The sequence below is a fragment of the Acidovorax sp. Leaf78 genome (genome assembly GCF_001422735.1).
In the GTDB taxonomy this organism is placed as follows: domain Bacteria; phylum Pseudomonadota; class Gammaproteobacteria; order Burkholderiales; family Burkholderiaceae_C; genus Acidovorax.
On record NZ_LMLZ01000002.1, the window covers coordinates 1 to 57,465 of the forward strand.

At 67.8% G+C, this 57,465-nt stretch carries 49 protein-coding genes (1 of these 49 only partly in view); 36 read left to right on the plus strand and 13 right to left on the minus strand.

Annotated elements, in window-relative coordinates; genetic code table 11:
* Positions 1-309 precede the first annotated feature (309 nt).
* Positions 310-1,395 (minus strand): MBL fold metallo-hydrolase, encoded by a 1,086-nt coding sequence (locus ASF16_RS03170; RefSeq protein WP_056162647.1) that lies wholly within the window; start codon positions 1,393-1,395, stop codon positions 310-312.
* 123 nt (positions 1,396-1,518) lie between these two features.
* Here ASF16_RS03170 and ASF16_RS03175 point away from each other — a divergent pair, with 123 nt between their 5' ends.
* The 9 genes from ASF16_RS03175 to ASF16_RS03215 all read left to right on the plus strand — a co-directional run bounded on the left by ASF16_RS03175 (position 1,519) and on the right by ASF16_RS03215 (position 10,546).
* Positions 1,519-1,914 (plus strand): MerR family DNA-binding transcriptional regulator, encoded by a 396-nt coding sequence (locus ASF16_RS03175; RefSeq protein ID WP_056162649.1) that lies wholly within the window; start codon positions 1,519-1,521, stop codon positions 1,912-1,914.
* 41 nt (positions 1,915-1,955) lie between these two features.
* Positions 1,956-2,417 (plus strand): PaaI family thioesterase, encoded by a 462-nt coding sequence (locus ASF16_RS03180; protein ID WP_056162652.1) that lies wholly within the window; start codon positions 1,956-1,958, stop codon positions 2,415-2,417.
* Between the two features lie 38 nt (positions 2,418-2,455).
* Complete coding sequence (locus tag ASF16_RS03185; protein ID WP_056162654.1) at positions 2,456-3,646, plus strand: isovaleryl-CoA dehydrogenase; 1,191 nt, start codon at positions 2,456-2,458, stop codon at positions 3,644-3,646.
* Positions 3,647-3,697: 51 nt separating this feature from the next.
* Positions 3,698-4,357, plus strand: a complete 660-nt coding sequence (gene can / locus ASF16_RS03190; RefSeq protein WP_056162659.1) for a carbonate dehydratase — start codon at positions 3,698-3,700, stop codon at positions 4,355-4,357.
* A 50-nt stretch (positions 4,358-4,407) separates the two neighbouring features.
* Entirely contained in the window at positions 4,408-6,246 is a 1,839-nt protein-coding gene (aceK, locus tag ASF16_RS03195) for a bifunctional isocitrate dehydrogenase kinase/phosphatase (RefSeq protein WP_056162660.1), read from the plus strand.
* Between the two features lie 78 nt (positions 6,247-6,324).
* Entirely contained in the window at positions 6,325-7,518 is a 1,194-nt protein-coding gene (locus ASF16_RS03200) for an acetyl-CoA C-acyltransferase (protein ID WP_056162664.1), read from the plus strand.
* Complete coding sequence (locus ASF16_RS03205) at positions 7,518-8,609, plus strand: DUF695 domain-containing protein (protein WP_056162668.1); 1,092 nt, start codon at positions 7,518-7,520, stop codon at positions 8,607-8,609. Before ASF16_RS03200 ends, ASF16_RS03205 begins: the two co-directional genes overlap by 1 nt.
* A 96-nt stretch (positions 8,610-8,705) precedes the next feature.
* On the plus strand, positions 8,706-9,374 hold the full coding sequence (locus ASF16_RS03210) for an SDR family oxidoreductase (RefSeq protein WP_056162671.1): 669 nt from the start codon (positions 8,706-8,708) through the stop codon (positions 9,372-9,374).
* A 41-nt stretch (positions 9,375-9,415) separates the two neighbouring features.
* Positions 9,416-10,546: an acyl-CoA dehydrogenase family protein gene (locus tag ASF16_RS03215; protein WP_056162673.1), complete on the plus strand. Its 1,131-nt coding sequence runs from the start codon at positions 9,416-9,418 to the stop codon at positions 10,544-10,546.
* A gap of 22 nt (positions 10,547-10,568) precedes the next feature.
* Here ASF16_RS03215 and ASF16_RS03220 read toward each other — a convergent pair whose 3' ends face one another.
* Both ASF16_RS03220 and ASF16_RS03225 read right to left on the minus strand, forming a co-directional pair.
* Entirely contained in the window at positions 10,569-11,756 is a 1,188-nt protein-coding gene (locus ASF16_RS03220) for a hypothetical protein (protein WP_056162675.1), read from the minus strand.
* Between the two features lie 264 nt (positions 11,757-12,020).
* Positions 12,021-12,500: a DUF421 domain-containing protein gene (locus ASF16_RS03225; protein ID WP_056162678.1), complete on the minus strand. Its 480-nt coding sequence runs from the start codon at positions 12,498-12,500 to the stop codon at positions 12,021-12,023.
* Positions 12,501-12,670: 170 nt separating this feature from the next.
* Here ASF16_RS03225 and ASF16_RS03230 point away from each other — a divergent pair, with 170 nt between their 5' ends.
* From ASF16_RS03230 to ASF16_RS03245, 4 genes are all read left to right on the plus strand, one after another.
* Positions 12,671-13,378, plus strand: a complete 708-nt coding sequence (locus ASF16_RS03230; protein ID WP_056162681.1) for a DUF4197 domain-containing protein — start codon at positions 12,671-12,673, stop codon at positions 13,376-13,378.
* Positions 13,379-13,403: 25 nt separating this feature from the next.
* Positions 13,404-13,835 carry a YchJ family protein gene (locus ASF16_RS03235; RefSeq protein ID WP_056162683.1) on the plus strand — a complete coding sequence of 144 codons (432 nt, stop codon included), beginning with the start codon at positions 13,404-13,406 and terminating at the stop codon, positions 13,833-13,835.
* Positions 13,836-13,958: 123 nt separating this feature from the next.
* Positions 13,959-14,612 (plus strand): HAD family phosphatase, encoded by a 654-nt coding sequence (locus tag ASF16_RS03240; RefSeq protein ID WP_056162687.1) that lies wholly within the window; start codon positions 13,959-13,961, stop codon positions 14,610-14,612.
* 24 nt (positions 14,613-14,636) lie between these two features.
* A complete protein-coding gene (locus tag ASF16_RS03245; protein WP_235507241.1) occupies positions 14,637-16,088 on the plus strand; it encodes a patatin-like phospholipase family protein in 1,452 nt (483 codons plus the stop codon).
* 72 nt (positions 16,089-16,160) lie between these two features.
* Here the strand turns inward: ASF16_RS03245 and ASF16_RS03250 are convergent, their stop codons facing one another.
* Positions 16,161-16,841, minus strand: coding sequence for a glutathione S-transferase family protein (locus ASF16_RS03250; RefSeq protein WP_056162690.1), 681 nt, complete (start codon positions 16,839-16,841; stop codon positions 16,161-16,163).
* A gap of 144 nt (positions 16,842-16,985) precedes the next feature.
* On the minus strand, positions 16,986-18,068 hold the full coding sequence (locus ASF16_RS03255; RefSeq protein ID WP_056162694.1) for an AraC family transcriptional regulator: 1,083 nt from the start codon (positions 18,066-18,068) through the stop codon (positions 16,986-16,988).
* Between the two features lie 164 nt (positions 18,069-18,232).
* Here ASF16_RS03255 and ASF16_RS03260 point away from each other — a divergent pair, with 164 nt between their 5' ends.
* From ASF16_RS03260 to ASF16_RS03295, 8 genes are all read left to right on the plus strand, one after another.
* Entirely contained in the window at positions 18,233-19,969 is a 1,737-nt protein-coding gene (locus tag ASF16_RS03260) for an AMP-binding protein (RefSeq protein ID WP_056162697.1), read from the plus strand.
* Positions 19,970-20,137: 168 nt separating this feature from the next.
* Positions 20,138-21,742 (plus strand): carboxyl transferase domain-containing protein, encoded by a 1,605-nt coding sequence (locus ASF16_RS03265; RefSeq protein ID WP_056162700.1) that lies wholly within the window; start codon positions 20,138-20,140, stop codon positions 21,740-21,742.
* A gap of 17 nt (positions 21,743-21,759) precedes the next feature.
* Positions 21,760-22,269 carry a DinB family protein gene (locus ASF16_RS03270; RefSeq protein WP_056162703.1) on the plus strand — a complete coding sequence of 170 codons (510 nt, stop codon included), beginning with the start codon at positions 21,760-21,762 and terminating at the stop codon, positions 22,267-22,269.
* The gene (locus ASF16_RS03275) at positions 22,266-23,051 is read left to right on the plus strand and encodes an enoyl-CoA hydratase/isomerase family protein (RefSeq protein WP_056162706.1); all 786 of its coding nucleotides are present in this window, start codon (positions 22,266-22,268) and stop codon (positions 23,049-23,051) included. Before ASF16_RS03270 ends, ASF16_RS03275 begins: the two co-directional genes overlap by 4 nt.
* Positions 23,052-23,070: 19 nt before the next feature.
* Positions 23,071-23,790, plus strand: a complete 720-nt coding sequence (locus tag ASF16_RS03280; protein ID WP_056162709.1) for a DUF4126 domain-containing protein — start codon at positions 23,071-23,073, stop codon at positions 23,788-23,790.
* A 115-nt stretch (positions 23,791-23,905) separates the two neighbouring features.
* The gene (locus ASF16_RS03285) at positions 23,906-25,942 is read left to right on the plus strand and encodes an acetyl/propionyl/methylcrotonyl-CoA carboxylase subunit alpha (protein ID WP_056162995.1); all 2,037 of its coding nucleotides are present in this window, start codon (positions 23,906-23,908) and stop codon (positions 25,940-25,942) included.
* A 424-nt stretch (positions 25,943-26,366) separates the two neighbouring features.
* Positions 26,367-27,287, plus strand: coding sequence for a glyoxylate/hydroxypyruvate reductase A (locus ASF16_RS03290; RefSeq protein ID WP_056162712.1), 921 nt, complete (start codon positions 26,367-26,369; stop codon positions 27,285-27,287).
* 42 nt (positions 27,288-27,329) lie between these two features.
* Positions 27,330-27,788 (plus strand): DUF3592 domain-containing protein, encoded by a 459-nt coding sequence (locus tag ASF16_RS03295; protein WP_056162714.1) that lies wholly within the window; start codon positions 27,330-27,332, stop codon positions 27,786-27,788.
* Between the two features lie 109 nt (positions 27,789-27,897).
* Here the strand turns inward: ASF16_RS03295 and ASF16_RS03300 are convergent, their stop codons facing one another.
* The 3 genes from ASF16_RS03300 to ASF16_RS03310 form a co-directional block, all read right to left on the minus strand.
* Complete coding sequence (locus ASF16_RS03300; RefSeq protein WP_056162716.1) at positions 27,898-28,950, minus strand: tripartite tricarboxylate transporter substrate binding protein; 1,053 nt, start codon at positions 28,948-28,950, stop codon at positions 27,898-27,900.
* Between the two features lie 87 nt (positions 28,951-29,037).
* A complete protein-coding gene (locus tag ASF16_RS03305) occupies positions 29,038-29,901 on the minus strand; it encodes a 3-keto-5-aminohexanoate cleavage protein (RefSeq protein ID WP_056162719.1) in 864 nt (287 codons plus the stop codon).
* Positions 29,898-30,878: a 3-hydroxyacyl-CoA dehydrogenase family protein gene (locus tag ASF16_RS03310; protein ID WP_056162722.1), complete on the minus strand. Its 981-nt coding sequence runs from the start codon at positions 30,876-30,878 to the stop codon at positions 29,898-29,900. The genes ASF16_RS03305 and ASF16_RS03310 overlap by 4 nt, the downstream gene beginning before the upstream one ends.
* 88 nt (positions 30,879-30,966) lie before the next feature.
* Here ASF16_RS03310 and ASF16_RS03315 point away from each other — a divergent pair, with 88 nt between their 5' ends.
* The 7 genes from ASF16_RS03315 to ASF16_RS03345 all read left to right on the plus strand — a co-directional run bounded on the left by ASF16_RS03315 (position 30,967) and on the right by ASF16_RS03345 (position 36,713).
* Positions 30,967-31,878 (plus strand): LysR family transcriptional regulator, encoded by a 912-nt coding sequence (locus ASF16_RS03315; RefSeq protein WP_010466723.1) that lies wholly within the window; start codon positions 30,967-30,969, stop codon positions 31,876-31,878.
* Between the two features lie 204 nt (positions 31,879-32,082).
* Complete coding sequence (locus tag ASF16_RS03320; protein ID WP_056162725.1) at positions 32,083-32,991, plus strand: hydroxymethylglutaryl-CoA lyase; 909 nt, start codon at positions 32,083-32,085, stop codon at positions 32,989-32,991.
* A gap of 26 nt (positions 32,992-33,017) precedes the next feature.
* Positions 33,018-33,545 (plus strand): YbaK/EbsC family protein, encoded by a 528-nt coding sequence (locus tag ASF16_RS03325; protein WP_056162998.1) that lies wholly within the window; start codon positions 33,018-33,020, stop codon positions 33,543-33,545.
* On the plus strand, positions 33,542-33,835 hold the full coding sequence (locus ASF16_RS03330) for a DUF1289 domain-containing protein (RefSeq protein WP_056162728.1): 294 nt from the start codon (positions 33,542-33,544) through the stop codon (positions 33,833-33,835). Before ASF16_RS03325 ends, ASF16_RS03330 begins: the two co-directional genes overlap by 4 nt.
* Positions 33,832-34,485: a 2-hydroxychromene-2-carboxylate isomerase gene (locus tag ASF16_RS03335; RefSeq protein WP_056162731.1), complete on the plus strand. Its 654-nt coding sequence runs from the start codon at positions 33,832-33,834 to the stop codon at positions 34,483-34,485. Before ASF16_RS03330 ends, ASF16_RS03335 begins: the two co-directional genes overlap by 4 nt.
* A 172-nt stretch (positions 34,486-34,657) precedes the next feature.
* Positions 34,658-36,319 (plus strand): MFS transporter, encoded by a 1,662-nt coding sequence (locus tag ASF16_RS03340; RefSeq protein WP_056162734.1) that lies wholly within the window; start codon positions 34,658-34,660, stop codon positions 36,317-36,319.
* Positions 36,320-36,512: 193 nt separating this feature from the next.
* The gene (locus ASF16_RS03345) at positions 36,513-36,713 is read left to right on the plus strand and encodes a hypothetical protein (RefSeq protein ID WP_056162738.1); all 201 of its coding nucleotides are present in this window, start codon (positions 36,513-36,515) and stop codon (positions 36,711-36,713) included.
* Positions 36,714-36,896: 183 nt separating this feature from the next.
* Here the strand turns inward: ASF16_RS03345 and ASF16_RS03350 are convergent, their stop codons facing one another.
* A complete protein-coding gene (locus ASF16_RS03350) occupies positions 36,897-38,021 on the minus strand; it encodes an ABC transporter substrate-binding protein (protein WP_056162741.1) in 1,125 nt (374 codons plus the stop codon).
* A 145-nt stretch (positions 38,022-38,166) separates the two neighbouring features.
* A complete protein-coding gene (locus ASF16_RS03355; RefSeq protein WP_056162744.1) occupies positions 38,167-39,285 on the minus strand; it encodes an ABC transporter substrate-binding protein in 1,119 nt (372 codons plus the stop codon).
* A gap of 216 nt (positions 39,286-39,501) precedes the next feature.
* On the opposite strand from ASF16_RS03355, the gene uvrA reads away from it, so the two are divergent.
* The 8 genes from uvrA (at position 39,502) to ASF16_RS03395 (ending at position 54,281) form a co-directional block, all read left to right on the plus strand.
* Positions 39,502-45,429, plus strand: coding sequence for an excinuclease ABC subunit UvrA (gene uvrA / locus ASF16_RS03360; RefSeq protein WP_056162747.1), 5,928 nt, complete (start codon positions 39,502-39,504; stop codon positions 45,427-45,429).
* Positions 45,430-45,659: 230 nt separating this feature from the next.
* On the plus strand, positions 45,660-46,160 hold the full coding sequence (locus ASF16_RS03365) for a hypothetical protein (RefSeq protein ID WP_056163001.1): 501 nt from the start codon (positions 45,660-45,662) through the stop codon (positions 46,158-46,160).
* A gap of 305 nt (positions 46,161-46,465) precedes the next feature.
* Positions 46,466-47,638 carry a sigma-54-dependent Fis family transcriptional regulator gene (locus ASF16_RS03370; protein ID WP_056162752.1) on the plus strand — a complete coding sequence of 391 codons (1,173 nt, stop codon included), beginning with the start codon at positions 46,466-46,468 and terminating at the stop codon, positions 47,636-47,638.
* A gap of 93 nt (positions 47,639-47,731) precedes the next feature.
* Positions 47,732-49,528, plus strand: coding sequence for a twin-arginine translocation pathway signal protein (locus ASF16_RS03375; protein WP_056162754.1), 1,797 nt, complete (start codon positions 47,732-47,734; stop codon positions 49,526-49,528).
* Positions 49,529-49,561: 33 nt separating this feature from the next.
* Positions 49,562-50,914, plus strand: a complete 1,353-nt coding sequence (locus ASF16_RS03380; RefSeq protein ID WP_056162757.1) for an LLM class flavin-dependent oxidoreductase — start codon at positions 49,562-49,564, stop codon at positions 50,912-50,914.
* Positions 50,915-50,989: 75 nt separating this feature from the next.
* Positions 50,990-51,937, plus strand: a complete 948-nt coding sequence (locus ASF16_RS03385) for a TauD/TfdA family dioxygenase (RefSeq protein WP_082516714.1) — start codon at positions 50,990-50,992, stop codon at positions 51,935-51,937.
* Between the two features lie 326 nt (positions 51,938-52,263).
* Complete coding sequence (locus tag ASF16_RS03390; protein ID WP_056162760.1) at positions 52,264-53,919, plus strand: FAD-dependent oxidoreductase; 1,656 nt, start codon at positions 52,264-52,266, stop codon at positions 53,917-53,919.
* On the plus strand, positions 53,916-54,281 hold the full coding sequence (locus tag ASF16_RS03395) for a ferredoxin family protein (protein ID WP_056162764.1): 366 nt from the start codon (positions 53,916-53,918) through the stop codon (positions 54,279-54,281). The genes ASF16_RS03390 and ASF16_RS03395 overlap by 4 nt, the downstream gene beginning before the upstream one ends.
* Positions 54,282-54,881: 600 nt before the next feature.
* Here ASF16_RS03395 and ASF16_RS03400 read toward each other — a convergent pair.
* The 3 genes in view from ASF16_RS03400 to ASF16_RS03410 are tightly spaced (each overlapping or abutting the next) and all read right to left on the minus strand, a layout consistent with a single transcriptional unit that may run on beyond the window.
* Positions 54,882-55,742: an ABC transporter permease gene (locus tag ASF16_RS03400; protein WP_056162767.1), complete on the minus strand. Its 861-nt coding sequence runs from the start codon at positions 55,740-55,742 to the stop codon at positions 54,882-54,884.
* Entirely contained in the window at positions 55,735-56,634 is a 900-nt protein-coding gene (locus ASF16_RS03405; RefSeq protein ID WP_056162770.1) for an ABC transporter ATP-binding protein, read from the minus strand. The genes ASF16_RS03400 and ASF16_RS03405 overlap by 8 nt, the downstream gene beginning before the upstream one ends.
* On the minus strand, positions 56,631-57,465 hold the 3' portion of the coding sequence (locus ASF16_RS03410) for an ABC transporter substrate-binding protein (protein WP_056162776.1). It continues 188 nt past the right edge of the window; the window shows 835 of its 1,023 coding nt (coding positions 189-1,023); its start codon lies off the right edge, out of view; the stop codon is at positions 56,631-56,633. The genes ASF16_RS03405 and ASF16_RS03410 overlap by 4 nt, the downstream gene beginning before the upstream one ends.

Genomic DNA, 57,465 nt, shown 5'->3' on the forward strand with positions numbered 1-57,465 from the left:
CGATGATAGTGCGGGTTCCCGTGTGAAAGTAGGTCATCGTCAGGCTCTTACAGCCCAGAAAACCCCAGTCAGCAATGACTGGGGTTTTTTGCTTTGGGCAATTCAAAGATGGAAATTGCGAAAGCTAAAGGCCTTGTAATAGGCAAGCGCTGACGAAGTCACACCGCATGTGAATGACGAGCACATGTACCGCTGTGTTACACCCTTCCAAAATTGGAGTGGCGTTTTGGGCCAGGCCGGCTGTTGGCGTGCAATCGTGGTCAACAGAACGCCACAAAGTGCCCCACCTTCCCAGCGCAGCAGAGGATGTCAACCCGCAGTACGGTGTCTGAATCGATGAACTCCGTCTGAGTCCAGCCAGCGATCCATCTGTCCCCCAAGCCACAGATAGTGCAAATGGGCCAACGCTTCGCCCATCGCGAACGTCATCTGGTGAGCATCCAGCGTTCGCTTGAACAGAATAGGCAGGATGTCCGCTGCTGACAGACCCGTTGCACTGGCCGCGTCTGCGTCCATGATGTCATTGAGGCGATCTCGGTGGTGATCTTCCAGTTGCTGTATCCGCTGATGCAAGCCGATAAAAGGTTTGCCGTGCGATGGCAGTACCAGGGTATCCAGTGGTAGATCGAGGTACCTGGTGAGCGACGTCAAAAACAGCCGCAAGGAGTCGGCCTCAGGCTCCGTCGCATGAACGCTCACGTTGGTGGAAATGCGAGGCAGCACCATGTCGCCGCTCAGCAGAATGCCCAACTCCGGGCAGTACAGCGCGATGTGCTCCGGGGCGTGGCCGTACCCACTGATGCACTGCCAGGCCCAGCCCCCAATGTCGACAGTGCCCCCGTCCAGCAGTCTGCGATACGCGGACGGCAGCGCCGGGACCAGGGTCCAAAAATAAGACACGCGCGTGCGGACATGCTGCAGGAACTCCTCGTCCCGCATGCCGTGCAGCGCATAGAAGTCTGCGTTCGCTTCGCCGCCGAAGCCGTCGCGGTCATACACAGCGACTCTGGCGGTGTGATAGTCCGTGGCGCTGATCCACAGGCGCACCTGCCACCGCTCGCAGATCCAGTGCGCCAGACCGATGTGGTCCGGGTGCATGTGCGTGACGATCACGCGCAACACGGGAAGTCCTTCCAGACAGTTTGCAAAGACCTGCTCCCACTGCGCGCGCGTCGTGGCGCTGTCGATGCAGCAGTCCACCACCGTCCAGCCGTCGACCAGATGACCGTGCACATCAGGCTGCCGGTCGCGCAGCAGCCAGAGGTTGATGTGGTCCAGCGCGAACGGCAGCCCCATCCGTATCCATCGAATCCCCGGTGCGACCTCCAGCACGGAGCCCTCGCCGGGCAGCGTGTCGCCCAACGGGTAGTGGATTTGGTGTTCAAGAGGATTCATGGCGGCTACCGGATGAGTTAGCATTGACGTTAACGTAAACGTCATGCATCCAGGCATTGTAGGGATTGGCGGCCGACGGGCTGTCTCCTGGGCGAAACCACCTGCGCTGCATTCCACAAGCACATGGCCAACACCTACAGCATCAGCGACCTCGCCAAAGAGTTCGACCTCACCACGCGGGCCATCCGGTTCTATGAAGACATGGGCCTGCTGCAACCGGAGCGCACTGGCGCCGCAGGCCGCAACCGGGTGTACAGCGCGCGGGATCGTACCCGGCTGCGGCTGACCTTGCGCGCCAAGCGCCTGGGCCTCTCGCTCACCGAGGCCAAGGAGATCATCGACCTTTACGACAGCCCCCGCGATACAGGTGTGCAACTGCGCAAGTTCCTCGACGTGCTGGTGGTGCACCGCAAGCAGCTGGAAGAGCAAATGGCCGACCTGAAAGCCAATCTCGAAGAGGTGCAAGACCACGAGAGCGACGCCCGGGCCCTGCTGATGAAGCTCGAAAAACAAAAATGATCCATAATTGACGTTTACGTAAACGTAAATCTGGAGACCGTGTGACCACGACCCCTTTCGAGCCCCGCAACGCCGAGTACGCCGCCCGAGTGCGCGAAAGCTTTGCACTCCAGGGTGCCATGCAAACGCTGGGCGCCAGCCTGGGCCATATCGCTCCAGGCGCGGTGGACATCGAACTGGCCTGGGCCGCGGCCCTGACCCAACAGCACGGATTTCTGCACGCCGGCATGGTGGCCACGGCGCTGGATTCCGCCTGCGGCTATGCCGGCTTCACCTTGATGGCCGCCGACGCTGCCGTGCTCACCATCGAATTCAAGATCAACCTGCTGGCGCCTGCCAAAGGCGAGCGCTTTCGCATGGAAGGCCGCGTGCTCAAGCCCGGCCGGACCATCACGGTGTGCGAGGGCAGGGCCTTCGCCATCGACGGCGGACAGGAAAAACTGGTCGCCACTATGGGCTGCACGCTCATGGCGGTCACTGGCCGCGACCACATCCAGGGCTGATCACAAGCCTTTTGCCCTTCACCTTTGAGGAGACATCCATGAGCATTCCCGCCAACCTTCCCGGCCTGAACTTCCAGCTGGGCGAAGACATCGACGCGCTGCGCGACGCCGTGCGCGACTTTGCCCAAGCCGAGATCGCCCCGCGCGCGGCAGAGATCGACCGCAGCGACCAGTTCCCCATGGACCTGTGGCGCAAGATGGGTGACCTGGGCGTGCTGGGCATCACCGTGTCCGAGCAGTACGGCGGCGCGTCCATGGGGTACCTCGCGCACATGGTGGCGATGGAGGAAATCTCCCGCGCCAGCGCCTCGGTCGGCCTGTCCTACGGTGCGCACAGCAACCTGTGCGTGAATCAGATCAACCGCAACGGCAACGAAGCGCAAAAGTCCAAATACCTCCCCAAGCTCATCAGCGGCGAGCATGTGGGCGCCCTGGCCATGAGCGAGCCGGGCGCAGGTTCCGACGTGATCAGCATGAAGCTCAAGGCCGAGGACAAGGGCGGCTACTACCTGCTCAACGGCAACAAGATGTGGATCACCAACGGCCCCGACGCCGACACGCTGGTGGTCTACGCCAAGACCGAGCCCGAGCTGGGCGCCCGCGGCGTCACCGCCTTCCTGATCGAAAAAGGCATGCCGGGCTTCAGCATTGCGCAAAAGCTCGACAAGCTGGGCATGCGCGGCAGCCACACCGGCGAGTTGGTGTTCAACAACGTCGAAGTGCCAGCGGCCAACGTGCTCGGCGGCCTCAACCAGGGCGCCAAAGTCCTGATGAGCGGCCTGGATTACGAACGCGCGGTGCTCACCGGCGGGCCGCTGGGCATCATGCAGTCCGTCATGGACAACGTGATCCCGTACATCCACGACCGCAAGCAGTTCGGTCAGAGCATCGGTGAGTTCCAGCTCATCCAGGGCAAGGTGGCAGACATGTACACCGTGCTGCAGGCCGGGCGCTCGTTCGCCTACACCGTGGCCAAGAACCTCGACATGCTGGGCACCGACCACGTCCGCCAGGTGCGCAAGGACTGCGCCAGCGTCATCCTGTGGTGCGCCGAAAAAGCCACCTGGATGGCCGGCGAGGGCGTGCAGATCTACGGCGGCAACGGATATATCAACGAGTACCCCCTGGGCCGCCTGTGGCGGGATGCGAAACTCTACGAGATCGGCGCCGGCACCAGTGAGATCCGCCGCATGCTGATCGGTCGCGAGCTGTTCGCCGAGACCTGCTGAGCCCGCCGCCCCGGCCACTCCGGGTGGCACGTTGACGACTTCAAGGACCCCATGACGACCTCCATCGACGACCTCTTCGTACACAACCGCGCCTGGGCCGCCCAGATGGAGCGCGAACGCCCCGGCTTCTTCACCGGGCTGCTGGCTCAGCAAAAGCCCAAGTACATGTGGGTGGGTTGCTCGGACAGCCGCGTGCCGGCCAACCAGATCACGGGCCTCGAGCCCGGCGAAGTGTTCGTGCACCGCAACGTGGCCAACGTGGTGGTGCCCACCGACCTCAACTGTTTGTCCACCATCCAATACGCGGTGGACCAGTTGCGCATCGAGCACCTCATGGTCGTGGGCCACTACGGCTGCGGCGGTGTGCTGGCGGCGTTGGAAGGTATCCGCGTAGGCCTGGCGGACAACTGGATTCGCCACGTGCAGGACGTGCGCGACCGCCACCGTGACCTCATCGCGTCGGTGGCGCCGCAGTGGCGCCACGATGTGCTGTGCGAGCTCAACGCCATCGAGCAGGTCGTCAACATCGCGCAGACCACCGTCATGCTCGACGCCTGGGGCAGCGGCCAGAAGGTCACGCTGCACGGCTGGTGCTACGGCCTCAAAGACGGCCTCATCAACAACCTGCACATGACGGTGGACAGCACCGAAGGCCTGGACGCGATCTACAAGGCCGCCATCGCCGGCGTTGCCGCCACGCGCCGCGAATAAACCGGCCCAGCCAGGCACAAAAACCGTCCACCAGCCAGCCCAGGCGCGCCATGTTTCCCCAGCGGCTCGATGCCCCCGAGGCCTACGGCATCGCCAAGGCGATGATGGACGGCTTCAACCGCCACTACCGGCTGTTCCGCACCGAGTCCGCGCGCGCCAAGCACCGCTTCGAGACAGCCGACTGGCCGGGCCAGCAGCGGGCGCAGCGCGAACGTATCGAGTTCTACGACCTGCGCGTGAAGGAGTGCGTGCGCCGGCTTGAAAAGGAGTTCAGCGCCGGCTCGCAGCCCATGGATGTGTGGCACCAGATCAAGCTCCACTACATCGGGCTCCTGGTCAACCATCACCAGCCCGAGCTGGCCGAGACCTTCTTCAACTCGGTCACCACCAAGATCCTGCACCGCACGCACTTCCACAACGACTTCATCTTCGTGCGCCCGGCCGTCAGCACCGAGTACATCGAAAACGACGAGCCCGCGGCGCTGCCCACCTACCGGGCGTACTACCCCTCGCGCAGCAACCTGCACAGCACGCTGCAGGCCGTCATCGACAACTTCCGGCTGCAGCGCGAATTCGAAGACCTCGCGCGCGACACCGCCCAGGTGCTGGCCGCCATCGAGCCGCGCATCGCACACATGACGCTGCGCGCCAACTTCCAGATCCAGGTGCTGGCCAGCCTGTTCTACCGCAACAAGGGCGCGTACGTGGTGGGCAAGATCATCAACGGCTTCAGCGAAGTGCCCTTCGCGCTGCCCATCCTGCACACCGACAGCGGCAAGCTCGCCATCGACGCCGCCCTGTTCGGCGAGGACGACCTGCTCGCGCTCTTCAGCTTTGCGCGCGCCTACTTCATGGTCGACATGGAGATCCCGAGCGCCTACGTGCAGTTCCTGCGCAGCCTCATGCCGCGCAAGCCGCGGGCCGAGATCTACAACGCCCTGGGCCTGGCCAAGCAGGGCAAGACGCTGTTCTACCGCGACTTCCTCTCGCACCTCAAGCACTCCAGCGACAAGTTCCGCATCGCGCCGGGCATCAAGGGCATGGTGATGCTGGTGTTCGACCTGCCGAGCTTTCCGTTCGTGTTCAAGCTCATCAAGGACTTCTTTCCGCACCAGAAGGAAACCACGCGCGAGCAGATCAAGGGCAAGTACCTGCTGGTCAAGCAGCACGACCGCGTGGGCCGCATGGCCGACACGCTCGAATACAGCGAGGTCGCGTTCCCGCGCGACCGCTTCGACGATGCCCTCATCGCCGAGATCGAAAAGTTCGCCCCCAGCCAGCTCGAGATCAGCGACCGCGACGGCGACGGCCAGACCGAAGTGATCATCAAGCACCTGTACATCGAGCGCCGCATGGTGCCGCTCAACATCTACCTGCAGGAAGCCTTCGACGCAGGCCTGTCCGACCCGCGCGCCCACCAGCGGATGGAGCGCAGCGTGATCGAATACGGCAACGCCATTAAGGACCTGGTCGCCGCCAACATCTTCCCGGGCGACATGCTCTGGAAGAACTTCGGCGTCACCCGCAACGGCAAGGTCGTGTTCTACGACTACGACGAGATCGAATACCTTACCGACTGCCACTTCCGCCGCGTGCCCGCGCCGCGCAACGAAGAAGAAGAGATGAGCGGCGAGGTCTGGTACAGCGTCGGCCCGCGCGACGTGTTCCCCGAAACCTTCGGCCCCTTCCTGCTGGGCAACGACGCCGTGCGCGAGGTCTTCATGAAGCACCACGCGGACCTGCTCGATGCCGCGTTCTGGCAGTCGCACAAGGAGCGCATCCAGGCCGGCCACATGCTCGACGTCTTTCCGTACGACAGCGACCGGCGCTTCGACCACAACGTGCCCGCCGTGCCCATCGCGCCCACCATACCCGCAGTGCAAGCCTGACGCCTCCGGCGCTGCAGACTGCCATTCAACGCGTTTCATCATCCACCCCATACAGACAGCAACCCAGGAGATCACACCATGACTTCATCCACGCAAGACCCCATCGTCATCGTCGGCGCAGCGCGCACCCCCATGGGGTCGCTGCAGGGCGATTTCTCGAGCCTGTCCGCCCATGACCTGGGCGGCGCCGCGATCAAGGCGGCCATGGACCGCGCAGGCGTGTCGCCCGACGCCGTGGGCGAAGTGCTGTTTGGCAACTGTCTGATGGCCGGCCAGGGCCAGGCGCCTGCGCGCCAGGCGGCCTTCAAGGGCGGCCTGCCCAAGGGCGCGGGCGCGGTCACGCTGTCGAAGATGTGCGGCTCCGGCATGAAGGCCGCGATGATGGCGCACGACATGCTGCTGGCCGGCACGCACGATGTCATGGTGGCCGGCGGCATGGAGAGCATGACCAACGCACCCTACCTGCTGCAAAAGGGCCGCGGCGGCTACCGCCTGGGCCACGACCGCATCTTCGACCACATGATGCTCGACGGCCTGGAAGACGCCTACGAGGCCGGTCGTTCCATGGGCACGTTTGGCGAAGACTGCGCCGCCAAGTACCAGTTCACCCGCGAGCAGCAGGACGCCTTCGCCACCGCCAGCGTGCAGCGCGCCAAGGCCGCCACCGAGTCCGGCGCGTTCGCGGCCGAGATCGTGCCGGTGACCGTCAAGACCCGTGCGGGCGAGACCGTGGTATCGACCGACGAAGGCCCGGGCAAGGTCAAGCTCGAGAAGATCGCGACCCTCAAGCCCGCCTTCAAGAAGGACGGCACCATCACCGCCGCGTCCAGCTCCAGCATCAACGACGGCGCGGCCGCGCTGGTGATGATGCGCGAGTCCACGGCCCAAAAACTCGGCGCCACGCCCCTGGCCCGCATCGTGAGCCACGCCACCCACGCGCAAGAGCCCGAATGGTTTGCGACCGCCCCGCTGGGCGCCACGCAGAAGGCTTTGGCCAAGGCCGGCTGGCAGGTCGGCGACGTACAGCTGTGGGAGATCAACGAAGCCTTTGCCGTGGTGCCCATGGCGCTGATGAAAGAGCTGGACCTGCCCCACGACAAGGTCAACGTCAACGGCGGTGCCTGTGCTCTGGGCCACCCCATCGGCGCAAGCGGCGCCCGCATCATGGTCACGCTGATGTACGCCCTCAAGGCCCGCGGCCTGACCAAGGGCCTGGCCACGCTGTGCATCGGCGGCGGCGAGGCCACGGCCGTGGCGCTGGAACTCGTCTGATGGCGGCGCCCGCATCGCCCGAGATCACCGCGTTCTGGGCAGAGTTCAGCGCCGCGCAGCCCACGCTGCAGGCGCTGCCGCTGCGCGACCGCGTGGAAGAGGCCAACACCATTCTCGAGCGCCACCTGGAAGGCCTGGCGCTCGAGATGTCCGGCGGCGACGATGACCCCGTGGTGGACCTGATCGCCACTGCGCACGGCAGCGTGGAGAACTTTCCGCTGCTCATGCATCTGGTGGCCGCAGCGCCGACGCTCGCGCACTACCGGCTGCGCGCTTTCCGCGAACGCACCACCCAGCCCGACTTCCCCATCGGCATGGACGGCTTCGAACTGGAGACGTCCGACGTGCTGGTGGCCTGCGGCCGCGATGACGGCCAAGCCGCGCTGGAGATCCGATTCGGCCGCGAGATCCCGAGCGACTACCAGGACCACGCGCGCAACATGGCGTTCATCATGCTCGACCATGTGCTGGGCGAGTACGACTTTGCGGTGAAGGTGGGCGCGGTGGACTTCGTCGAGATGCCGCAGGACCCCGACGCGCAGTGGACCCCGCTCAGCCAACTGCCTCCGGTGTTCGACCGCCATTGGATCAATTTTCTGGGCCGCACGGGAGAGTTTCCCCAGGGCGAGCACGACTGGGCAGGGATGACGCTCGCCTTCGGCCCAGGCGCCGACGGCAGCGGCGACGAGGATGAAGAGATCGACGGCGAAAGCGAGAGTGAAAGCGACGGCGACTCCGACGACACCGCCATCGTCATGGTCAACCGCAGCGCGCAGCCCGTCGCGATGCGGGCCGACCTCGCCTACGCGCTCGAGCTGGACCTGGCTGTCGAAAACCGCGACGAACTGGCCGCCGTGCAGGCCTTGCAGGACCAGGCCGCCACCTTGCTCGAACTGCCGCAGCTGGGCATCCTGGCCTACACCATGACACGCGCCGGCCGCCGCAAGGCCGTGTACTACGTGGGCGACACGCAGATGGCACGCCAGGCACTCGCGCCGCTGCTGCTGCGCGACGAAGCCGCCTCGCTGGAGCTGACCACGCGCTTCGACCCCACGTGGTCGGGCTACTTCGAATTCGCCGTGCACCTGTAAAACGTGGCTTTGTACAACGCGCCATCTGCATTGCTATTAATTCAATAGCTGCTTGCGCTTGTCCATCAAGCGGTAGAGCCCTGAAAGGTCTTGAAAATGAAGTCCATCCTCATCATCGGCGCATCGCGCGGCATCGGGCTGGAGCTGGTGCGCCAGTACACCGACGCGGGCCGCCGCGTGATCGCCACCGTGCGCGACGACGCAGGGCGCGAGCGGGTGCAGGCCCTGGGGGGCGAGGTGCTGACCATCGACGTGGCCGACCCCGCCAGCGTGAGCGGCCTGGCCTGGCAGCTCGACGGCGAAAAGATCGAGACCGCCTGGTACGTTGCCGGCGTCATCCGCCGCCCCAACGCCACCACGCCGCCCACGCAGGAAGACTTCGACGCCGTCATGCACGCCAACGTGCTGGGCGCCATGCAGACCCTGCCGCAGGTCGCGCCCCTGGTGGCCGACGCACAGGGCGTGTTCGCGTTCCTGTCTTCGTCCATGTCGCAGATCGGCAGCGTGCCCGACAGCGGCTCCTGGCTGTACCGCACCAGCAAGGCTGCGTTGAACATGGCCGTGGCGTCGGCGCAGCACGACTACCCCGGCGCCACCCTCATCACCATCGACCCCGGCTGGGTGCAGACCGACATGGGCGGCGAAGGCGCTGCGCTCAAGGTGCAGGACAGCGTGCGCGGGCTGCGGGCCACCGTGGCGGGCGTCACGGCCGCCGACAAGGGCCGCCTGCTGCACCACGACGGCCGCCGCGCCGCCCACTGGTAATTCTTTCGACCGAACACAACGACCTCCGGAGACAACCCCCGATGCTGCTGACCCAAGACCAGGAAATGATCCGCGACGCGGTGCGCGACTTTGCCCAGGAACAGATCTGGCCCCACGCCGCCCGCTGGGACAAAGAGCACCACTTCCCCCACGACGTGCACCAGGGCCTGGCCGCCCTGGGCGCCTACGGCATCTGCGTGCCCGAAGAGTTCGGCGGCGCCAACCTCGACTACCTCACGCTCGCCCTGGTGCTGGAAGAGATCGCGGCCGGCGACGGCGGCACCAGCACCGCCATCAGCGTGACCAACTGCCCCGTCAACGCCATCCTGATGCGCTACGGCAACGCCCAGCAAAAGCGCGACTGGCTCACGCCGCTGGCCCGCGGCGAGATGCTGGGCGCCTTCTGCCTGACCGAGCCGCATGTGGGGTCCGACGCGTCCGCACTGCGGACCACGGCGGTGAAGCAGGGCGATGAATATGTGATCAACGGCGTCAAGCAGTTCATCACCAGCGGCAAGAACGGCCATGTGGCCATCGTCATTGCCGTCACCGACAAGGGCGCGGGCAAGAAGGGCATGAGCGCCTTCCTTGTGCCCACCAACGCCCCGGGCTACGTGGTGGCGCGGCTCGAAGACAAGCTGGGGCAACATTCCAGCGACACCGCGCAGATCAACTTCGACAACTGCCGCATCCCTGCAGAGAACCTCATCGGCGCCGAGGGCGAGGGCTACAAGATCGCCCTGGGTGCGCTCGAAGGCGGCCGCATCGGCATCGCCGCCCAAAGCGTGGGCATGGCGCGCAGTGCCTTCGACGTGGCGCTCGCGTATTCGAAGGAGCGCGAGAGCTTCGGCACCGCCATCTTCAACCACCAGGCGGTGGGTTTCAGGCTGGCCGACTGCGCCACGCAGATCGAGGCCGCCCGCCAGCTCATCTGGCACGCCGCTGCATTGCGCGACGCCGGCAAGCCCTGCCTGAAAGAAGCCGCCATGGCCAAGCTCTTCGCCAGCGAGATGGCCGAGCGCGTGTGCAGCGCCGCCATCCAGACCCTGGGCGGCTATGGTGTGGTCAACGACTTTCCGGTGGAGCGCATCTACCGCGACGTGCGCGTGTGCCAGATCTACGAAGGCACGAGCGACGTGCAGAAGATCATCATCCAGCGCGCGCTGGCGTAGGCCGTCCTCTTCGGCGGCTTTGTCAGGCGGCCTTGCGCAGCTCCCGCTCCAGCATGGCCAGGCGCTCGGGCTCTGCGTGGTGGCGGGCCACAGGCTGCACGCCGGCAAACGCCTCTCGCGCCTGCCGTGCGTGCCCTGTCCAAGCCAGCGCCAGGGCGTAGTCGCAGGTGCACACGGCCAGCGAAGGCCACGCACCGGGCGCCTTGCGCACCAGGCCCAGGAACTGTTCGCACGCGCTGCCCAGGTGCCGCGCCGCATCGCCGGCAAGCGCCGGGTCGCGCAGCGCCACCATGCCCCGCACCCAGTCGATGAAGGCCTGCCCATGGGGTGGCAGCAGCTCGGGCTTCAGCGCATCCAGCAGCCGCGTGGCCTCCTCGGTGTGACCGGCGCGGGCCTCACCCAGCGCCAGGTCCATCTGCAGCGTGGGCTCTCCAGGGCGTTGCGCCAGCAGTTCGCGCAGGCGTGCGATGAAACCCGGGTGGTCGCCAGTGGCCAGCGGCAGGGTGTAGGTGCGCGCCAAAAAATCGGCGTCGTCCGCAGGCCGCAGTGGGTGGATGCGCAGCCGCAAAATGGCAGCCTCCGCGCCTTCGGTGCGTGCCTCGAACCACGCCACGCGCACGGCCGCATCCCAGCCCGGCTGGACGAGGAACTTGTGCCGCTGCGCGGCGCTGGCCAGCTGCTCTGCCAGCGAGCGCAGGCGCGCCTGGTCTCCGGTGGCGTGCGCATGCAGCACGTTCTGGTACATCCGCTGGAACCGGTGCATGTAGGCAAACAACGCAAAGGGCACGAGCAGGGCCGCGACCAGCCCGCCCACCACCCAGGAACTCCAGTCGAACCACACAGCCACTGCGATCAAGGCCGCGCAGGCGAGCAGCCAGCCCCGGTTGTTGCGCAGCAGCTGGCGCAAGGTCGTCCACACGCCGGGACTTTCCAGGTTCTCGATCTGGTCGCGCGCGAGTTGGCGCAGGGCTTTCACGTCCAGCGGGCCCATCACATCGTCCAGCATCTCGGTCATGGCCCGCGCATGGAGACTGGACGTGTGCAGCTGGACCTGGCTCAGGGGCGGCTGCTGCGCCGCGATCGCCTGGAGTGCTTCTTCGGCCGTGGCGGCATGGACGAACCCTTCGGTGGGCTGCCCGCGGACGTCCTGGGCCTGGTACAGCCAACGGGGCTGGTGGCTTGGTGGTTGGGTGGGTGGGGCTGTGTTCAACGCGCGACTCCCTAGGCGCCGACATGGCGGTTCGTGCGGGGCCTCACTGTGCAGGATTTGCGGCTGCGCATCGCTGTGCGCCGGACAGTCGGGCTTTAGCCCTTGACGGCCGGCACAGGGCTTTGTGGCATGGGAGCGTCCAGCCAGTGTCCCGGCCCGGCACGCGGTTCTTCCATACTGCAGGCCCCGCCCCGCCACGGCGACAGCCCCGACTGCCGGAAGCCAGAGCCATGACTCTGGCCGATAGCCCCCTCGGGCAGCGGTTCAGTCCTGGGAGTCCCGCCGCCGCAGCACCACCGTGATCTGCCCATTGGTCTCGATGGTGGCGCGCTCCACCTCGTGCACATGCAGGCAGCCCCCAGCGCGCAGGGCTGCTTCCAGGTCCTCGGCCGAGAGCAGCTCCTTGTGCATCAGCGTCTCATTCACTTGGCCGTTGCGCACCAGCACCTGGGGCGTGCCGTCGATCAGGCGCTCCAACCATCGGACGCGAAAGGTCATCTGCGCCAGCACCACATGGCAGGCAATGAGCGTGGTGGCGGACACCAGCCCGCCCACCAGCGAGTTGTCGCCCGCGTTCATCGAGTTCTGCACCGCGTTCGACAGGATGAGCAGCAGCACCAGGTCGAAGGGCGCGAACTGGCCCGTCTGCCGCTTGCCGGTCAGTCGCAGGAAGATCAGCAAAAACACATACACCACCACCCCGCGCAGCACGAACTCCCACCAAGGCACGCTTGTTGTCCACATGGCCTCACTCCTTATTGCAGTTGCCGCCAGATCGTAAACAGGTTCGCCACAGCGCGCGTAGGTGAAAATCGGCTTTGGCGACACGTGTCCGCCAGAGCGAGCGCGCCACACCACCGTGGGTGCCGCCGCCCGGCGCACCGCCACCCCCTTCATCCTGAAAGAACCTTCACATGCTGCGTCGCCAGTTTCACCATGCCACCGCGGCCACCCTGGGCGGGCTCCTGCTGCTGGCCGCCCACCAGCGCGCGCTGGCCCTGTCGCTGAGCGACCTCACCAGCGCCGATGCGTCCAGCGGCCTCAAGGCTGCGCTCGGGCAGGGCGCCCAGGCTGCCGTGGCACTGCTGGGCCGGCCCGACGGCTTCCTGGGCAACCCCCAGGTGCGTATCAGCTTGCCGGGCTACTTGGCCGATGCCGCCAAGGTCATGAAGTCCCTGGGCCAGGGCAAGCGCATCGACGAGCTCGTCACTTCCATCAACCGCGCCGCCGAGGCCGCCGTGCCCATGGGCAAGGACCTGCTGGTGGGCGCGGTGCAGAACATGACGGTGACCGATGCCAAGAACATCCTCACCGGCGGCAGCACCTCGGTCACGATGTTCTTTGCCGACAAGACGCGCGCTCCGCTGGGCGAGCGCTTCTTGCCCGTGGTGAACCAGGCCACCGAAAAGGTTGGCCTCACGCAGAAGTACAACGCGTTCGCGGGCAAGGCCGCGGGCTTCGGCCTGCTCAAGCCCGAGGAGTCCAACCTCGCGCAGTACGTGACCGGCAAGACGCTCGACGGCCTGTACTTCATGATCGGCGAAGAAGAGCGCCGCATCCGCCAGGACCCGGCCAGTGCCGGCAGCGCCATCGCCAAGAAGGTGTTCGGCGCACTGAAGTGACGCCCCGCCACGGCGCAGCCATCCCATGCCTTTGAAGAACACCGACCCCTGCCTCTGCGGGCGCACCCAGGCCACGCCTGGCCAGGGCGCCAGGGCGGCGGCCTTGCCGTATGCCCACTGCTGCGGACGCTACCTCGACCACTGGGACGCCGCCACCGCGCCCGACGCCGAGAGCCTCATGCGGTCGCGCTACACCGCTTTCGTCCTGGAGCGTGGCGACTACCTGCAGGCCACATGGCATGCCAGCACCCGCCCGGCCACGATGGATTTCGAGCCCGGCACGAAGTGGCTGGGCCTGGACGTGCGCAGCCACCGCACCACCGGCGGCGACCGCGCTGAGGTGGAGTTCGTCGCCCGCTACCGCATCCGTGGCCGCGCCGTGCGCCTGCACGAGACCAGCCGCTTTGTGCGCGAGCAGGGCCGGTGGTTCTATGTGGATGGGGATGTTTCTCCATGAGTGCATTGCCGCTGTAGCCACTACGCTTGCACGCCCAGTGCGGCGATGCCTGCGGGGACGTTCATTCGCCTCATTTTTAAGTCAAAACAACCTCTACCGCTTGATAGGCAAGCGCAAGCAGCTATGAAATTTGAAGCGATCCTTTTCGACTGCGACGGCGTCCTGGTCGACAGCGAGCCCATCACCAACGGCGTGCTGCGCGACATGCTGGCCGAGGCTGGCTGGGCGCTGACGTCCGAGGAGTGCATGCGCATCTTCATCGGCAAGACGGTGCGCAGCGAAGCCGCCCGCATCGAGGCGCACACCGGGCGGCCGCTCACCAATGCGTGGATGGCCGACTTCTATGCCCGGCGCAACACCGAGCTGAACCTGCGCCTTACCGCCATCGAGCACATCCACGGCACCATCGAGCGGGTGCATGCGCACCACGGCGGGCGCATTGCCTGTGCGTCGGGGGCCGACCGGCACAAGGTGGAGCTGCAGCTGGCCAAGGTGGGGCTCACGCCGTACTTCGAAGGCCGCATCTTCAGCGGCCACGAAATGCCGCGCACCAAGCCCGCGCCGGACGTGTACCTGGCGGCAGCGGCTGCCCTGCAGACCGATCCCCTGCGCTGTGCGGTGGTGGAAGACACGGTCACCGGAGTGACGGCGGGCGTGGCTGCGGGCGCCACAGTGTTTGCCTACGCGCCGCTGGACGATGGCGAGGCCCTGCTGGCCGCGGGCGCCACGCAGGTGTTTCGCAGCATGGCCGATTTGCCAGCGCTGCTGGGTTGCTGAATTTCCCACCCCACAGGACGCACCATGACCCAGCCCATGCCCCCGCACAGCAGCCACCACTTGCCGCGGTGGCTGCGGCGCTGCGCTGCATTCGCCGCATTGGGCGTGCTCATGGGCTGCTCGTCGGTGCGCCCCTGGATCAACCAGCCGCTGCCGCCCGAGGACCAGAACATCCCGGTGCGCAAGTCCGAGCGCGATCCGACCATCCTCGTGGCCGTCACGCTCTCGGGCGGCGGTGCGCGTGCAGCTGCCTTCGGCTTTGGTGTGCTGACGGAGATGCAGCAGACCCGCTTCCAGTGGAACGGCCGGGACACCACCCTGCTCGATGCCACCGACGTGGTGAGCGGCGTCTCGGGCGGCAGCATCGTGGCGGCGTACTTCGCGGCGCATGGCATCGACGGGCTGCCGCGCTTCGAGCACGACTTCCTGCGCCAGAACTTCCAGAACAGCCTCATCACCCAGGCCCTGCGCCCCGGCAACCTGGTGGACCTGACCTCGCCCTGGCTGGGCCGCACGCACCTGCTGGCGCGGCGGCTCGACGACCTGTATGGCGGGCTGACCTTCGGCGATGTGGAGCGGCGCCCGCGCCACCCGCAGCTGTTCATCACCGCCACCGACATGTCGCTGGGCACGGGCTTCGAGTTCACCTGGGAGCAGTTCTCGCTGATCTGCTCAGACCTGCGCAAGGTGCCGCTGTCGTTTGCGGTGGCGTCCTCGTCGGCCGTGCCATTGCTGCTCAGCCCCATGACGCTCAAGAACTACGCAGACCAGTGTCCGGCGCACCGCGCGGCGTCCACGGTGGGGGCGCGCGCCGCCGCGGGCGACTACCGCGCCCGGCTGTACCGCGCCCACGAGCTGAGCTACACCGACGCGCAGCGCAAGCCGTACATCCATTTGGTCGATGGCGGCCTGGCCGACAATCTGGGCGTGCAGCGCCTGCTGGACCGGGCCCTGGCCGGCGGCGGCCTGCGCCAGACCTTCAGCGAGGTGGGCATACCGCCCGCCACCATCCGCAAGCTGGTGTTGATCACCGTGAACGCCGAGCGCGATCCGTCGGTCAACATCGACATGAGCGACCAGGTGCCCAACATGGCGCAGGTGGTGGACTCGCTGCTCTTTGGCACCGGGGCACGCGCCACGCGGGAGACGCAGGAGTTCTTGCGCGACATCACCCGCCAGTGGCGCCAGTCGCTGGCCGAAGGCTCCAAGGGCGATAGCGATGCGTTCGCGCCCGATGCGGAGATCCATGTCATCCCCGTGAACCTGCGCGACGCACCGGACGATGTGGCGCGCCGCCGCCTGTTGCAGGTGCCCACGGCGTTCTCGATTGCGCACGAAGAGGTCACGGATTTGATCGAGGCGGGCGGCAGTGTGCTGCGGCATTCGCCGGAGTTTCGGGCGCTGGTGCAGTCGCTGCTGCGCAGTGCACCGCAGCCATCTTCCCCATCGGCCCAGCCGCTGCCGTCGTCGCAGTAACGGGCGTTGGCCTGTATCCGTGGGCGTAGCGCCGCCCACCTCATAGCGCGGGCGGGCCTTGTCAGCGGTGCATCAAGGCCGCGTGTCGGGTGCCGGGGTCGTAGGCACGTCCTGGTCCTCGGCCGCCTCGATCTGCGCGGCGTGGGCCCGCTGGTAGCCCGGGCGTTCCTGCAGCCGCTGCCAATAGGACTGGGTGGCCTCGCCGAACTGCGGCTCCAGGCCCAGATGATCGGCCAGCAGCAGTGCATAGCCCACGGACACGTCGGCTGCGGTAAAGCGGCCTGCGCACAAGTAGTCCTGGCGGGCGACGGCGGCCTCTACCGCCCGCAGGCGGGCCAGGAACCAGCGGCTGTAGTCCTCCACCACCTGGGGTTGCTTGCGGTCCGCGGGCTCGAAGCGGCCATAGCGCAGCACCAGTGTCTGCGGAAAGGTGAGCGTGGCCTCGCCCAGGTGCAGCCAGTTCAGGTAGGCGCCAAACGCCGGGTCTGCGGGGCGCACCTCCAGCCCCGCATCGGGGTGCGCAGCGGCCAGGTACTGGCAGATGGCGGCCGACTCGGTCATGCGCACCTGGCGCTGGCCCTCGCCCTGCACCAGCAGGGGCACGGTGCCCAGCGGGTTCTCTTCCAGAAACCAGCGCGCCTTGGCGCGCGGCGGGAACGGCATCATGTGCAGCGTGTACGGCAGGCGCAACTCTTCGAGCATCCACAAGGGGCGAAAAGACCGGGCGCTGACGCAGTGGTAGAGATGGATCATGGGCAGGGCGGGCCCGCCGGGGCGGCAGGCAGTGGTCGGGCGAACAAGTGGACTGCAGTTTAGTGGCGCACCGCCGCCAGGGCTGTCGGACAGGTGCCACGCAGGGTGCACATCATGCCGAGCACCGCGTCCGCCCAACTGGTGTCAGGCATCGCGGGACTGCCGGCGAAACTCCGCGGGCGAGTGCCCCGTCCAGCTGCGGAACGCGCGGATGAAGCTCTTTTCGTTGACGAAGCCCGCCGCCTCGGCCACTTGCTTGATGGGGCGGTCGGTGCGGTGCAGCAGGTCCACCGCGCGGCTTTGGCGCACCTCGTCCTTCAGGCCCTGCAGCGTGGCGCCTTCTTCCTTGAGCTGGCGGTGCAGGGTGCGCGGCGACACGTGCAGCAGCGCGGCCAGCGACTCGGCACTGTGCTGTGCCAGCGCGGGCGCGGCGTGCCCTGCCACTGTGGCGCCCAGCAGTTGCCGCACGCGCTGCACCAGCAGGCGGTCGCGCCGGTACTGCAGCACCGTGAGCGGCAGCGCGTGCTGCAGCATCTGCCGCAACGCGGACTCGTCGCGCCGCAGCGGCAGGCTCAAGTAGCGCGCATCGAAGTGGATCGCCGTCTGCGCCGCGCCAAAGGCCACCGGGCCGCGGAACAGCACCGCATAGGCATCGGCATGCGGCGGCGCGGCAAAGGCAAACTCCGCCGCGGTCAGCGGTATGCGCGAGTCCACCAGCCAGCAGGCCAGTCCGTGCGCATTGCGCAGCACCGACACCAGGCAGAACTCGCGCAGCGCACCCAGGTCGCGCGCCTCGGTGATGCGCAGCGTGGCGGTGTCGCCCTCGGTGGTCAGGTGCAGTGCGATGTCGTCCGCCAGCAGGCCGTGGTGCCGGCACCAGCGCGCCAACGCCACGCCCAGGTGCGGCGAGCTGATCGATGCGCGTGCCAGCATGCCGTAGCTGCCCCAGGGCAGGCGGCGGCTGAACCAGCCCAGGGCCTCGTCGTCCAGCTCCTGCATGGCGGCGTCCGAGATGCGCTCCATCTGCCAGGCCGTGATGCGCGCCTGGTCGTCGTGCAGCAGCTGCGGCGCAATCTGTGCCTGCGCCAGGGCCTGGTCGGGGCGCAGGCCGCGCTGCTCGTACGCCAGTACGATGGCCCGTACGAACGCGATCGGCGTGACCGCTGGGGCGGCGGTGGGGGGCAAGGCCTGCCAGGCGGGCTCAGGGGTCGGTGCAAGGGATTTCACGCGGGCCAGTGTGCCCCAGGCGTGGCACGATTTGCAACCATTGTGGCAACCCGGGGCGGGTTGGCGCTTCTATGCTTACGGATCGCAGCCCGGTCCACGGGCGCCACCGCCTGCCGCCGCTTGTCGCCACATGGACCGCGCAGGCCCCGCAAGGAGACACAAGGATGACGAGCCCCGCCACCGCTGCAGCGCCAGCACCCCTCACCGGCAGCCACGCCCGTGGCGCCGCCGGCGTCCCGCTGATCGAGCAGACCATCGGCAGCTTCTTTGCCGACATGGCGGCCCGCCAGCCCGGCCGCGAGGCGCTGGTCAGCGTGCACCAGGGCCGCCGGTACACCTATGCCCAGCTGCAGGCTGAGGCCCAGCGCCTGGCCAGCGCGCTGCTGGGCCAGGGCCTGGTGCCCGGCGACCGGGTGGGCATCTGGTCGCACAACAACGCCGAATGGGTGCTGATGCAGCTGGCCACCGCGCAGGTGGGCCTGGTGCTGGTCAACATCAACCCGGCCTACCGCACGTCCGAAGTCGAGTACGCCCTCAACAAGGTGGGCTGCCGGCTGCTGGTGAGCATGGCGCGCTTCAAGACCAGCGACTATGTGGGCATGCTGCGCGAGCTGGCGCCCGAGTGGCAGCACCAGCAGCCCGGCCAGCTGGGCGCGGTGAAGCTGCCGCACCTGAACACCGTGGTGTGGATCGACGACGGGGAGGGGCAGGGCGCCGACGAGCCCGGGCTGCTGCGGTTTTCGGACCTGCTGGCGCGCGGCGATGCGCAGGATGCGCGCCTGGCGCAGATCGCCGCCACGCTCAAGGCCACTGACCCCATCAACATCCAGTTCACCAGCGGCACCACGGGCTTCCCCAAGGGCGCCACGCTCACGCACCGCAACATCCTGAACAACGGCTTCTTCATCGGCGAATGCATGAAGCTCACGCCCGACGACCGCCTGTGCATCCCCGTGCCGCTGTACCACTGCTTCGGCATGGTGCTGGGCAACCTGGCGTGCTTCACGCATGGGGCCACCATCGTCTACCCCAACGACGGGTTCGACCCGCTCACCGTGCTGCAGACGGTGCAGGACGAGCGCTGCACCGGCCTGCACGGCGTGCCCACGATGTTCATCGCCGAGCTGGACCACCCGCGTTTCGCCGAGTTCGATCTGTCCACCCTGCGCACCGGCATCATGGCCGGCTCGCCATGCCCCACCGAGGTCATGAAACGCGTGGTGGAGCAGATGAATCTGCGCGAAATCACCATCGCCTACGGCATGACCGAGACCAGCCCGGTCAGCTGCCAGAGCAGCACCGATACGCCGCTGGCCAAACGCGTCTCCACCGTGGGCCAGGTGCAGCCGCACCTGGAGGTCAAGATCGTGGACCCCGACAGCGGCGCGGTGGTGCCCATCGGCCAGCGTGGCGAGTTCTGCACCCGGGGCTATTCGGTGATGCACGGCTACTGGGGGGATGAGGCCAAGACCCGCGAGGCCATCGACGCCGAAGGCTGGATGCACACCGGCGACCTGGCCACCATGGACGACGAGGGCTACGTGAACATCGTCGGCCGCATCAAGGACATGGTGATCCGCGGCGGCGAGAACATCTACCCGCGCGAGATCGAGGAATTCCTGTACCGCCACCCACAGGTGCAGGACGTGCAGGTGGTGGGCGTGCCCGATGCCAAGTACGGCGAGGAGCTGTGCGCCTGGATCATCGCCAAGCCGGGCACCACACCGACTGAAGACGACATTCGCGCCTTCTGCAAGGGCCAGGTCGCGCACTACAAGGTGCCGCGCTACATCCGCTTCGTCACCAGCTTTCCGATGACGGTGACGGGCAAGATCCAGAAGTTCAAGATCCGCGATGAGATGAAGGATCAGCTCGGTTTGGTCGAAGCCAAGACCGCGTGAACCTATGACCCCCCTGAGCCGCTTCGCGCCTTCCCCCGAGGGGGACGCCGCCCCTGGCCCGGCAAAGCCGGTTCCACGGCGGCACGCGCATGGCCTGCTCCGCGGCCTTCAGTGCCACCGGCCAGCCGGTGGCACCACACCACCCATACGACATTCGACGGAGCCTGCATGATTCTTGACACCCAACTCAACGCCCGCTCGGCGGACTTCCTGGCCAACGCCGCGGCCATGCGCACGCTGGTCGACGACCTGCGCGCCCAGCTCGACAAGGTCGCCCAGGGCGGCGGCGAAGCCGCCCGCGCCAAGCACACCGCCCGCGGCAAGCTGCTGCCACGCGAGCGCGTGCAGATGCTGCTGGACCCGGGCACACCGTTCCTGGAGCTGGCGCCGCTGGCCGCGCTTAACATGTACAACAACGATGCGCCCAGCTCGGGGCTGATTGCCGGCATCGGCCGCGTGAGCGGAGTGGACTGCATGATCGTGTGCAACGACGCCACGGTGAAGGGCGGCACCTACTACCCGCTCACCGTCAAGAAGCACCTGCGCGCGCAGGAAGTGGCGCAGCAGAACCACCTCACCTGCATCTACCTGGTGGACTCGGGCGGTGCCAACCTGCCCAATCAGGACGAGGTCTTTCCAGATCGCGACCACTTCGGCCGCATCTTCTTCAACCAGGCCAACATGAGCGCCATGGGCATCTCGCAGATCGCCGTGGTCATGGGCAGCTGCACGGCGGGCGGCGCCTACGTGCCGGCGATGAGCGACGAGTCCATCATCGTCAAGAACCAGGGCACCATCTTCCTGGGCGGCCCGCCGCTGGTCAAAGCCGCCACGGGCGAGGTCGTCACGGCCGAGGACCTGGGCGGTGGCGACGTGCACACGCGCTTGTCGGGCGTGGCCGACCACCTGGCGCAAAACGACCTGCATGCGCTGCAGCTGGCCCGCAATGCGGTGCGCAATCTGAATAAAAACAAGGCTCCGGCGCCCGCAGATCAAGCGCCAGAAGCTCCTAAATTTGTAGCGGAAGAACTCTACGGCGTGATCCCGGTGGACACGCGCAAGCCCTTCGACGTGCGCGAGATCATCGCCCGCATCGTCGATGGCAGCGAGTTCGACGAGTTCAAGGCCCGCTACGGCACCACGCTGGTCACGGGCTTTGCGCGCATCGAGGGGATGATGGTCGGCATCATCGCCAACAACGGCATCCTATTCAGCGAGTCGGCGCTCAAGGGCGCGCACTTCATCGAACTGTGCTGCCAGCGCAAGATCCCGCTCGTGTTCCTGCAGAACATCACCGGCTTCATGGTCGGCCGCAAGTACGAGAACGAAGGCATCGCGCGCAACGGCGCCAAGATGGTCACGGCCGTGGCCACGGCGGCAGTCCCCAAGTTCACCATCATCATCGGCGGCAGCTTTGGCGCTGGCAACTACGGCATGTGCGGCCGCGCGTACAGCCCCCGCTTTTTGTGGATGTGGCCCAACGCGCGCATCAGCGTCATGGGCGGCGACCAGGCGGCGGGCGTGCTGGCCACCGTCAAGCGCGACGGCATTGAGGGCAAGGGCGGCCAGTGGAGCGCCGAGGAGGAAGAAGCCTTCAAGGCCCCCATCCGCCGCCAGTACGAAGACCAGGGCCACCCCTACTACGCCACCGCGCGCCTGTGGGACGACGGCGTGATCGACCCGGCCGACACCCGCCGCGTGCTGGCGCTGGGCCTGGCCGCCACGCGCAATGCGCCCATCGAAGACACCAAGTTCGGCCTGTTCCGCATGTGACCGTGCCGGGAGCCGCCATGGACGCCGTCGCCCACTTCACACAGCTCGCACGCTACAACGTGTGGGCCACGGCGCGCCTGCTCGACGCCGTGCGGGCGCTGCCTGAAGAGGCCTATCGGCGCGATGTGGGCCTATTCTTCAAAAGCATCCACGGCACGCTCAACCACCTGCTGGTGGGCGAACACCATCTGTGGTTTGTGCGGTTTGCCGAAGGCACCTCGCCCAAGGTGGCGCTGGACGCCGAGCAGGAGAGCGACCGCGCGCAACTCGATGCCCGCTTGCGCGCGGGCGCTGCCCGCTGGGCACCGTTGATCGCCTCGTTGCCGGCAGACCGGTGGAACGGCACGCTCGACTACACCACCATGCGGGGCACGCAGGCATCGTTGCCGTTTGCCGCCACGCTGGCGCATGTGTTCAATCACGGCACGCACCACCGGGGCCAGATCACCGCCGCATTGACCGCCCTGGGCCAGCCCAGCCCCGAGCTGGACCTTGTCTACTTCCTGCAAAACCCGCCCACGCCATGAGCCAGAACCTGTCCATCACCTACATCGGCGCCGTGGCGCGCATCACGCTCACGCAGCCCGAGATCCGCAACGCCTTCAGCGACGAGGTCATCGCCGAGCTGACGGCGGCCTTCACCGAAGTGGGCGCGCGCGCCGACGTGCGCGCCGTGGTGCTGGCCGCAGAGGGCCCCGCGTTCTGCGCGGGCGCCAACCTCAATTGGATGCGCCGCATGGCCGACTACACCCGCGACGAGAACGTGGCCGACGCGGGCAAGCTGGCCGAGATGCTGCGCGTGATCTACGAATGTCCCAAACCCACCATCGCGCGTGTGCAGGGCGATGTGTACGCCGGTGGCATGGGCCTGGTGGCCGCGTGCGACATGGCGGTGGCGGTGGACACGGCGGGCTTTTGCCTGAGCGAGGTGAAGCTCGGCCTCATCCCCGCCACCATCAGCCCCTACGTGATCCGCGCCATGGGGCCCCGCGCAGCGCACCGCTACTTCCTCACGGCCGAGCGCTTCGGCGCGGCCGAGGCGTTGCGCACCGGCTTCGTGCACGAGGTGGTGTCTGCAGACCAGCTTGACGCCAAGGTCGACGAATTGCTCAAGGCCCTGACCAGCGCCAGCCCCCACGCCGTGCGCGCCTGCAAGAAGCTGGTGCTGGACGTGGCCGAGCGCGAGATCAATGCGGGGCTGATCGCCGCCACCGTGCAGGGCATCGCCGACATCCGCGCCAGCGACGAGGGCAAGGAAGGCGTGCAGTCGTTCCTGAACAAACGCAAACCGGCATGGCTTCTGGCCTGACGTCTGAGGACACACGAACATGGACCAGCTCTGGCTCAACATCGTTCAGTGGCTCCACACGCTGGGGCTCCACGTGGATGGCGGCACGGCGCGCGCGGTGGGCGATGCGGCGGCCACGGCCACCGCGCGGCTCGACATGCCCAGCCTGCTGGCGCTGGCCGCCGCGCTGGGCTGGGCCAGCGGATTCCGTCTGTACGCGGTGGTCTTCATCGTCGGCGGGATGGGGGCCCTGGGCTGGATGCCCTTGCCCCCCGGTCTGCACGTGCTGCAGAACCCGCTGGTGCTGCTGGTGGCGGGCGGCCTGATGCTGGTCGAGTTCTTTGCGGACAAGGTCCCGTGGATCGACAGTGCCTGGGACGCCGTGCACACCGTCATCCGCGTGCCCGGCGGGGCCCTGCTGGCCGCGGGCGTGTTCGGCGCCGATAACGCCACCATGGGCGTGGTGGCGGGCTTGCTGGGCGGGTCGCTGGCCGCCACGTCGATGGCCACCAAGATGACCACGCGCGCGGCGGCCAACACCTCGCCCGAGCCGTTCTCCAACTGGCTGCTGTCCTTCTTCGAAGACGGCCTGGTGGTGGCCGTGGTATGGCTGGCCACGCAGCACCCGGTGGCCTTTGGCATCGCGCTGGTGCTGATGGTGGCCATGTCGGTGCTGCTGCTAGTGGTGCTGTTCAAGTTTCTGCGCGCCGTGGTGCGGCGCTTGTCTTCTTTCTTTTCTGGTTCTGCCAAGGTGGCCTAAATGTTCAAAAAGATTCTGATTGCCAATCGCGGTGAAAACGGCTGCGCAGCAGACGTTTCTGCAAATTGCGTGGCACGCGCAGCGTGCGCAAGCGATCTCGCCGCGGGAGGGCGCCATGTTTAAGAAGATCCTGATCGCCAATCGCGGCGAGATCGCTTGTCGGGTCGCGGCGACCGCTAAACGCCTGGGCGTGAAGACCGTCGCCGTGTACTCCGATGCCGACGCCAATGCCAAGCACGTGGCCGTGTGCGACGAGGCCGTGCACATCGGTGGCAGCGCGCCCAAGGACAGCTACCTGCGCTGGGAGCGCATCATCGAAGCCGCCCAGGCCACGGGCGCACAGGCCATCCACCCGGGCTACGGCTTCCTGTCCGAGAACGAAGACTTCGCCCACGCCTGCGCGGCAGCAGGCCTGGTCTTCATCGGCCCGCCACCCTCGGCCATCAAGGACATGGGCCTCAAGGCCGAGTCCAAGCAGCTCATGGAAAAAGCGGGCGTGCCTCTGGTGCCCGGCTACCACGGCAGCGACCAGGACCCGGCGCTGCTGCAGCGCGAGGCCGACCGCATCGGCTACCCCGTGCTCATCAAGGCCAGCGCCGGCGGTGGCGGCAAAGGCATGCGCGCGGTGGACAAGAGCGAGGACTTCGCCGCCGCGCTCGCATCCTGCCAGCGCGAGGCGATCAACAGCTTTGGCGACGACGCGGTGCTGGTCGAAAAGTACGTGCAGCGCCCCCGGCACATCGAGATCCAGGTGTTCGGCGACACGCACGGCGACGTGGTGTATCTGTTCGAGCGCGACTGCTCCGTGCAGCGCCGCCACCAGAAGGTGCTGGAAGAAGCCCCCGCCCCCGGCATGACGCCCGCGCTGCGCCAGCAGATGGGCGAGGCCGCCGTCGCCGCCGCCAAGGCGGTGAACTACGTGGGCGCCGGCACGGTGGAGTTCATCGTGGAGCAGCCGGGTGGCTACGAGCGGCCCGACCAGATGAAGTTCTACTTCATGGAAATGAACACCCGCCTTCAGGTGGAACACCCGGTGACCGAGGCCATCACCGGCCTGGACCTGGTGGAGTGGCAACTGCGTGTGGCGTCTGGTGAACCGCTGCCGGTGAAGCAGCAAGACCTGCGCATCACCGGCCACGCCATCGAGGCCCGCATCTGCGCGGAGAACCCCGACAACAACTTCCTGCCCGCCACGGGCGCACCCAACGTGTATGCGCTGCCCGAGTGCGTGACGTTCGAAAGGGGCGCGGTGCGCGTGGACTCCGGTGTGCGCCAGGGCGATGCGATCAGCCCGTTCTACGACTCCATGGTGGCCAAGCTCATCGTGCACGGCGACACGCGCGAGCAGGCGCTGGCGCGGCTCGACGAGGCCCTGGCGCAGACGCACATCGTGGGCCTGGCGACCAACGTGCAGTTCCTGCGCCGCGTGGCGCGCACCGGCGCATTTGCCAGTGCCCAGCTCGACACCGCGCTGATCCCGCGCGAGCAGGCGGTGCTGTTCCACCAGGAGCCGGTCGGCCTGCCGCTGGCTGCTGCCGCCGCCGTGGCGCAGACCCTCCTGAACGAGCGCGCCAGCGAAGGCGCAGACCCCTTCAGCCGCCGCGACGGCTTTCATTCGCACGCGCTCACGCGCCGCCGCTTCGAGTTCGAGTTCGGCGGCGAGCACGCCAAGGCCTGGCTCACCTATGAACGCGATGGCACGCTGCACTTGGCGGTGGAAAGCTGGAAGGAAGGACAGGGCGATGCGGCCGTGGCCGGTCCGCTGACCTTCGCCGCGCAGGGTAACGGCATCGAACTGCAGTTCGCCGGTCAGCGCACCCGCGCTGCGGTGTACACCCAGGGCGAGGTGGACCATGTGTTCACGCCCCGCGGCGCGACGCAGATCACCGCCATTGACCTGCTGGCGCATGCGGGCGAGGCTGCGGCCGAGGGCGGGCGGCTCACGGCCCCCATGCCCGGCAAGGTGGTGTCGTTCGCGGTGAAGGCGGGCGATGCCGTCACCAAGGGCCAGCCGCTGGCGGTGATGGAAGCCATGAAGATGGAGCACACCATTGCCGCGCCCGCCGACGGCGTGGTGCAGGAGCTGCTGTATGCGCCCGGGGACCAGGTGACGGAAGGCGCGGAGCTGCTCAAGCTGGCGGTCGCGGCGTAAGCCGCTTGCGAGTCACCTCTGGGTCTTCCCCCGATAAAAACCCGTTCATCCTAAAAACCCGTTCACGCTGAGCTTGTCGAAGCGCCGCGCAAGGCTTCGACAAGCTCAGCCCGAACGGTATTGAGCGGGATTGAATGCTCGAATGCTCGAATGGTTGAACGCAAGCCAGCAAGAGGGGATGTCGTTCCGTGCTCGCTGGAGCCCGTCCCCTGCCCGCCGCAGCCCGCCTCCTGCGCGTCTGCGGCCTCCCCCAACCGTTCGGGCTGAGCCTGTCGAAGCCAGGGCGTGTGGGTGCGGATGCGATGGCCCTTCGACAAGCTCAGGGTGAACGGAGGGTCGGGTCGCACAGCGGGTGCGCCCTGACGCAGGCCGTGCAGGCCATAGGTGACACCCAGCCAGCGCCAATGCAGTTACCCTTGACCGCATGAACATCACCCTTTGCTGTACCGACACCAAGATCGAGCCCTGGCTGCAGGGGCTTGCCGCTGCCTTGCCCCATGCCCACATCAGCGTGTGGCAGCCGGGGGCACCGCAGGCCGACTACGCCGTGGTCTGGGCGCCGCCCCAGCAGTTTCTGGATGAGCAGCCTGCCTTGCGGGCGCTGTTCAACATCGGCGCCGGGGTGGACGCGCTGCTCAAGCTGCGCATGCCGCCGGGCTGCCAGATCGTGCGCATCGACGATGGCGGCATGGCCGTGCAGATGGCCGAATACGTGTGCCACGCCGTGGTGCGCCATTTTCGCGAGCTGGACGCGTACGAGGGCGACATGCGCGCCGGCCGCTGGGGCTTTCGCCGGCCGCGGGTGCGATCGGAGTTTCCGGTGGGCGTGATGGGCCTCGGTGTGCTGGGCGAGCGCGTGGCGCGGGCGCTGGCGCATTTCGACTTTCCGGTCAACGGCTGGAGCCGGTCTCCCAAGGTGGTGGACGGCGTGCGCGGCTTCAGCGGCGCAGAGGGCTTTCACGATTTCCTGGCCGCCAGCCGCGTGCTGGTCAACCTGCTGCCGCTCACGCCCGACACGCAGGACATCATCAACCGCGACACGCTGTCGCGCCTGCAGCCGGGCGGCTATGTGATCAACGTGGCGCGGGGCGCGCACCTGGTCGAAGAGGATCTGCTGGCGCTGATCGACAGCGGGCACATCGCAGGCGCCACGCTGGATGTGTTTCGCACCGAGCCTTTGCCGGTCGGGCACCCGTTCTGGACCCACCCGCGGATCACCGCCACGCCCCACACTTCGGCCCGTACCATGCGGGAAGAGAGCATTGCGCAGATCACGCGCAAGATGGCGGCGATGGAGCGCGGCGAGGCGGTGGCAGGCACCGTGGACCCCGGGCGGGGGTACTGACCCGCTGGTGCGTTGGCAGCATCAACCCCCACAATCGCAGGCATGCGCTCCACATCCTTTCGCCGGTTTTTCGGCCTTCTCGGCTGGCTGCTGCTGGTGCCCGGCGCACTGACTGCGGTGGCCGCCAGCTGGCTGCTGGCCACGAGCTTGCATCTGGTGGGCGACACGCGCAGCGCCAAAGGCCGCGTGGTGGCGCACGAAAGCGTGGTGACAGGGGCCTCAAGCCGGCAAGCCCATGGCAAGAAAAGCGTCGTCGAGTTTGTGGCGAACGATGGCCGCACCGTGCGGTTCACGGACTCGCTGGTGCGGCAGCTGCAGGCGGTGCACGAGGTGGGTGACACCGTCACCGTGCGCTATCCCGCCAATAGCCCTTCGCGGGCTGAGATCAGCAGCTCCAATACCCTGAAGATTTTCTTGGGCGCTGTGTGGCTGCTGTTCAGCGCCGTGGGCATGGCGGCGGGCTGGCTGCTTCTGCGCCTGCGACCCAGCGTTCCCGCCTAGATATCGCCAGGCGCCGCCTGCGCCTGCGCCTGCAAGATGCCAGCATGGCGTGCAGCAGTGGGGTGCACGGCACCTCGCAACACCCGACGCGCAACGCCCGCGGCCTCAGTCAATCCATCGTCACGCCCGCATCGCGCACCAGCTTGCCCAGGCGCTGCGCGTCGGATTTGATCAGCGCGCCGAAGTCCGCGGCCGTGCCTGCCACCACCGGCGTGCCGATGGCCTCCCACTTGGCGCGGAACGCGGGCTCCTTGAAGATCGCATTCACCGTGGCGTTGAGCTTGTCCACGATGGACTGCGGCGTGCCCGCACGCACGGCGATGCCGTGCCAGCCGGTGATCTGGTAGCCGGAGACGCCCGCCTCGGCCATGGTGGGCACGTTGGGCAGCACCTTGGCGCGCTCGGCCGAGGTGACCGCCAGCGGGATGAGCTTGCCCGACTGGATGTGCGGCAGCGAGCTACCCATGATGTCGAACATCACGTTCACCTGCCCGCCCAGCAGGTCGTTGAGCGCCGGTCCCGCGCCGCGGTACGGGATGTGACCCATCTTCACGTGGGCCATGGTGTTGAACAGCTCGCCCGCCAGGTGCTGCGGCGTGCCATTGCCGGCCGATGCAAAGCTCAGCACCGGCTTGCCCGCCTTGGCCAGGGCCATCAGCTCCGGCAGGGTCTTCACGCCCAGCGAGGGGTGCACCTCCAGCACCAGCGGAAAGGCCGACAGCTGCACCACGGGCACCAGGTCGGTCAGTGGGTTGAACGGCATGCTGGCGTACAGCGACGGGTTCACCGCCATCGGGCCGCTGGCGGCCAGCAGCAGGGTGTGGCCGTCGGCGGGCGCCTGCTTGGCCACCTCGGCACTGCCGGAGTTGCCGCCCGCGCCGCCCTTGTTGTCCACCACCACGGTCACGCCCAGCCGGCTTTGCAGCTCGGGCTGCAGCATGCGCGCCATCAGGTCGGTGGGACCGCCGGGCGGGTAGGGCACCACGAAGCGGATGGTCTTGGTGGGGAAGGCGGCCGGGGCCGTCTGGGCCACGGCGTGGCCTGCCGTGCCCAGGGCCAGGCCCCAGGTGGCGGGCACGGCAAGCGCCAGGCGGATGGCCGTGCGCCGCGTGGCCCGTCGGGCCTGGGGTACGGGGGCGTGGGCGGTGGGGTGTTGTTGCATGGTGTCTCCTGCGGATGGATGAAGGCCCGTCTGGCGCGGGCTGATGGGTTTGATGGGTGCTGAGGAAGTGCAGAGCCGGGCGAGGGCTCAGCCTGCGCCGAACCGCTGGCGAATGCCCTGCGCCGTGGCCAGCGGTCGCCCCAGCGCGGCCGCGGCCTCGACCGCCTGGCGCACCAGGGCCGCGTTGTCCGGCGCGGTGCTGCCGTCCTTGCGCAGCAGGTTGTTCTCAAAGCCCACGCGGGCATGCCCGCCGAAGGCCGCGGAGGCGGTGATGCAGGTGTTCTCGGCGGCGCCGAACGCGCACACGGCCCAGGGTTCGGGCCCGTCGTGGGCGGCCAGAAAGGGCAGCAGGTCCCGCGGGCTCGATGTCTGGCCCGCGCTGTAGCGGCCCAGCACGAAAAGCAAAAACCACGGCGCATCCGGCACCACGCCGCTGGCGCGCAGCGCCTGCCAGCGGCGCAGGTCGGCCACGTCGTACAGGATGACCTGCACCATGCAGCGGCGCTGCACCAGGCCCGTGAAGAAGCGCTGCAGTCCGGGCTCGCCGATCTCGGGCTGGTCGATCTCGCGCAGGCCGATGGACACGGCCTCGGGCTGCAGCGCCTCGACCATCGCGATCTGCGCCGGGGCACGGTACACGCCTGCCGCTTCGCTGGTGATCTGCACCACCATCGCATCGCCCACGGCGTGCTGCACCACGCGCCGGGCTTCACGGTAGCCCTCCACGTCCAGGCTGTGGCGGCCCTGGGCGTCGCGGATGTGCATGTGGATCATGGCCGCGCCCGCCTCCAGGCAGGCCTTGGCGGTGGCGGCCAGCGTGGCTGGTGTGGTGGGCACGGCGGGGTGGTCGCTCGGCAGTTTGTACGCGCCGTTGGGCGCCACAGTGACGATCAGCGGATCGGGCCATTGGCTGGGCGCACTGGCAGCGGTGGGCATGGGGTGGGTGCTCATGGCGCGGCTCCAGGGGTAGCCTGCGCAGTGGCGGGCTCGATGGTGGGTAGCTCGCTGGCCAGCAGGGCCAGCCCTTGGCGCAGTAGCGCGTCGTAGCGGGCGCGCTCGGCACGCTTGCGGTCCTCGGGCCAGTCGAAGAAGCCCTTGCCGGTCTTCATGCCCAGCTCGCCGTTGGCCACGCGGTCGCGCAGCGCCTGGGCGGGCACGTTGGTGTTGGACAGCGTGGGGTACATGGTGGCCGCAGCCGCGCAGTGCACCTCGATGCCCGCGTGGTCGCGCTGCAGCACCGGGCCTGCGGCCAGAAAGCGAAAGCCGAAGCCAAAGCGCACGGCGGCGTCCACGTCTTCGGGCGACGCGATGCCTTCGTCGATGAGCGCAAAGGCCTCGCGCGACAGCGCATGTTGCATGCGGTTGGCCAGAAAGCCCGGCTTGTCCTTTTTCACCAGCACCGGCACGCTGCCGCAGCGCCGCATGAAGCCGTGCAGCCACTGGCCCAGCGTGGGGTCGCTGCGCTCGCCCAGCACCACTTCCACCAGCGGCACCAGGTGCGCCGGCATGAAGAAGTGCAGGCCCAGCATGCGCTGCGCGGTGGGCAGGCCGTGCGCAATGGCGCTGATCGGAAAGCCCGAGCTGTTGCTGGCCAGCACCGCGCTGGCCGGCGCCAGGGCCACCAGCTCGCCAAACAGATGCTGCTTGGCGGCCAGTTGCTCGGTGATGCATTCGACCACCAGCACCACGCCGTCCCAGGCCACGTCCTGCAGGCTGGCGCACACCTCCACAGGGCCTGCGCCCGCGGCCAGGCCGGCGGCGTCGAGCTCGGCGGCAATGTGCGGCAAGAGCAGGTCGCGCCGCGCGGTGTGCGGGTCCACCACCGTGACCCGGGCGCCGCCACGGGCCAGGACCACGGCCACGTCCGCACCCATGGTGCCCCCGCCCACGACCACCGTGCGTGCATTGCGCGGCGAACAGATGTCCATGCTGTTGTCTCCTTGTGTTGTCTTGCGGTGCAGTCTAGGCAGGCCGCATTGCGCGGTCCAGACGTATTTTTCGATAGACTGATCGGCCATGAAGATCAATTGGTCGGCCCGCGAGGTCGATGTGTTCCTGGCGCTGGCCGACACGCTGAGCTTTCGGCGCACCGCGCTGCAGATGCACCTGTCGCAGTCGGCGGTGTCGGGCACGCTCGCGCGGCTCGAAGAGATGCTGGGCGCGCGCCTGTTCGATCGCACCACGCGCACGGTGCAGCTCACGCAGGCGGGCGAGGTGTTTGCCGAGCAGGCCCGCTTTCTACGCCACCAGATGGATGAGACGGTGCGCCGCGTGCAGGCCGTGGCGCAGGTGCAGGTGGGGCGGCTCGCGCTGGCGGCGCTGCCGTCGCTGGCGGCGGGGGTGGTGCCCCGCGCGTTCGCGCGGTTTGCGGCGGGGCACCCGGGCGTGCACCTGGAGCTGTTCGACAGCCTGGCGGGCCCGGCGTTCGACATGGTGCGCGCAGGGCGCGTGGACTTCGCGCTCACCGCCGCCAACCCCGCGTATGCCGACCTCGACTACACCCCGCTGTCGTCCGACCGCTTCGTGCTGCTGCTGGCCCGCGCCCACCCGCTGGCGCGCGGCCGCGGTGCGCTGGCCTGGGCCGATGTGGCAGACCTGCCGCACATCTCCATGCCCGCCGGCACCAGCGTGCGCCAGTACGCCGACGAGGCGCTGCTCACGCACCGCATCCGCTTTGCGCCGCGCTACGAGGTGGAGCACCTGGCCACCATCGCGGCCATGGTGGCCGCGCAGCTGGGCGTGAGCGCGCTGCCCGAGCTGGCCGCGCAGGTGGTGCGCCGGCCCGAGGTGGTGACCCGGCCGCTCAAGCAGCCGTCGCTGCGCCGGCCCATCGGCCTCGTGACGCTGCGGGGGCGGCGCCTGTCGCTGGCGGCGGTGCAGATGGTGGCGCTGCTGCGCCAGGAGATGGACGAAGGGGCTGGTGCGTAGTGGCTGCGCCGGGGTGCCGCAATGGCACGAGCGGAGAGTGGTCTGGCAGGATATGAGGTGGTGCCGCACCGCCGAAGCCCGGACAATGGGAGGCGTCCGCCCGGCCCCCACCCCGACCCTGCTGTCGGGCCTCGCGCACAGCGCGCTGCGGGTGCCGGCCCAGGCCCGCACCGCTCCACGTCCTTTTTTTCAGGTAGCCCCACCATGAGCATTCCTTCCCGCGTCAAACTCATCGATGTCGGCCCGCGCGACGGGCTGCAGAACGAGAAATCGCCCGTGCCCGCCGAGGTCAAGATCGCGCTGGTGCACCGCCTGCAGGACGCGGGCCTCAAAGAGATCGAGGTCACGAGCTACGTGAGCCCCAAGTGGGTGCCGCAGATGGCCGACAACCACGAGGTCATGCAGGGCGTGAACCGCGTGGCTGGCGTGCGTTACTCGGTGCTCACGCCCAACCTCAAGGGCTATGAAGCCGCGGTGGCGGACCGGCCTGACGAGATCGTGGTCTTCGGCTCGGCCAGCGAGGCGTTCAGCCAGAAGAACATCAACTGCTCCATCGCCGAGAGCATCGAGCGATTCGCGCCCGTGGTCGAGGCGGCGCTGGCGGCGGGCATCGGCGTGCGCGGCGCGATGAGCTGCACCGTGGGCTGCCCGTACGAGGGCGAGATCGCCCCCGAGCGCGTGGAGTACCTCGCCGGCCTGCTCAAGGGCATCGGCGTGCAGCGCGTGGACGTGGCCGACACCATCGGCGTGGGCACGCCGCGCAAGGTGCAGCGTGCGCTCGAAGCCACGCTGAAGCATTTCGGCATCGACGATGTGTCGGGCCACTTTCACGACACCTACGGCCAGGCGCTGTCCAACACGCTGGCCGCGCTGGAGCTGGGGGTGTGGAACTACCAGTCGTCCGTGGCCGGCCTGGGCGGCTGCCCCTACGCCAAAGGGGCCACCGGCAACGTGGCGACGGAGGACGTGGTCTACATGCTGCACGGCATGGGCATCGAGACGGGCATCGATCTTGATAAGCTCATCGATGCGGGGGCCTACATCAGTGGGTTCCTGAACCGAAAACCCAACTCCCGCGCGGCGAATGCATTGCTGACGAAACGCGCGGGATAGCGCCATCGGCGCAGGAGATGACGACCGTGTGTGGAGCTGAACTGAAGAACCTTCCCGAGGGCGTGCAGCGCGTGGCTGCAGCGCTGCAGACCTTGAACCACCCCCACATGCCGCAGATGCTGGACGACGCCGCGCGCACCGCGCAGCAGGCGGCCGACGCGCTGGGCATCCTGGTGGGGCAGGTGGCCAAGAGCATCATCTTTCGGCGCAAGAGCGACGACGTGGCCGTGCTGGTGGTCACCTCGGGCGACAGGCGCGTGGACGAGAAAAAGGTCGAGGCCCATGTGGGTGGCAAGATCGGCCGGGCCGATGCCGACTTCGTGAAGTCGCGCACCGGCTTTTCCATCGGCGGCGTCTCGCCCGTGGCGCACGCCACGCCGCCCGTCACGCTCATCGACCAGGACCTGCTGCGCTTCGACGTGGTGTGGGCCGCGGCTGGGCACCCGCACAGCGTGTTCCCGCTGCACCCCAGCGACCTGCAGCGGCTGACGGGCGCACCCGTGGTGGACGTGGTGCAGGCGCCTGTGGAAGCCAGCGCACTGCACGCGGCATGAATGCTATAGATTTACTAGCTATTCGCGCCCGGCAGGCAAGCGGTAGCGGCTATTTTGATTCAAAGAGTCAAGAAGTCGTGCCGTCTCCTTGCATCTCGGTGTGCCGCCTGTCGCTCGACCACACGCACTGCGAAGGCTGCTTTCGCACGCTCGACGAGATCCGTATCTGGTCCGGTGCCGATAGCGACACGCGCCGCCGCATCTGGGCCGGGTTGCTGGGGCGTGCCGGGATCACGCTGACAGCGCCGCCCCCGCAGTCCACACCCTCCGCGCAGGAAACGACGCCATGAAGCGCATCACGTTCTACCTCGACTTCGTCTCCCCCTACGCCTGGCTCGCGTTCGAGCGCCTGCCCGAGGTGCTGGAGGGCCTGAGCTACAGCGTGGCCTACAAGCCCGTGCTGCTGGGCGCGCTGCTGCAGCAGCATGCCAACCCGGGCCCCGCCGGCATCGCCCCCAAGCGCGACTGGACCTACCGCCACGTGACCTGGCTGGGCCATGCGCAGGGCACGCTGCTGCAGATGCCCGCGCGGCACCCGTTCAACCCGCTGCCCCTGCTGCGCACGGCGCTGGCGTGCAGCGACGACGGGCACATCAATCGCTTCGTGGCGGGCACGGTGCTGCGCCACGTGTGGCAGGGCGGGCACGACGCGCTCGATGCCGCGCGCCTGGCCGACCTGGCCACGCAGCTCGCGGACCAGCTGCGTCCCGGCGAGGATGCGGCCAGCGACAGCCCCAAAGCCCTGCTGCGCGCCAACACCGAAGCCGCGCAGGCGGCGGGCGTTTTTGGCGTGCCGGCGTTCGAGGTGGACGGCAAGCTGTTCTGGGGGCTCGACGGCCTGCCGATGCTGCGCGCGTACCTCGATGGCGATGCGTGGTTCGACGGTCCGGGCTGGGATGCTGTCAGCCAGCTCCCATCGGGTTTACCCGGCAAGGCGTGAGCGATTTCCGGATGCTGAAAGGGGCCCTGCGGGTTTCACCCTAAGTTGTCAGAGAGCGGTCAGTTTGGTGAAAGCTCGTGTTGGTTTGGCGTCAGAGCGTGGTCAGTGCCATCTCCAAGAATGCGTACAGCCCGCCAGAGCGCGGTCTGCAAAACCAACAGGAGACACACACATGGCAACCGTTCATCCCGCACCGCGGCCGATGTCGCCCGAAGAGAGGAAGGTCATCTTCGCGTCGTCGCTCGGCACTGTTTTCGAGTGGTACGACTTTTATCTGTACGGCTCGCTCGCGGCCATCATCGCCAAGCAGTTCTTCAGCGGTCTGGATGCCGGCTCGGCGTTCATCTTCGCGCTGCTGGCGTTTGCCGCGGGCTTCATCGTCCGTCCGTTCGGCGCCATCTTCTTCGGCCGCCTGGGCGACATGATCGGCCGCAAGTACACCTTCCTGGTCACCATCCTGATCATGGGCCTGTCGACCTTCATCGTCGGCATCCTGCCCACGTATGCGCAGATCGGTGTGGCCGCTCCGGTCATCCTGATCGTGCTGCGCCTGCTGCAAGGCCTGGCCCTGGGCGGTGAATACGGCGGTGCCGCCACCTACGTGGCAGAGCATGCTCCGCACGGCCGTCGCGGCGCCTACACGGCCTGGATCCAGACCACCGCCACGCTGGGTCTGTTCCTGTCGCTGATGGTCATCCTGGGTACCCGCACGGTCATGGGCGAAGAAGCCTTTGGCGACTGGGGCTGGCGCATTCCGTTCATCGTGTCGATCCTGCTGTTGGCCATTTCGGTCTGGATCCGCCTGTCGATGAACGAGTCGCCTGCATTCCAGAAGATGAAGGCCGAGGGCAAGACCTCCAAGGCGCCGCTCAAGGAATCGTTCGGCGAGTGGAAGAACCTCAAGATCGTGATCCTGGCACTGGTGGGCCTGACCGCCGGCCAGGCCGTGGTCTGGTACTCGGGCCAGTTCTACGCGCTGTTCTTCCTGACGCAAGCGCTCAAGGTCGATGGCGCCACCGCCAACATCTTCGTCGCGATCTCGCTGTTGATCGGCACGCCGTTCTTCATCGTGTTCGGTGCGCTGTCCGACAAGATCGGCCGCAAGCCGATCATCCTGGCAGGCTGCCTGCTGGCTGCGGTGACGTACTTCCCGGTGTTCGGCGCGCTGACCAAGGCGGCCAACCCCGCCCTGGCCGAAGCGCAGGCCAAGAACCAGGTGGTCGTGACGGCCAACCCCGACGAGTGCTCGTTCCAGTTCAACCCCACCGGCACCACCAAGTTCACCAGCTCGTGCGACATCGCCAAGCAGGTGCTGGCTGGCGCTTCGGTGAGCTATGAGAACGCCACGGCCGCTGCCGGCACGCCCGCCACGATCAAGATTGGCGAGACGGTCATCACGTCTTACACCAGCAAGGGCCTGCCCGCTGACGAAGCCAAGAAGAAGGACGGCGAGTTCAAGAAGGCCGTGGCCGATGCCCTGAAGGCTGCCGGCTACCCCACCAAGGCAGACCCTGCCCGCATCGACAAGGTCATGGTCGTTGTGATCCTGACTTACCTGGTGCTGCTGGTGACCATGGTGTACGGGCCTATCGCCGCCATGCTGGTGGAAATGTTCCCGACCCGCATCCGCTACACGTCCATGTCCCTGCCGTACCACATCGGTAACGGCTGGTTCGGCGGCCTGCTGCCCACCACGGCGTTCGCCATCGTGGCCCAGACCGGCAACATGTACAACGGTTTGTGGTACCCCATCATCATTGCCGGCGCGACGGTGGTGATCGGTGGCCTGTTCATCAAGGAAACCAAGGACGTCGACATCTACGCCAACGACTGACCGGTGCTGATGAAGAAGATCGTCATGAATTGACGGGTGCACAGGGCCCGCCCGCAAGGGACGGGCCCTGTGTTCCATCAAGGGGCTTGTGCCACACAGCACAACCTACAACGCAGCGCCCAGGCTCCTTGATTGAACAAACCCAAACTCAAACCCAAACCCCCACCCGCCCGCGGGAACCAAGGAGATATTTATGTGGAAGATTGCTGTTGGCTTCGTTTTGTTCGCTGCCCTGTCGATGTACGTCATCATCAAGGCGGGCGACAAGGCCGACATGGGCGGTGAAAAGCATGGTGCCGATGCGGTACACGTGCCTGAAACACCCGCCAGCGCACCGGCACCCGTGGTGGCGCCTGCCGCTTCGGCACCAGCGTCGGCTGCCAGCGCGCCATGATGCTGGTTTGAAGGACCGCAGGGGGCAGCGGCGTGTAGCGCCGGTGCCCCTGCAAGAAAGCTTCAAAGACAAAAAGCCCGGGCCATGGTGGCACCGGGCTTTTTTGTTTGTTGGCTGGGCGTTCTCACCCTGTCGGCTGCATCTGCCGCATCGGCCTCATCGGCCTCATCCCCCCGCCATTCCTCAGCGCTTGAACCGCCCGTCGCTGCCGATGATGGACAGGTCCGAAAAATCCAGCCCGCTGTGGTCCGTGGGGCTGTAGCTCAGCTCCAGGCCGCCCAGGTCCCATTTCTTGATGCCTTCCAGGCCCGCCTGCAGTTTGGCGCGGTCGGGCTTGGGGCCGGCGCGCTTGAGGCCTTCGACCAGTACCTTGGCGGTCACGAAGCCCTCCACCATGGCGGGAGTGAGGTCGGCGATGTTCTTGGCGCGGGCGAGGTCCATGGCCTCCTTGATGACCGCGTAGTTCAGCGACCGCTCGGACGGAAACACCTGCGTGACGACCACGCCGCGCGCCTGTTCGCCCAGCGCCTTCACAAAGCCGCCCGAGGCGTTGTTGGACAGCGTGACGATCTGGCCCGTGACGCCCGCGCCGCGCAGTGCCTTGATGCCGTCGACCACCGCAGCGCCGGTGCCGATGAAAATGACGGCCTGCGGCTGCTTGCCCGCCACGCGCGGTGCGATGGCGCTGTAGTCGGGCTTGGCGCGGTCGAACTTCTCGACGAAGGCGGCTTCGAGGTTATTGGCCTTGAAGCCGATCTGCGCACCGGCCAGGCCGTCGGCGCCGAAGGTGTCGTCCACATGCACCACGCCGATGCGCTTGATGCCCAGTGTGTTCAGGTGCGTGATGGCTTTTTCGACTTCGCGCTGGTAGGGCGCGCGCACGTTGAAGATGTACTTGCTGACCGGCTGGTGAAGCGCGATGGCGCCGGTGGACGGCCCCACCAGCGCCACGCCGTGCTGCTCCAGCAGCGGGATGATGCCCTGCGTGTGCGGCGTGCCGCGGGTCATGAACAGGCCGACCACATTCTTCTGCTCGATCAGCGTTTTCGTGTTCTCCAGCGTGAGCTTGGGGTCGAACTTGTCGTCCAGCAGCACCAGCTCCACCTTCTGCCCGCCCACGCCGCCGCGCGCGTTGACGTGGTCGATGTACAGGGCGGCCCCTTGGGTGGACTCGGCCACGGTGGCGGCGGCCGAGCCGGTCACCCCCACGGTCTGGCCGATGAGGATCTGTGCGTGCGCAGCGTGGGCGATGCCCAGTGCCAGGGCCAGCAGGGCCGCGCGCTTCGCCAGGGGGCCGGGGACTGTCATGGTGTGCCTCTTTCTTGTGAGGGTGCCGAGTTTAGGGACGGGCCATGGCAGGGCATCTGTAGAAACGCGTAGTGGCGGCATTCCATGCTGCGCGCCTGGCCGTAGCCGTAGCCTTGGCCCCAGTGGCAGCTGCCCCGGCAGCCCGTCACCGCCTGAACTTGCCGTCCGTGCCGATGATGGACAAATCGGCAAAGTCCAGGCCCGTGTGGTCCTCGGGGCTGTAGCTCACCTCCAGCCCGCCCAGGTCCAGCTTCTTGATGCTCTCCAGGCCCGCATGGAGCTTCTCGCGCGTGGGCTTGGGGCCGGCGCGCCTGATGCCTTCCACCAGCACCTTGGCGGCCGCATAGCCTTCCAGCATGGCCGGGGTGATGTCGCCCGCGCCCTTGGCCTTGGCCAGCTCCTGCGCTTCCTTGACCATGGGGTAGGTCACGGCCCGCTCGTTGGGGTAGACCTGCGTCACGATCACGCCGCGCGCGTTGGCGCCCAGGCTCTTGATGAAGCCGCCCGAGGCATTGTTCGACAGCGTCACGATCTGCGCGGCCGAGCCCGCGGTGCGAAAGGCGGTGTTGGCCTCCACCACAGTCGAGCCAGACGCGATGATCAGAACGGCCTGCGTATCGGCCTTGGCCACCTTGGCGGCGATGGCCGTGAAGTCCGGCTTGGCGCGGTCGAATTTTTCCAGCGCCACGGGCGTGAGCTTGGCGCCCGCCAAGCCCTTTTGCGCACCCGCCACGCCGTCGGCGCCGAAGCTGTCGTCCGCGTACACGACTGCAATGCGCGAGATGCCCATAGAGGCCAGGTGGGTCATGGCTTTTTCGGCCTCGCGCTGGTAGGTGGCGCGCACGTTGAAGATGTACTTGCGCACCGGCTGGTGCAGCACCATGGCGCCGGTGGAGGGCGCCACCAGGGCCACGCCGTGCTTTTCCAGCAGAGGGATCATGGCCTCGGTGTGCGGCGTGCCCCGCGTGAGAAACAGCGCCAGCACGTTGTTGTCTTCGATGAGCTTGCGCGCGTTCTCGGCCGCGATCTTGGGGTCGAACTTGTCGTCCAGCGAGGTCAGCTCGATCTTCTGACCGTTGATGCCACCCTTGGCATTGACCATGTCGATATAAAGCTTGGCGCCGTCGGTAGTCTCCTTCACGCCCGCGGCCACCTGGCCCGAGAAGCCCGCGGTCTGCCCGATGAGGATCTGCGCATGGCCGGCCGTGGCCATGCCGAGTGCCAAGGCGGTCGCTCCTGCCCACTGAATGTGCCATCGGTTCATGGTTGTCTCCTGTTTGTGTCTTTGCGTAAGAGTTCAGTCTAAGCGCATGTATTTGAAGCGTTTAAAGGGTTTGTCCGAGAAAAACACCCCTTTGCCAAGGGCTTTTTCGCCTTGTCAAACCGGCGCGCATCGCGTTCCGGGGGTAATCCGGGCCGCCCGGCAGACCCGGCTCCGCGTCCCTAGAATGTTCCGCCTTACCCCAGAAAGACTGCCTCCATGACCCAGGGACTGATCCGTATCCGCGGCGCACGCCAGCACAACCTCAAGAACCTGGATCTGGACATCCGCACTGGCGAGCTCACGGTGGTCACCGGCCCCAGCGGCTCGGGCAAATCCAGCCTGGTGTTCGACACGCTGTACGCCGAGGGCCAGCGTCGCTACGTGGAGACCTTCAGCGCCTACGCGCGCCAGTTCCTCGACCGCATGGACAAACCGGCGGTGGACAAGGTCGAAGGCGTGCCGCCCGCCATCGCCATCGATCAGACCAACCCCGTGCGCTCCAGCCGCTCCACCGTGGGCACGATGACGGAGCTCAACGACCATTTGAAGCTCTTGTTTGCGCGCGCCGGCCAGCTGTTCGACAAGGAGACCGCGCAGCCCGTGCGCCACGACTCGCCCGAGACCATCTACGCCGAGCTGCAGCGCCGCAGCGCCGAGGCCGGCGACCCGCGCGTGGTGCTGACCTTCCCGGTCGAGTTGCCGGGCGGCACGTCGCCCGAGCAGGTGGAGCAGTGGCTGTCGGCCAGCGGCATCACCAAGGTGCAGGCCGAGCGCGAAGTGGCCACGCCCACCGGCCCGCGCAAGGTGCTCGATGTGGTGGCCGACCGCTTCCGCCTGGGCAATGCCGAGAAGGCGCGCGTGGTCGAGGCCATCGAGGTCGCGCTCAAGCGTGGCACGGGTCGGCTGAACGTGTACGTTCTGCCCCAAGCCGTTCAGCCTGAGCCGGTCGAAGGCCAGGGCAGCGCTTCGACCGGCTCAGCGCACACGGAACCCGCGCCCGAACTCTGGCGCTTTTCCACCGGCCTGCACTGCCCCGACAGCGACCTGCGCTACAGCGACCCGATCCCCTCGATGTTCTCGTTCAACTCCGCCGTGGGCGCGTGCGAGAGCTGCCGGGGCTTCGGCCGCGTGATCGGCGTGGACTACGGCCTCGTCATCCCCAACGACAAGCTCACGCTGCGTGCGGGGGCCATCAAGACCATCCAGACCCCCGCGTGGAAAGAGGCGCAGGACGACCTCATGCGCCATGCCGAAACCGCCGGCATCCCGCGCGACACGCCCTGGAACAAACTCACCGACGACCAGAAGAAATGGGTCATCGGCGGCGCGCCGGGCTACAAGGACGGGCAGTGGAGCAAGCAGTGGTACGGCATCAAGCGCTTCTTCGAGTACCTGGAGAGCAAGGCCTACAAGATGCACATCCGCGTGCTGCTGTCCAAGTACCGCAGCTACACGCCGTGCCCCACCTGCGCGGGTGCGCGGCTCAAGACCGAAAGCCTGCTGTGGCGCGTGGGCAGCAAGGATGACGCTGACGCCGCGGTCGACCCGGCCCGCCGCTTCATGCCCGAGGGCGTGCAGTGGTCGCGCGCGCAGCTCGAAGCACTGCCCGGCCTGTGCCTGCACGACCTGATGCTGCTGCCCATCGACCGGCTGCGCCGCTTCTTCGACCGCATGGAGCTGCCCGTGGGCGACGCCGCGGCCGGTGGCGATGCGCAGGCTCTGAAGCTGCTGCATGAAGAGATCACCACGCGCCTTCGCTACCTGTGCGACGTGGGCATCGGCTACCTCACGCTCGACCGCCAAAGCCGCACGCTGAGCGGCGGCGAGGTGCAGCGCATCAACCTGACGACCGCGCTGGGCACCAGCCTGGTCAACACGCTCTTCGTGCTGGACGAGCCCAGCATCGGCCTGCACCCGCGCGACATGCACCGCATCACCGAGGCCATGCTGCGCCTGCGCGACGCGGGCAACACCCTGGTGGTGGTGGAGCATGACCCGGCCGTGATGCTCGCGGCCGACCGCATGATCGACATGGGCCCCGGCCCGGGCCGGTTGGGCGGGCAGATCGTGTTCGACGGCACCACGGCCGACCTGCGCCATGCCGACACGCTCACCGGCGCCTACCTCAGCGGGCGCAAGCACGTGGGCTTCGGCTTCAAGCGCATGGTGACGGAATCGACACCGCGCCTCATCCTGGAAGGCGCACGCGAGCACAACCTGCAGAACGTGTCGGTCGAGTTCCCGCTGCAGCGCCTGGTCACAGTGACGGGTGTGAGCGGCTCGGGCAAGTCGAGCCTGATCCAGGACGTGCTGGCCCCTGCGCTGCTGCGCCACTTCGGCAAGGCCACCGATGCGCCGGGCGCGCACGACCGCATGCTGGGCGCCGACCACCTGTCGGACGTGGTGTTCGTGGACCAGTCCCCCATCGGCAAGACCGCGCGCTCCAACCCGGTGAGCTACGTGGGCGCGTGGGACAGCGTGCGCGAGCTGTTCGCCGTGGCGCCGCTGTCCAAACAGCGCAGCTACACCGCCGCCAAGTTCAGCTTCAACAGCGGCGACGGGCGCTGCCCGACCTGCGGTGGATCGGGCTTCGAGCATGTGGAGATGCAGTTTTTGTCGGACGTGTACCTGCGCTGCCCGGACTGCGATGGCAAGCGCTACCGCCCTGAAATTTTGGAGATCACCATCGAGCGCGGTGGCCGGACGCTGAACGTGGCCGATGTGCTGGCCCTGACCGTGGCCGAAGCCGCCGCGCTGTTCGCCGCCGACCGCGACGTGATCCGCGCGCTGCAGCCCATCGTGGACGTGGGGCTGGAATACGTGGCACTGGGCCAGCCCGTGCCCACGCTCAGCGGCGGCGAGGCGCAGCGCTTGAAGTTGGCAGGCTTCCTGGCCGAGGCGGCGCGGGTGCAAAGCAAGTCGCGCCAGGCCGTGGCGCGCAAAGGCACACTGTTCTTGTTCGACGAGCCCACCACGGGCCTGCACTTCGACGACATCGCCAAGCTCATGCGCGCGCTGCGCAAACTCATCGACGCGGGGCACTCGCTCATCGTCATCGAGCACAACCTCGACGTGATCCGCGCGAGCGACTGGCTCATCGACCTGGGCCCCGAAGGCGGCTACGCTGGCGGCCTGGTCGTGGCCGAAGGCACGCCCGAAGACGTGCGCCAGCACACCACCTCGCACACCGGCCAGGCGCTGCGCGACTACGAACTCACGCTGGGCGTGGGCGGCCACTCGGTGCACGAGAAAGCCGCTGCGCTACGAAAAAGAGAGCTGGTGGCGCTGGATGGTAAAGCGGTGGAGGCCAAAAATGCCATACAAATCGTCAACGCCAAGGAGCACAACCTCAAGAACCTGAGCGTGGACATTCCGCGCGGCAAGTTCAACGTGGTCACCGGCGTGAGCGGCTCGGGCAAGTCCACCCTCGCGTTCGACATCCTGTTCAACGAGGGCCAGCGCCGTTACCTCGAATCGCTCAACGCCTATGCCCGTTCCATAGTGCAGCCCGCGGGCCGGCCCGAGGTGGATGCCGTGTACGGCATCCCGCCCACCGTGGCCATCGAGCAGCGCCTGTCGCGCGGCGGGCGGAAGTCCACCGTGGGCACGACCACCGAGGTGTGGCACTTCCTGCGCCTGCTGTACGTCAAGCTGGGCACCCAGCACTGCGTGAAGGATGGCGCCGCAGTGCAGCCGCAGACGCCCGAGAGCATTGCCGCCCAGCTGCTCACGCAGTTCCGCGGCCAGCACATCGGGCTGCTGGCGCCGCTGGTGATGAACCGCAAGGGCGTGTACACCGAGCTGGCCGACTGGGCGCGGCCGCGCGGCTTCACGCACCTGCGCGTGGACGGCAACTTTTTGCCCACCACCAACTTCCCGCGCATCGACCGGTTCAAGGAGCACACCATCGAGCTGCCAGTGGCCAGTATTGACGTCTCTCCCGACAACGAGGCCCTGCTGCGCGAGTCGCTGGCGCAGGCGCTCACGCACGGCAAGGGCGTGGTGCATGTGCTCAGCAGCATCGCGGACCTGCGCGCGGCGATGGAGGGCGGCCAGCCCACTGCAGGCATCGGCCATCTGCACGCGTACTCGACCAAGCGGGCCTGCCCGGTGTGCGCCACCAGCTATGCCGAGCTGGACCCGCGCCTCTTCAGCTACAACAGCAAGCACGGCTGGTGCCCCGACTGCGTGGGCACGGGCGTCAAGCTCACCAAGGAGCAGCGCAAGGTGTTCGATGACTCGGTGCAGGACGACAAGGAAAAGGGCCGCGAGCAGACCTTTGCCGAGCCCGAGGTGGAAGACCTGCAGGACACCGCCTGCGCCACCTGCCACGGCACCCGCCTGAACGCCACGGCCCGCGCCGTGAAGTTCGCGGGGGTGGGCATCACCGACATCGCCGCCATGTCCGTGACGGACGTGCGCCGCTGGGTGGAGACCCTGCGCGCCGACGGCGGCATGTCGGTGCGCGAGGCCGACATCGCGCGTGACCTCGTGCCCGAGATCCAGAGCCGCCTGGAGTTCCTCGAAGAGGTGGGCCTGTCGTACCTCACGCTCGACCGGGGCGCACCGACCTTGAGCGGTGGCGAGGCACAGCGCATCCGCCTGGCCGCGCAGCTGGGCAGCAACCTGCAGGGCGTGTGCTACGTGCTGGATGAGCCCACCATCGGCCTGCACGCACGCGACAACCAGATCCTGCTCAACGCCCTGCACAAGCTGGGTGACAAAGGCAACACGCTGGTGGTGGTGGAGCACGACGAGGACACCATCCGCCGCGCCGACCACATCATCGACATCGGCCCGAGCGCCGGCAAACGCGGCGGGCGCCTGGTGGCGCAGGGCAGCGTCGCCGACATCACCGGGGCCGAAGACTCGCAGACGGGCCGCTACCTGCTGCACGCCATGCGCCACCCGCTGCAGCTGCGCCGCAGCATGCTGCCCGAGGTGCTGGAGTCCGTCGACACCGAAGACGCTGACGCTGTGACCGCGCCCAAGGGCCGCCAAAGCGCCGCCGTCAAGAAGCGCGCCGCGCAGGCTGCATCGCTGGCCGCCAGCGCGCTGGAAGACGCCAAGGCCCGCGCCGCCATCCGCTGGCTGACGGTGCACGGCGCGCAGCTGCACAACCTGCAGAACGTGACCGCCACGCTGCCCCTGCACCGCCTGGTGGCCGTCACGGGTGTGAGCGGTTCGGGCAAGTCCACACTGGCGCGCGACGTGCTGCTGGCCAACGTGCAGGCCTGGGTGCAGCAGCGCTCCACCAAGGCCGGGCGTGACGCCATGGACTCGGGCAAGGCGCCGCCCCTGGTGGGCTGCACGGGCCTGGCGGGCTTCGAGAGCATCGACCGCGTGCTCGAAGTGGACCAGACGCCCATCGGCAAGACGCCGCGCAGCTGCCCGGCCACCTACATCGGCTTCTGGGACACCATCCGCAAGCTCTTTGCCGAAACCCTGGAGGCCAAGGCGCGTGGCTATGCGGCCGGGCGCTTCAGCTTCAACACCGGCGAAGGCCGCTGCGCAAGCTGCGAAGGCGCGGGCGTGCGCACCATCGAGATGAGTTTCCTGCCCGATGTGAAGGTGCCGTGCGAGACCTGCCACGGCGCGCGCTTCAGCCCCGAGACGCTGGCCGTCACCTGGCGCGGCAAGAGCATCGGCGACGTGCTGCAGATGGAGGTGGACGAGGCGGTGGACTTCTTCGCCAGCATGCCCAGCATCGCGCACCCGCTGCAGCTGTTGAAGGACGTGGGCCTGGGCTACCTCACGCTGGGCCAGCCGTCGCCCACGCTGTCCGGCGGCGAGGCGCAGCGCATCAAGCTCGTGACCGAACTCACCAAGGTGCGCGACGAAGTGGGCCGCCGCGGCCAGAAGGCGCCGCACACGCTTTACGTGCTGGACGAACCCACGGTGGGCCTGCACATGGCCGACGTGGACAAGCTCATCCGCGTGCTGCACCGGCTGGTGGACGGCGGCCACAGCGTGGTGGTGATCGAGCACGACCTCGACGTCATCGCCGAGGCCGACTGGATCATCGACCTGGGGCCCGAAGGCGGCAAGGAAGGCGGCCGCATCGTGGCGGCGGCCACGCCGGAAGAGGTGGTGCAGCAGGGCACGCACACGGGGCGGGCTCTGGCTGCGGTGCTGGCGCGGTAAGCATCGGCGGCTCACGGTGCCGTCCCAGGCAGAGCCGTAAAGCGTTGTGCGGATGTTCTGCGTGCACAGCCCGCCGTGGCGTACGTCACTGTCGGGCTGTGTCCTACGCACGGCGCAGAATATTGCGCACGTTGGGTGGGGAACCGATTTTTTAGGATGCGATGCAGGGCTTGCCGCCAGTGCGCGAAGGCCCCCAGCACTTCCACCAAATCCTACGGACATCCATCACCATGAAATCATTGCTCAAGACCTGTGTTGCCCTCGCGGCCACTTCTGTACTGCTGGTCGCTTGCGGCGGCGGCAACGACGACGATCCGACGCCCAGCAATGAGCCCGGTGTTCTGACCGTGACGGGTGCGAGCGTGGATGCGCTCAACGGCGTTTACGGCAATGGCACGATCAATCTGACCGATGTGGACAAGCGCAACCCGGTCGGCTCCGTGCCCGAACTGTGCTCGTTCAAGTTCGATGGCCTTGGCAAGGTGGGCTCGGCAGCACTGGCCTTCGGCGACATCCGCTATCGCCCGGACGCCACCGGCCTGCACCAGGTCTTCGTCACGTTCGACGGCAAGGAATACGGCAGCGGCGAGCCTACCGACACCGCTGTGGTGCGCGACAGCAACCAAGTCCGTTTCAGCAACAAGGTCCTGACCGCCTCCGATGGCTCCAATGCCACGCTGCGCGTGAACGGCGTCATCCCCATGCGCCCCAACCGCCCCTTCGGCTGTTAAGCGCGTGACCCACCCTCGCGACCTGCCCCACAAGCAGGGCTGGTCGCGGGGCGTGGGCCTCCGAGTTTTTGTGTAGCTCGTCTCCCTCCCCCCGGCCCTTGGGCCGGATTTGGCCCTGCGGCTTTGTCTGCATGGGCCTTTTTTGCGTCTGCAGTGTGGGTGTGTGCGGGCAGGGCGCAGCACCCACAGCATCGCTGAATCGATGTGCGAGCGCGCGGGTTACAGCCGCGCACAAAGTGTTTGCCGCATATTCACATGCGAAATCATGCGTTCGCAGCTGGAGCGCCGCGTCTTAGTCTGGCGGCATGTCCAGTCGTTTGCCCGCCTCTTCAGGCCTCCTGTCCACACATCGCGTACTGACCCTGCCCGAGTCGCCAGCGGGCGGGGCGCCGACCATTCGCGCGAAGGCGTTGCTGTTCCATGACCCCCGGTCCGCGCAGCTGCTGGACCATGTGGATCGCGTTGCGCGCAGCGACGCGTCGGTGCTGGTGGTGGGTGAGACCGGCACAGGCAAGGAGCTGATAGCGCGGCACATCCACGCCGAAAGCGGCCGGCGCGGGCCGTTCGTGGCGGTCAACTGCGGTGCGTTCAGCGAATCGCTGATCGACGCCGAACTCTTCGGTCACGAGGCAGGCGCCTTCACCGGGGCCACGCAGGCACGCGCGGGGTGGTTCGAGGCGGCGCAGGGCGGCACGCTGTTCCTCGATGAGATCGGCGACCTGCCGCAGTCGCTGCAGGTCAAGCTGCTGCGCGTGCTGCAGGAGCGCCAGGTGGTGCGCCTGGGCTCGCGCAAACCCATTGCGCTGGATGTGCGGCTGGTGGCCGCGACCAACATCGACCTGGCGCGGGCCGTGCGCGCGCAGCACTTCCGGGCGGACCTCTACTACCGGCTCAACGTGGCGGCCGTGGACCTGCCGCCGCTTCGCGAGCGCCCGGGCGACATCCTGCCGCTGGCAGAGCATTTCATGGACCTGTACGCCCAGCGCCTGGGCCAGCCGCCCGCGCGCTTGTCCACCGCGGCCCGGCACGCCCTGCTGTCGTACGCCTGGCCCGGCAACATCCGCGAGCTGGAGAACGTGGTGCACTTCGCACTCATCGTGGCGCGGCTGGGTGTGGTCGAGCCGTGCGACCTCAAGCTCGTGCCGGCCCTGCTGCCGCAGCCGCCCGTGGCTTCGACAGTCGCGGTGGCGGCCGGCACGCCGCAGCCACCGTCGGCAAGCTCCTCATTGCAAGCGGTGCTGCACGGCCTGCTGGCGCAGGGCGCTCCCGGGCTGTATCAGACGGTCGAGGCAGCGCTGGTGCGCTCCGCTTTCGAGCAGGCGCACGAGAACCAGGTGCAGGCCGCGCGGCTGCTGGGGGTGACCCGCAACACGCTGCGCACCCTGCTCAAGCGCCACGGCCTGCTGGCCGACCCGGCCCACCACCCCACCCACAGCCTGCCGCCGCACGCGGAGAGCCCTTGGCGCTACGCGCAATGAGTCCGTTGCCACCGGGGCGATCGCGCCATGCGCCGCCGCCCCGCTGAAGCCCACCCCACAACGACACACCACAACACACCAGGGAGTTTGCCAATGAGCACATCGGATTCACACCACACCGCCCAGCCACCCGGCGCCCCGCGCAGTACGCCGCGCCGCCACTTCCTGGGCCAGGCAGGTGCCGGGCTGGCGGGTATGGCCGGTGGCGCCACGGTGGCGCCGGCGCTGCTCGGCGCCAGCGCAGCGGCGCAGGCGCAGCAGGGTGGTGCCTCGGCGGCTGCAGGCTACGACGCACAGTTTGTGCGCCGCGCCGAGCAGCTGCGCATTGACCTGGCGCGCGCCAGCGCTGCGGTGCCGATCCCGCCGCACCCCGTCAATGGCGACGATGCGCTGTACCCGAACAAGATCGGCTCGGACACGCGCGGCCTGCCCCACAACGCGCGCGGCGAGGTGGACCTTTCGGCATGGAACCTGGCCACCGCCGCCTTCGCCTCGCGCGAGCCGGCGGACTTCGAGAAGATCGTGCTGGGCGGAGCGCGCAAGCTGGTCAACCCCATCGGCACGCTGGCGGTCAGCCTGGACGGGCTCAACGCCGCGCAGTTCGCGCTGCCGCCCGCGCCCACGCTGGCCGGCACGCAGCGCGCGGGCGAGGCCACCGAGATCTACTGGGTGGCGCTGCTGCGCGACGTGCCCTTCAGCGAATTCCAGGACGGCACGCGGCACCCCGACGTGATCGCCGCCGCCGACGAGCTCAGCCGCGCTCCAGACTTTCACGGCCCCAAGGTCAATGGCCGGGTAACACCGCAGACGCTGTTCCGTGGTGCGGCCTGGTACGTGGATGGCAACGACCGCAGCGGCCGCACCGGGCGCTGGGCCACGCCGCCGGGTGTGACGGATGGACCCTACATCTCGCAGTTCTTGTACCGCGACGTGCCGCTGGGCCCGCAGTCGCTGTCGGCGCGCATTCGCACCTACACGCCGGCCAACGAGTTCCTCACGCAGTACGACGAGTGGCTGAACGTGCAAAACGGCAAGGCCCCGGCCGGGCGCATTGCGTTCGACCCCACGCTGCGCTACATCGCCACCACGCGCGACCTGGCGGCGTATGCCCATGCGGCAGTGGCCTTCAGCTTTGCGGCCAACCAGCTGCTGGGCACGCCTCTGTCGGCCACGCAGCCGGGCTATGGCGGGATCTACGCGGGCGACAAGAGCCTGGCACCCAGCAACCCGTACCTGAAGCTCAAGACCAGCGGAGGGGCGTCGGGCACGTTCGGGCCGGCGTATTTCCAGTCGCTGCTGTCGCTGGCCAGCTCGCTCGCCATCCGCGTCAACTACTACCAGAAGTGGTACGAGCAGCGCATCCTGCGGCCCGAGGCATTCGGCGGCCTGGTGCACCACCGGCTGGCGAACCGTGTCACCGAATACCCTATCCACGAGTCCTTCCTGGGCTCGCAGGCGCTCGAGCGCAGCCGCGCCAAGAACGGCAGTTATCTGCTGCCGCATGTGTACCCGGAGGGCGCGCCCATCCATTCGTCGTACCCCGGTGGCGCCGCCATCATTGCGGCGGTGACGGCTACGCTGCTCAAGGCCTTCTACGACGAGTCGCTGGTCATCCCGAACCCGGTGCAGCCCGACCCCAGCGACCCGACCCGCTTGGTGCCGTACCAGGGGCCGCCGCTCACCGTGGGCGGCGAGCTCAACAAGTTCGCGCTCAACTACGGCTCGGGCCGCACCGCCGCGGGCATCCACTGGCGCTCCGACGCCGCCGCGGCCTATGCGCAGGGCGAGGCGCTGGTCATCAGCCTGCTGCGCGAGCAAAAGCAGACCTTCCGCGAGCCGTTCGAGAGCTTTGCGTTCACCGGCTTCGACGGCCGCCGCATCGTCATCTGATGCACCCCCATTCTCACGACAGGAGAGCCTGACATGACCCAACGACAACTGCGCCTGGGCGCCTTCATCATGGCCACGGGCCACCACATCGCCGCCTGGCGCCACCCGGGCGCGCAGGCGGATGCGGGGGTGAATTTGCAGCACTACATCGCGCTGGCCCAGACGGCCGAGCGCGGCCTGTTCGACCAGGTGTTCGTGGCCGACAGCCCCGGCGTGCAGAACCACGGCAACGACGAGTCGCTGAGCCGCCAGGGCCGCCTGTCGTACTTCGAGCCGGTCACGCTGTGGTCCGCACTGGCGGCGGTGACCAAACACATCGGCTTTGTCGCCACCGCGTCCACCACGTATGAAGACCCGTACCTGCTGGCGCGCAAGTTCGCCTCGCTCGACCACATCAGCGGCGGCCGCGCAGCCTGGAACGTGGTGACCACCGGGGCCGACAACGTGTTCGGCAACTTCGGCCTGCAGGCCCACCCCGACCCCGCCGTGCGCTACGAGCGCGCCACCGAGTTCGTGGATGTGGTGAAAGGGCTGTGGGACAGCTTCGACGACGATGCGCTCATCCGCGACAAGGCCAGCGGCGTGTACCTGGACCCGGCCAAACTGCACACCCTGAACCACGTGGGCAAGCACTTCCGCGTGAAGGGCCCGCTGAACCTGGAGCGCCCGCCGCAGGGCTACCCGGTCATCGTGCAGGCCGGCTCGTCCGAGGACGGCAAGGAGCTGGCCGCCGCCACGGCCGAGGCCATCTTCACCGCCTGGACCAGCCTGGCCGAGGCGCAGGCGTTCTACAGCGACGTGAAGGGGCGCCTGGCCAAGTACGGCCGCCGGCCCGAACAGCTGCTGGTGTTGCCTGGCATCTCGCCGGTGATCGGCCGCACCGAAGAAGAGGCGCAGGCCAAATGGGCCGAGTTGCAGGCGCTGATCCACCCCGCCGTGGGCCTGGCCACGCTGGCCCCGTTCTGGCCGGGCGAAGACCTGGCGCGCTGGGACCTGGATGCGCCGCCACCGTACATACCCACGCCGCCCAGGGGCATCAACAGCCGCGCCCACGTGGTGCTGGAGCTGGCCCGGCGCGAGCAATTCACCGTGCGCCAGCTCTACGAATACCTGGCCGGCGCGCGCGGCCACTGGGTGGTGGTGGGCACGCCGCAAACCATTGCCGACCGCATGCAGGAATGGTTCGAGAACGGTGCGGCCGACGGCTTCAACGTGATGCCACCAGTGCTGCCGCAGTCGCTCGACGAATTCGTGGACCTGGTGGTGCCCGAACTGCAGCGCCGCGGCCTGTTCCGCACAGCGTACGAGGGCACCACGCTGCGCGAGAACCTGGGCCTGCAGCGCCCGCCCAGCCGCTATGCGCAGGCCGCCCGCAAGGCCGCCTGATCCGCAGACCGCACTGCTACCGCAGCAAGTCACCCACCCCGGCACATGCCCGTTTTCTCTACGCAAGGAGTTCCCATGAGCACCGTCCTCGCCGAAAGGCCCCGCCATCTCTCCCTGACCACCACGCCTGGCACCGCAGCACTTGCCACCGCAGCACCTGGCGCAGACTGGTCGATCCGCCCGCTCGATGCGCCGCTGGGCGCCGAGGTGCACGGCATCGACGCGTCGCAGCCGCTCACGGCCAGCCAGGTCTGGGCGCTCAAGCAGGCATTGAAGCAGCACCACATCCTGCTGCTGCGCGGCCAGCAGCTGGAGGACCCGCAGTTCCAGCGCTTCACCAGCTACTTCGGCAGCGTGTTCCGTGCGCCGACCAACGTGCCGGTGCTGGGCTCGTCGGACCCGTACGGCGGCGACACACCCGACATCGTCAAGGTGGCGAACGTCGATGATGGCGTGCTCGGTAATCAGGAGCTGTCGGCCCATGCGGACCACCACTGGACGCCCGTGCCGTCGTCGGGCTCGCTGCTGTACGCGCTGGAAGTACCCCGCGCCGGTGGCGACACCACCTGGGTCAACCTGGCCGCCGCCTACGACACGCTGGATGCCGCCACGCGCGCCGAGATCGACGCCCTGCAGCTCATTACCTACAACCCCTTCCTGCGCCGCCTGAAGCCGTTGGCGGGCGGCCATGCAACCTACCGCACGCCCGACATCGAGCCGGTGACACCCTTCGAGGTGCACCCGCTGGTGCGCACCCACCCCGAGTCCGGCCGCAAGATCCTGTACCTGGGCGAGGCCACCGAGGTGGAAGTGGTGGGCGTGGACCCGGCCTACGGCGCCGCGCTGGTGGCCCGGCTGCGCGCGCACCTGCTGCAACCGCGCTTTGCCTACACCCACCGCTGGCAGGTGGGCGACATCGTGTACTGGGACAACCAGGCCACGCTGCACGCGCGCACCGCGTTCGACGCGGCGGACCGGCGTTTGCTCAAGCGCATCAGCCTGTCGGGCAGCCGGCCGTTTTGAAGTGAACCCCCCTGAGTCGCTTCGCGCCTTCCCCCGGAGGGGGACGCACCCGGTGGCCTGGCAAGCCAGTTCCACGGGTGCACTGGCCTGGGCCGCGCCCGTTTCATGCGTCGTGGGTGGCGCGCAGCGAATGGATTGCGGATACCCATTGCTTTCAAAAATACAAAGCCGTTCACGCTGAGCTTGTCGAAGCGCCGCGCGGGGCTTCGACAAGCCTGTCCTGAGCCCGCCGAAGGGCTCAGCCCGAACGGCATTGAATGATGGAACGCAAATCCGCATGCGTTCCCACCGGTCCAGTCGAACCCCTTCTCCCGAGGAGATCCGTAATGCCTGAACACATTGACCTCCACCGCGCCGAGCGCCTGGCAGCGCCCACCCACGACACCGACGTGCTGGTGATCGGCGGCGGCCCCGCCGGCACCTGGGCTGCCATTGCCGCCGCAGCCCGCGGCGCGCGCGTCCTGCTGGTGGACAAGGGCTTTTGCGGCACCTCGGGCGCCACCGCACCGTCGGGCACCGGCACCTGGTGGGTGCCGCCCGACCTGCAGGCCCGCACCGCCGCCAAGGCGCAGCGCGAGGCTGTGGGCGGTTTTCTGGCCAGCCACGAATGGATGGACCGCGTGCTGGACCAGACCTGGCACAACCTGCAGCAACTGGCCGACTGGGGCTATCCCTTTCCGGTGGACGATGCGGGCAACGAGCGGCGCAATTCGCTGCAGGGCCCCGAGTACATGCGCCTGATGCGCAAGCGGGTGAAGGCGGCGGGCGTGCGCATTCTTGACCATCACCCCGCGCTCGAACTGCTGGTGGATGACCACGGCCAGGTGCGTGGTGCAACGGGCGTCGCGGAGCCGGGCGATGTGCCCTGGGCCATACACGCCGGCGCCGTGGTGCTGGCCAGCGGTGGCTGTGCTTTTTTGAGCAAGGCGCTGGGCACCGATGTGCTGACCGGCGACGGCCACCTGATGGCGGCCGAGGCGGGCGCGGTGTTCTCGGGCATGGAGTTTTCAAGCGCCTATGGCCTGGGGCCCACGTTCTCGAGCGTGACGAAATCGCTGTTCTACAACTGGGCGAGTTTTCGCGACCCGGGCGGTGCCGTCATCGACGGAGCAGGCTCGTCGCAGGGCCGCAGCATCATCGCGCGGCGCCTGATCAGCGAGCCGGTGTTTGCCGTGCTCGACAAGGCCGACGGCGCCGTGCGCGCCTGGATGCGGCAGGCGCAGCCCAACTTCTTTTTGCCCTTTGACCGGCTGGGGCTGGACCCGTTCACCCAGCCGTTTCCCATCACCTTGCGGCTGGAAGGCACGGTGCGCGGCACCGGCGGCCTACAGCTGCAGGGGCTCGATGGCGCCACGCGCGTGCCGGGGCTGTACGCCGCTGGCGACGTGGCATCGCGCGAGCCGATTTGCGGCGGCTTTACCGGCGGGGGCAGCCACAACGCGGCCTGGGCGCTGTCCACCGGGTTCTGGTCCGGCGCGGGTGCGGCCGACCACGCGCTGGCGCACCGCAGCACGCCCGCCGCTGCGCCGGTGTGGCGTGCGGGGCAGGTGGGGCTGGCGGCGCGCACGGTGGCCAGCGCTGGCGCAGCCACTGAGCGCATCGATCCGCAGGCCCTGGTGGCGGCGGTGCAGGCCGAAGTCTTCCCGCTGGAGCGCAACTGGTTTCGCAGCCGCGACGGGCTGGAGCCCTCGCTGCAGCGCCTGGACGCCCTGTGGGCGCAGGCCGAGCGCTGTGCCCCGGCCTTGCCCGAGGCACAGCGGCGCACCCGCCAGGCCGTGGCCCTGCTGGCGCATGCGCGGTGGATGTACCGCAGCGCGTTGGCGCGCACCGAGACGCGGGGCATGCACCGGCGCACCGACTTTGCGCAGTTGGACCCGGTCCAGCAGCACCATGTGGTGGTGGGCGGGCTGCAGCAGGTGTGGACAGCGCGGCACCCGGCGGGCGATGGCGCTGCCGTGCAGCGCGAGGCGGTGGCCGCATGATCGAGTTGATCGATGCGGCCCGCTGCACCGGCTGCAACATCTGCGTGGCGGTATGCCCGACACGGGTGTTCGATGCCGCGCCGCCACTGGAGGCTGGTGTGGGCTCGGCTGGCCTTCTGCCCGTCATTGCCCGGCAGTCCGACTGCCAGACCTGCTTCATGTGCGAGCTGTACTGCCCGGTGGATGCGCTGTACGTGGCGCCGCAGACGGTGTCGGTGGCAGCGCTCACCGAGGCCGGGCCCGCGCAGCCTGCGGCCCCTTTGTGGGGCAGCTACCGCCGTGCCGTGGGGTGGGATGTGCGGGACGGCAGCACGGCTCGGCTGGACCAGAGTTACCACCTGCTGGGTGCTGCGCAACGTTGAGCAGGGGCAAGTCCATGGTCGTTACCGGCTGCGTTTTCTTCATCCCCCGTTCGGGCTGAGCCTGCCTAAACCTCGCGCGGCGCTTCGACAGGCTCAGCGTGAACGGTTGGGGGTTGTGACGGGGTGAACAAGGGAGGCCACTGCGGTTGCGCGCAGTGGCCTTGTTTTTGGTGATGCCTGGTGCGGGTTGCGTTCGATGCATCCCCACCGTTCGGGCTGAGCTTGTCGAAGCCTTGCGCGGCGCTTCGACAAGCTCAGCGTGAACGGGTGGGGGTATGCGGATGGTGAAGAAAAAAGGCCACTGCGTTTGCGCGCAGTGGCTTTTGTTTTTGGTGATGGCTGGTACGGATTGCAATCGATCCATCCCGACCGTTCGGGCTGAGCTTGTCGAAGCCTCGCGCCGCGCTTCGACGGGCTCAGCGTGATCGGGTTGGAGCATGTGGATGGTGAAGAAAAAAGGCCACTGCATTTGCGCGCAGTGGCCTGGGTGTGGGTGATGGCCGGCACGGGCTGCGTCCGATCCATTCCCACCGTTCGGGCTGAGCCTGTCGAAGCCTTGCGCGGCGCTTCGACAGGCTCAGCGTGAACGGCAAAGGGATCTCAGCGCGCCACCCCCTGCCACGCCGTGAAGTGCCGCTCCAGCCGCTGCAGCGCATAGTTCAGCGTCACGCCGATGGCCGTGATCGCGATGATGCCGAAGTACATGTCGCCGATCAAGAAGCTGTACTGCGCATAGATGATGAGGTAGCCCAGCCCGGCCTTCGCGCCCACCATTTCCGCGGCGATCAGCACCAGCATGGCCGACGCGGCAGCCAGGCGGATGCCGACGAAGATCGTGGGCACCGACGCGGGCAGGATGACCTTGACGAACAGCTGGCGCGGCGTGGCGCCCATGGTGCGGGCGGACTTGACCAGCAGCGGGTCCACCTGCCGCACGGCGGCGATGGTGTTGAGCAGCAGCGGCCAGGCGCAGGCATAGACCACGATGGACAGCTTGGACACTTCGCCGATGCCCAGCAGCAGCAAGAACACCGGCAGCAGCGCCAGCGGCGCGGTGTTGCGCAGCAGCTCGATCAGCGGGTTGAGCGCCTGGCCCAGCCGCTGGTACCAGCCGATGGCCAGGCCCAGCGGAATGGCGGCCACGATGGCGATCGACAGGCCGCCGAGCGAGCGCGCCAGGCTGATGGAGGTGTGCTCCCACAGCTGGCCGTTTTGCGCCAGCACCCAGCCCGCAGCCAGCACTTCGGTCAGGGGCGGCAGGAAGGTCGGGTCGGTCAGGCCCAGGCGGGGCGCCAGCTCCCACAGCACGGCCAGCGCCAGCACCAGGCCGGAGCGCCAGGCGCCGTTGGCCACGCGGCGGGCCAGGCGCAGCCACAGGGTGGGCAGCGCCTGTGCGGCATGGGGCAGGGCGGTTGCGGGTTGCTGTTGCGCAGCGTGCGCGGGCAGGGCGATGTCAGACATGGTGGGACTCCTTGATCACGGGTTGGGCGGCGATGCGGCTGCGGCGTTCGTGGCGCGCGGACGCGACCTCGTCGTGCAGCAGGCCCCAGATGCGGTGGCGCAGCTCGCCGAAGAGCGGCAGCGAGCGGATGTCGTCGGTCTCTGCGCGCAGCGATTCGGGGATGTCCACGATTTCCTTGATGCGGCCGGGGCGGGTGGTCATCACCGCCACGCGCTGGCCCAGTACCACGGCCTCGTCGATGCCGTGGGTGATGAACACGATGGTCTTGCCGGTGCGCTGCCAGATGTCCACCAGCTCTTCCTGCAGCGTCTCGCGGGTCTGCGCGTCCAGTGCGGCGAAGGGCTCGTCCATCAGCAGCACCTGGGGCTCGTAAGCCAGGCTGCGGGCAATCGCCACGCGCTGCTTCATGCCGCCCGACAGTTCGTGCGGATAGCGCTGCGCGAAGTCGGACAGCCCCACCAGCTGCAGGTAGTGCGCGGCCTTCTCGCGGCGCTCGCGCTTGCCCAGGCCCGCGACTTCGAGGCCGAAGGCCACGTTGTCCAGCGCAGTGAGCCAGGGGAACAGCGCGTACTGCTGGAACACCACGCCCCGGTCCCGCGCGGGGCCGGTGATGGCCTTGCCGTCGATGAGCACCTGGCCGCTGGTGGGCGGCGTGAGGCCCGCGAGCAGGTCGAGCAGGGTGGACTTGCCGCAGCCGCTCGGGCCCACCAGCACCAGGAACTCGCCGGGGCGGATGTCGAGCGTCACGTCCTGCACGGCGACAAAGCGCTTGGACGGGCCGCCGTCGTCCGCACGCACGGTGAACTCCTTGGTCACGTGCTCGAAGCGGATCTTGGCCGGCGCGTTGGTCGCGGCAGTGGCCGCGGTGTGGGGATGAATGGCGCTGGTCATTTGCTGGCCGCCAGTTTGTCCACGCCGCCGTTGGCATACGGGTTGAACGCGTTGGTGTACAGGTCGGCGGCCTTGAGCTGGCCGGGCTTGACCACCTCGTCCTTCACCAGCCAGTCCACCCAGATCTGCAGTTCCTTGTCGGTGATGAGGCCGCCCTTGCCGGCCACGCCGGTGCTCTTCCAGTACTGGATGGCGTCGGCGGTCTCGGCGCGTTTGCGGCCTTCGATGATCTTGGTGTAGCGCGCCCGCACTTCAGCCGGTGGTGTGTTGCGCGCCCATTCGATGGAGCGGGCCAGGGCCGACACCAGGTGACGGCTGGTGTTGGGGTTCTGCTCGATGAACTTGTTGTGCAGCACCAATGCGCCGCCGGTGAAGTTGCCGAACAGGTCGCGGTCCTTGAACAGCGGGCGGATGCCGCCGCGCTCCAGCGCCTTGTCGCGCAGCACGCCGCCGAGCGTGGAGACTTCGACATGCCCCTGGCGCAGCGCCTGTTCGCCGGTGACGGGCGGCGTGGCCACCAGCGTGACCTGCTTGGCCTCGGCGTTGGTGAGTTTGCCGCGCTCCAGGTACTCGCGCAGCATGAACTCGTGGTGCGCGCCCAGCGTGTTCACCGCGACCTTCTTGCCGATGAGGTCGCGCGGGCCCTTGATGGGGCTGTCGTCCTTGACGTAGTAGCCGTTGTAGGTGTTGTCGTCCGAGCCGTAGTAGCCCAGCACGGCCTTGACCGGCGCCTTCTTGGCCGCGAGCTTGATGATGGCGCCGTAGAAGGCGCCGCCGATGTCCACATCGCCGGTCACCACGGTCTGGATGTCCTGCGGGCCGCTGATGGTG

Coding starts and splice junctions, on each gene's coding strand:
- ASF16_RS03170 (WP_056162647.1), bottom strand. CDS start 1,395: ATGAATCCTCTTGAACACCAAATCCACTACCCGTTGGGCGACACGCTG.
- ASF16_RS03175 (WP_056162649.1), top strand. CDS start 1,519: ATGGCCAACACCTACAGCATCAGCGACCTCGCCAAAGAGTTCGACCTC.
- ASF16_RS03185 (WP_056162654.1), top strand. CDS start 2,456: ATGAGCATTCCCGCCAACCTTCCCGGCCTGAACTTCCAGCTGGGCGAA.
- can (WP_056162659.1), top strand. CDS start 3,698: ATGACGACCTCCATCGACGACCTCTTCGTACACAACCGCGCCTGGGCC.
- aceK (WP_056162660.1), top strand. CDS start 4,408: ATGTTTCCCCAGCGGCTCGATGCCCCCGAGGCCTACGGCATCGCCAAG.
- ASF16_RS03200 (WP_056162664.1), top strand. CDS start 6,325: ATGACTTCATCCACGCAAGACCCCATCGTCATCGTCGGCGCAGCGCGC.
- ASF16_RS03205 (WP_056162668.1), top strand. CDS start 7,518: ATGGCGGCGCCCGCATCGCCCGAGATCACCGCGTTCTGGGCAGAGTTC.
- ASF16_RS03210 (WP_056162671.1), top strand. CDS start 8,706: ATGAAGTCCATCCTCATCATCGGCGCATCGCGCGGCATCGGGCTGGAG.
- ASF16_RS03215 (WP_056162673.1), top strand. CDS start 9,416: ATGCTGCTGACCCAAGACCAGGAAATGATCCGCGACGCGGTGCGCGAC.
- ASF16_RS03225 (WP_056162678.1), bottom strand. CDS start 12,500: ATGTGGACAACAAGCGTGCCTTGGTGGGAGTTCGTGCTGCGCGGGGTG.
- ASF16_RS03230 (WP_056162681.1), top strand. CDS start 12,671: ATGCTGCGTCGCCAGTTTCACCATGCCACCGCGGCCACCCTGGGCGGG.
- ASF16_RS03235 (WP_056162683.1), top strand. CDS start 13,404: ATGCCTTTGAAGAACACCGACCCCTGCCTCTGCGGGCGCACCCAGGCC.
- ASF16_RS03240 (WP_056162687.1), top strand. CDS start 13,959: ATGAAATTTGAAGCGATCCTTTTCGACTGCGACGGCGTCCTGGTCGAC.
- ASF16_RS03245 (WP_235507241.1), top strand. CDS start 14,637: ATGACCCAGCCCATGCCCCCGCACAGCAGCCACCACTTGCCGCGGTGG.
- ASF16_RS03250 (WP_056162690.1), bottom strand. CDS start 16,841: ATGATCCATCTCTACCACTGCGTCAGCGCCCGGTCTTTTCGCCCCTTG.
- ASF16_RS03260 (WP_056162697.1), top strand. CDS start 18,233: ATGACGAGCCCCGCCACCGCTGCAGCGCCAGCACCCCTCACCGGCAGC.
- ASF16_RS03265 (WP_056162700.1), top strand. CDS start 20,138: ATGATTCTTGACACCCAACTCAACGCCCGCTCGGCGGACTTCCTGGCC.
- ASF16_RS03270 (WP_056162703.1), top strand. CDS start 21,760: ATGGACGCCGTCGCCCACTTCACACAGCTCGCACGCTACAACGTGTGG.
- ASF16_RS03275 (WP_056162706.1), top strand. CDS start 22,266: ATGAGCCAGAACCTGTCCATCACCTACATCGGCGCCGTGGCGCGCATC.
- ASF16_RS03280 (WP_056162709.1), top strand. CDS start 23,071: ATGGACCAGCTCTGGCTCAACATCGTTCAGTGGCTCCACACGCTGGGG.
- ASF16_RS03285 (WP_056162995.1), top strand. CDS start 23,906: ATGTTTAAGAAGATCCTGATCGCCAATCGCGGCGAGATCGCTTGTCGG.
- ASF16_RS03290 (WP_056162712.1), top strand. CDS start 26,367: ATGAACATCACCCTTTGCTGTACCGACACCAAGATCGAGCCCTGGCTG.
- ASF16_RS03295 (WP_056162714.1), top strand. CDS start 27,330: ATGCGCTCCACATCCTTTCGCCGGTTTTTCGGCCTTCTCGGCTGGCTG.
- ASF16_RS03300 (WP_056162716.1), bottom strand. CDS start 28,950: ATGCAACAACACCCCACCGCCCACGCCCCCGTACCCCAGGCCCGACGG.
- ASF16_RS03305 (WP_056162719.1), bottom strand. CDS start 29,901: ATGAGCACCCACCCCATGCCCACCGCTGCCAGTGCGCCCAGCCAATGG.
- ASF16_RS03310 (WP_056162722.1), bottom strand. CDS start 30,878: ATGGACATCTGTTCGCCGCGCAATGCACGCACGGTGGTCGTGGGCGGG.
- ASF16_RS03315 (WP_010466723.1), top strand. CDS start 30,967: ATGAAGATCAATTGGTCGGCCCGCGAGGTCGATGTGTTCCTGGCGCTG.
- ASF16_RS03320 (WP_056162725.1), top strand. CDS start 32,083: ATGAGCATTCCTTCCCGCGTCAAACTCATCGATGTCGGCCCGCGCGAC.
- ASF16_RS03330 (WP_056162728.1), top strand. CDS start 33,542: ATGAATGCTATAGATTTACTAGCTATTCGCGCCCGGCAGGCAAGCGGT.
- ASF16_RS03335 (WP_056162731.1), top strand. CDS start 33,832: ATGAAGCGCATCACGTTCTACCTCGACTTCGTCTCCCCCTACGCCTGG.
- ASF16_RS03340 (WP_056162734.1), top strand. CDS start 34,658: ATGGCAACCGTTCATCCCGCACCGCGGCCGATGTCGCCCGAAGAGAGG.
- ASF16_RS03345 (WP_056162738.1), top strand. CDS start 36,513: ATGTGGAAGATTGCTGTTGGCTTCGTTTTGTTCGCTGCCCTGTCGATG.
- ASF16_RS03350 (WP_056162741.1), bottom strand. CDS start 38,021: ATGACAGTCCCCGGCCCCCTGGCGAAGCGCGCGGCCCTGCTGGCCCTG.
- ASF16_RS03355 (WP_056162744.1), bottom strand. CDS start 39,285: ATGAACCGATGGCACATTCAGTGGGCAGGAGCGACCGCCTTGGCACTC.
- uvrA (WP_056162747.1), top strand. CDS start 39,502: ATGACCCAGGGACTGATCCGTATCCGCGGCGCACGCCAGCACAACCTC.
- ASF16_RS03365 (WP_056163001.1), top strand. CDS start 45,660: ATGAAATCATTGCTCAAGACCTGTGTTGCCCTCGCGGCCACTTCTGTA.
- ASF16_RS03370 (WP_056162752.1), top strand. CDS start 46,466: ATGTCCAGTCGTTTGCCCGCCTCTTCAGGCCTCCTGTCCACACATCGC.
- ASF16_RS03375 (WP_056162754.1), top strand. CDS start 47,732: ATGAGCACATCGGATTCACACCACACCGCCCAGCCACCCGGCGCCCCG.
- ASF16_RS03380 (WP_056162757.1), top strand. CDS start 49,562: ATGACCCAACGACAACTGCGCCTGGGCGCCTTCATCATGGCCACGGGC.
- ASF16_RS03385 (WP_082516714.1), top strand. CDS start 50,990: ATGAGCACCGTCCTCGCCGAAAGGCCCCGCCATCTCTCCCTGACCACC.
- ASF16_RS03390 (WP_056162760.1), top strand. CDS start 52,264: ATGCCTGAACACATTGACCTCCACCGCGCCGAGCGCCTGGCAGCGCCC.
- ASF16_RS03395 (WP_056162764.1), top strand. CDS start 53,916: ATGATCGAGTTGATCGATGCGGCCCGCTGCACCGGCTGCAACATCTGC.
- ASF16_RS03400 (WP_056162767.1), bottom strand. CDS start 55,742: ATGTCTGACATCGCCCTGCCCGCGCACGCTGCGCAACAGCAACCCGCA.
- ASF16_RS03405 (WP_056162770.1), bottom strand. CDS start 56,634: ATGACCAGCGCCATTCATCCCCACACCGCGGCCACTGCCGCGACCAAC.